The sequence below is a fragment of the Streptomyces sp. NPDC000075 genome (genome assembly GCF_040301925.1).
In the GTDB taxonomy this organism is placed as follows: domain Bacteria; phylum Actinomycetota; class Actinomycetes; order Streptomycetales; family Streptomycetaceae; genus Streptomyces; species Streptomyces polychromogenes.
The window spans coordinates 1-56,472 of sequence record NZ_JBEPFL010000033.1; the positions used below are offsets into that span (position 1 = coordinate 1).

General features: G+C 73.5%; 48 protein-coding genes, 1 tRNA gene and 1 pseudogene (1 of these 50 only partly in view). 27 read left to right on the top strand and 23 right to left on the bottom strand.

Going from position 1 to position 56,472, the window contains the following annotated elements; translation table 11 throughout:
* Nucleotides 1–136 precede the first annotated feature (136 nt).
* The 4 genes from ABT403_RS30180 to ABT403_RS30195 all read right to left on the bottom strand — a co-directional run bounded on the left by ABT403_RS30180 (nt 137) and on the right by ABT403_RS30195 (nt 9,420).
* Complete coding sequence (locus tag ABT403_RS30180) at nt 137–7,309, bottom strand: LamG-like jellyroll fold domain-containing protein (RefSeq protein ID WP_344166990.1); 7,173 nt, start codon at nt 7,307–7,309, stop codon at nt 137–139.
* A gap of 302 nt (nt 7,310–7,611) precedes the next feature.
* Nucleotides 7,612–8,058 (bottom strand): GNAT family N-acetyltransferase, encoded by a 447-nt coding sequence (locus ABT403_RS30185; protein ID WP_344166988.1) that lies wholly within the window; start codon nt 8,056–8,058, stop codon nt 7,612–7,614.
* Nucleotides 8,059–8,084: 26 nt separating this feature from the next.
* Entirely contained in the window at nt 8,085–9,017 is a 933-nt protein-coding gene (locus tag ABT403_RS30190; RefSeq protein ID WP_344166986.1) for a M56 family metallopeptidase, read from the bottom strand.
* Nucleotides 9,018–9,033: 16 nt separating this feature from the next.
* The gene (locus tag ABT403_RS30195) at nt 9,034–9,420 is read right to left on the bottom strand and encodes a BlaI/MecI/CopY family transcriptional regulator (RefSeq protein WP_344166984.1); all 387 of its coding nucleotides are present in this window, start codon (nt 9,418–9,420) and stop codon (nt 9,034–9,036) included.
* Nucleotides 9,421–9,550: 130 nt separating this feature from the next.
* Between ABT403_RS30195 and ABT403_RS30200 the strand changes: the two genes are divergently transcribed.
* Complete coding sequence (locus ABT403_RS30200) at nt 9,551–10,387, top strand: undecaprenyl-diphosphate phosphatase (protein WP_344166982.1); 837 nt, start codon at nt 9,551–9,553, stop codon at nt 10,385–10,387.
* 218 nt (nt 10,388–10,605) lie between these two features.
* Complete coding sequence (locus ABT403_RS30205) at nt 10,606–12,054, top strand: amino acid permease (protein ID WP_344166980.1); 1,449 nt, start codon at nt 10,606–10,608, stop codon at nt 12,052–12,054.
* 90 nt (nt 12,055–12,144) lie between these two features.
* On the opposite strand, the gene ABT403_RS30210 is transcribed toward ABT403_RS30205, so the two are convergent.
* From ABT403_RS30210 to ABT403_RS30225, 4 genes are all read right to left on the bottom strand, one after another.
* Entirely contained in the window at nt 12,145–13,002 is an 858-nt protein-coding gene (locus ABT403_RS30210; protein WP_344166978.1) for a GNAT family N-acetyltransferase, read from the bottom strand.
* A 101-nt stretch (nt 13,003–13,103) separates the two neighbouring features.
* Complete coding sequence (locus ABT403_RS30215; RefSeq protein WP_344166976.1) at nt 13,104–13,340, bottom strand: chaplin; 237 nt, start codon at nt 13,338–13,340, stop codon at nt 13,104–13,106.
* 393 nt (nt 13,341–13,733) lie between these two features.
* On the bottom strand, nt 13,734–14,195 hold the full coding sequence (locus ABT403_RS30220; RefSeq protein WP_425580311.1) for a C40 family peptidase: 462 nt from the start codon (nt 14,193–14,195) through the stop codon (nt 13,734–13,736).
* 403 nt (nt 14,196–14,598) lie between these two features.
* The gene (locus tag ABT403_RS30225) at nt 14,599–15,615 is read right to left on the bottom strand and encodes a glycoside hydrolase family 26 protein (protein WP_344166974.1); all 1,017 of its coding nucleotides are present in this window, start codon (nt 15,613–15,615) and stop codon (nt 14,599–14,601) included.
* Between the two features lie 264 nt (nt 15,616–15,879).
* Here ABT403_RS30225 and ABT403_RS30230 point away from each other — a divergent pair, with 264 nt between their 5' ends.
* From ABT403_RS30230 to ABT403_RS30245, 4 genes are all read left to right on the top strand, one after another.
* Entirely contained in the window at nt 15,880–16,089 is a 210-nt protein-coding gene (locus ABT403_RS30230) for a hypothetical protein (protein ID WP_344166972.1), read from the top strand.
* Nucleotides 16,090–16,111: 22 nt separating this feature from the next.
* A complete protein-coding gene (locus tag ABT403_RS30235; RefSeq protein ID WP_344166970.1) occupies nt 16,112–16,495 on the top strand; it encodes an HIT domain-containing protein in 384 nt (127 codons plus the stop codon).
* Between the two features lie 486 nt (nt 16,496–16,981).
* Nucleotides 16,982–17,989, top strand: coding sequence for a LacI family DNA-binding transcriptional regulator (locus ABT403_RS30240; RefSeq protein ID WP_344166968.1), 1,008 nt, complete (start codon nt 16,982–16,984; stop codon nt 17,987–17,989).
* A 474-nt stretch (nt 17,990–18,463) separates the two neighbouring features.
* Complete coding sequence (locus ABT403_RS30245) at nt 18,464–19,723, top strand: FAD-dependent monooxygenase (RefSeq protein ID WP_344166966.1); 1,260 nt, start codon at nt 18,464–18,466, stop codon at nt 19,721–19,723.
* A 564-nt stretch (nt 19,724–20,287) separates the two neighbouring features.
* Here ABT403_RS30245 and ABT403_RS30250 read toward each other — a convergent pair.
* On the bottom strand, nt 20,288–21,244 hold the full coding sequence (locus tag ABT403_RS30250; RefSeq protein WP_344166964.1) for an alpha/beta hydrolase fold domain-containing protein: 957 nt from the start codon (nt 21,242–21,244) through the stop codon (nt 20,288–20,290).
* A 267-nt stretch (nt 21,245–21,511) separates the two neighbouring features.
* On the opposite strand from ABT403_RS30250, the gene ABT403_RS30255 reads away from it, so the two are divergent.
* The 5 genes from ABT403_RS30255 (at nt 21,512) to ABT403_RS30275 (ending at nt 27,486) form a co-directional block, all read left to right on the top strand.
* On the top strand, nt 21,512–22,090 hold the full coding sequence (locus tag ABT403_RS30255; protein WP_344166962.1) for an ATP-binding protein: 579 nt from the start codon (nt 21,512–21,514) through the stop codon (nt 22,088–22,090).
* Between the two features lie 357 nt (nt 22,091–22,447).
* Complete coding sequence (locus ABT403_RS30260) at nt 22,448–23,617, top strand: 4-hydroxybenzoate 3-monooxygenase (RefSeq protein WP_344166960.1); 1,170 nt, start codon at nt 22,448–22,450, stop codon at nt 23,615–23,617.
* Nucleotides 23,618–23,728: 111 nt separating this feature from the next.
* Nucleotides 23,729–25,531, top strand: a complete 1,803-nt coding sequence (locus ABT403_RS30265) for a methyltransferase (protein ID WP_344166958.1) — start codon at nt 23,729–23,731, stop codon at nt 25,529–25,531.
* Nucleotides 25,532–25,634: 103 nt separating this feature from the next.
* A complete protein-coding gene (locus ABT403_RS30270; RefSeq protein ID WP_344166956.1) occupies nt 25,635–26,570 on the top strand; it encodes an NAD-dependent epimerase/dehydratase family protein in 936 nt (311 codons plus the stop codon).
* Between the two features lie 10 nt (nt 26,571–26,580).
* Nucleotides 26,581–27,486: an aldo/keto reductase gene (locus ABT403_RS30275; RefSeq protein WP_344166954.1), complete on the top strand. Its 906-nt coding sequence runs from the start codon at nt 26,581–26,583 to the stop codon at nt 27,484–27,486.
* Nucleotides 27,487–27,545: 59 nt separating this feature from the next.
* On the opposite strand, the gene ABT403_RS30280 is transcribed toward ABT403_RS30275, so the two are convergent.
* Nucleotides 27,546–27,620 (bottom strand) — tRNA-Trp (locus ABT403_RS30280).
* Between the two features lie 161 nt (nt 27,621–27,781).
* Between ABT403_RS30280 and ABT403_RS30285 the strand changes: the two genes are divergently transcribed.
* On the top strand, nt 27,782–28,372 hold the full coding sequence (locus ABT403_RS30285) for a TIGR03086 family metal-binding protein (protein WP_344166952.1): 591 nt from the start codon (nt 27,782–27,784) through the stop codon (nt 28,370–28,372).
* A 31-nt stretch (nt 28,373–28,403) separates the two neighbouring features.
* Here ABT403_RS30285 and lepB read toward each other — a convergent pair whose 3' ends face one another.
* The gene (lepB, locus tag ABT403_RS30290) at nt 28,404–29,072 is read right to left on the bottom strand and encodes a signal peptidase I (RefSeq protein WP_344166950.1); all 669 of its coding nucleotides are present in this window, start codon (nt 29,070–29,072) and stop codon (nt 28,404–28,406) included.
* A gap of 240 nt (nt 29,073–29,312) precedes the next feature.
* Between lepB and ABT403_RS30295 the strand changes: the two genes are divergently transcribed.
* Nucleotides 29,313–29,765, top strand: a complete 453-nt coding sequence (locus tag ABT403_RS30295; RefSeq protein ID WP_344166948.1) for a hypothetical protein — start codon at nt 29,313–29,315, stop codon at nt 29,763–29,765.
* A 111-nt stretch (nt 29,766–29,876) separates the two neighbouring features.
* On the opposite strand, the gene ABT403_RS30300 is transcribed toward ABT403_RS30295, so the two are convergent.
* On the bottom strand, nt 29,877–30,089 hold the full coding sequence (locus ABT403_RS30300) for a hypothetical protein (RefSeq protein ID WP_344166946.1): 213 nt from the start codon (nt 30,087–30,089) through the stop codon (nt 29,877–29,879).
* A gap of 269 nt (nt 30,090–30,358) precedes the next feature.
* On the opposite strand from ABT403_RS30300, the gene ABT403_RS30305 reads away from it, so the two are divergent.
* From ABT403_RS30305 to ABT403_RS30315, 3 genes are all read left to right on the top strand, one after another.
* The gene (locus ABT403_RS30305) at nt 30,359–34,393 is read left to right on the top strand and encodes a Pls/PosA family non-ribosomal peptide synthetase (protein WP_344166944.1); all 4,035 of its coding nucleotides are present in this window, start codon (nt 30,359–30,361) and stop codon (nt 34,391–34,393) included.
* 95 nt (nt 34,394–34,488) lie between these two features.
* Nucleotides 34,489–35,826, top strand: coding sequence for a M1 family metallopeptidase (locus ABT403_RS30310; protein ID WP_344166942.1), 1,338 nt, complete (start codon nt 34,489–34,491; stop codon nt 35,824–35,826).
* An 84-nt stretch (nt 35,827–35,910) separates the two neighbouring features.
* The gene (locus ABT403_RS30315; RefSeq protein WP_344166940.1) at nt 35,911–36,804 is read left to right on the top strand and encodes an Imm49 family immunity protein; all 894 of its coding nucleotides are present in this window, start codon (nt 35,911–35,913) and stop codon (nt 36,802–36,804) included.
* Nucleotides 36,805–36,871: 67 nt separating this feature from the next.
* On the opposite strand, the gene ABT403_RS30320 is transcribed toward ABT403_RS30315, so the two are convergent.
* The 3 genes from ABT403_RS30320 to ABT403_RS30330 all read right to left on the bottom strand — a co-directional run bounded on the left by ABT403_RS30320 (nt 36,872) and on the right by ABT403_RS30330 (nt 39,555).
* Complete coding sequence (locus tag ABT403_RS30320; protein ID WP_344166938.1) at nt 36,872–37,471, bottom strand: TetR/AcrR family transcriptional regulator; 600 nt, start codon at nt 37,469–37,471, stop codon at nt 36,872–36,874.
* The gene (locus tag ABT403_RS30325) at nt 37,468–38,943 is read right to left on the bottom strand and encodes an MFS transporter (protein WP_344166936.1); all 1,476 of its coding nucleotides are present in this window, start codon (nt 38,941–38,943) and stop codon (nt 37,468–37,470) included. Before ABT403_RS30325 ends, ABT403_RS30320 begins: the two co-directional genes overlap by 4 nt.
* Before the next feature lie 96 nt (nt 38,944–39,039).
* Nucleotides 39,040–39,555, bottom strand: a complete 516-nt coding sequence (locus ABT403_RS30330) for a cupin domain-containing protein (protein ID WP_344166934.1) — start codon at nt 39,553–39,555, stop codon at nt 39,040–39,042.
* A 267-nt stretch (nt 39,556–39,822) separates the two neighbouring features.
* Here ABT403_RS30330 and ABT403_RS30335 point away from each other — a divergent pair, with 267 nt between their 5' ends.
* Nucleotides 39,823–41,409, top strand: a complete 1,587-nt coding sequence (locus tag ABT403_RS30335; protein WP_344166932.1) for a Rossmann-fold NAD(P)-binding domain-containing protein — start codon at nt 39,823–39,825, stop codon at nt 41,407–41,409.
* 115 nt (nt 41,410–41,524) lie between these two features.
* Here the strand turns inward: ABT403_RS30335 and ABT403_RS30340 are convergent, their stop codons facing one another.
* The gene (locus ABT403_RS30340; protein WP_344166930.1) at nt 41,525–41,758 is read right to left on the bottom strand and encodes a hypothetical protein; all 234 of its coding nucleotides are present in this window, start codon (nt 41,756–41,758) and stop codon (nt 41,525–41,527) included.
* Nucleotides 41,759–42,132: 374 nt separating this feature from the next.
* Here ABT403_RS30340 and ABT403_RS30345 point away from each other — a divergent pair, with 374 nt between their 5' ends.
* The 5 genes from ABT403_RS30345 (at nt 42,133) to ABT403_RS30365 (ending at nt 47,151) form a co-directional block, all read left to right on the top strand.
* Nucleotides 42,133–43,320, top strand: a complete 1,188-nt coding sequence (locus ABT403_RS30345) for an FAD-dependent oxidoreductase (protein WP_425580327.1) — start codon at nt 42,133–42,135, stop codon at nt 43,318–43,320.
* Nucleotides 43,321–43,459: 139 nt separating this feature from the next.
* Nucleotides 43,460–45,790, top strand: a complete 2,331-nt coding sequence (locus ABT403_RS30350) for a sensor histidine kinase (protein WP_344166926.1) — start codon at nt 43,460–43,462, stop codon at nt 45,788–45,790.
* On the top strand, nt 45,787–46,191 hold the full coding sequence (locus tag ABT403_RS30355) for a roadblock/LC7 domain-containing protein (protein WP_344166924.1): 405 nt from the start codon (nt 45,787–45,789) through the stop codon (nt 46,189–46,191). The genes ABT403_RS30350 and ABT403_RS30355 overlap by 4 nt, the downstream gene beginning before the upstream one ends.
* A complete protein-coding gene (locus tag ABT403_RS30360; protein WP_344166922.1) occupies nt 46,149–46,562 on the top strand; it encodes a DUF742 domain-containing protein in 414 nt (137 codons plus the stop codon). The genes ABT403_RS30355 and ABT403_RS30360 overlap by 43 nt, the downstream gene beginning before the upstream one ends.
* Complete coding sequence (locus tag ABT403_RS30365; RefSeq protein ID WP_344166920.1) at nt 46,549–47,151, top strand: GTP-binding protein; 603 nt, start codon at nt 46,549–46,551, stop codon at nt 47,149–47,151. Before ABT403_RS30360 ends, ABT403_RS30365 begins: the two co-directional genes overlap by 14 nt.
* 21 nt (nt 47,152–47,172) lie before the next feature.
* Here ABT403_RS30365 and ABT403_RS30370 read toward each other — a convergent pair whose 3' ends face one another.
* Nucleotides 47,173–47,493, bottom strand: a complete 321-nt coding sequence (locus ABT403_RS30370; RefSeq protein WP_344166918.1) for a hypothetical protein — start codon at nt 47,491–47,493, stop codon at nt 47,173–47,175.
* Between the two features lie 120 nt (nt 47,494–47,613).
* Nucleotides 47,614–48,339 (bottom strand): annotated as a pseudogene (locus ABT403_RS30375) (VanW family protein); the annotation flags it as partial.
* Between the two features lie 368 nt (nt 48,340–48,707).
* On the opposite strand from ABT403_RS30375, the gene ABT403_RS30380 reads away from it, so the two are divergent.
* Nucleotides 48,708–49,358 (top strand): hypothetical protein, encoded by a 651-nt coding sequence (locus tag ABT403_RS30380; protein WP_344166916.1) that lies wholly within the window; start codon nt 48,708–48,710, stop codon nt 49,356–49,358.
* Nucleotides 49,359–49,364: 6 nt separating this feature from the next.
* Here ABT403_RS30380 and ABT403_RS30385 read toward each other — a convergent pair whose 3' ends face one another.
* The 3 genes from ABT403_RS30385 to ABT403_RS30395 are packed head-to-tail and all read right to left on the bottom strand — an operon-like array spanning nt 49,365 to nt 50,953.
* Nucleotides 49,365–50,015, bottom strand: coding sequence for an HAD family hydrolase (locus ABT403_RS30385; protein ID WP_344166914.1), 651 nt, complete (start codon nt 50,013–50,015; stop codon nt 49,365–49,367).
* Nucleotides 50,016–50,068: 53 nt separating this feature from the next.
* Entirely contained in the window at nt 50,069–50,284 is a 216-nt protein-coding gene (locus tag ABT403_RS30390; protein ID WP_344166912.1) for a hypothetical protein, read from the bottom strand.
* Nucleotides 50,285–50,326: 42 nt separating this feature from the next.
* Nucleotides 50,327–50,953, bottom strand: a complete 627-nt coding sequence (locus ABT403_RS30395) for a TetR/AcrR family transcriptional regulator (RefSeq protein WP_344166910.1) — start codon at nt 50,951–50,953, stop codon at nt 50,327–50,329.
* Nucleotides 50,954–51,050: 97 nt separating this feature from the next.
* Here ABT403_RS30395 and ABT403_RS30400 point away from each other — a divergent pair, with 97 nt between their 5' ends.
* Both ABT403_RS30400 and ABT403_RS30405 read left to right on the top strand, forming a co-directional pair.
* Nucleotides 51,051–51,527 carry a nuclear transport factor 2 family protein gene (locus tag ABT403_RS30400; RefSeq protein WP_344166908.1) on the top strand — a complete coding sequence of 159 codons (477 nt, stop codon included), beginning with the start codon at nt 51,051–51,053 and terminating at the stop codon, nt 51,525–51,527.
* Entirely contained in the window at nt 51,524–52,372 is an 849-nt protein-coding gene (locus tag ABT403_RS30405) for an NmrA family NAD(P)-binding protein (RefSeq protein WP_344166906.1), read from the top strand. The genes ABT403_RS30400 and ABT403_RS30405 overlap by 4 nt, the downstream gene beginning before the upstream one ends.
* An 18-nt stretch (nt 52,373–52,390) precedes the next feature.
* Here the strand turns inward: ABT403_RS30405 and ABT403_RS30410 are convergent, their stop codons facing one another.
* On the bottom strand, nt 52,391–53,200 hold the full coding sequence (locus ABT403_RS30410) for an arylamine N-acetyltransferase family protein (RefSeq protein WP_344166904.1): 810 nt from the start codon (nt 53,198–53,200) through the stop codon (nt 52,391–52,393).
* A 204-nt stretch (nt 53,201–53,404) separates the two neighbouring features.
* Here ABT403_RS30410 and ABT403_RS30415 point away from each other — a divergent pair, with 204 nt between their 5' ends.
* Both ABT403_RS30415 and ABT403_RS30420 read left to right on the top strand, forming a co-directional pair.
* Nucleotides 53,405–53,818, top strand: coding sequence for a VOC family protein (locus tag ABT403_RS30415; protein ID WP_344166902.1), 414 nt, complete (start codon nt 53,405–53,407; stop codon nt 53,816–53,818).
* Nucleotides 53,819–53,908: 90 nt separating this feature from the next.
* Nucleotides 53,909–55,441 (top strand): hypothetical protein, encoded by a 1,533-nt coding sequence (locus ABT403_RS30420; protein WP_344166900.1) that lies wholly within the window; start codon nt 53,909–53,911, stop codon nt 55,439–55,441.
* 23 nt (nt 55,442–55,464) lie between these two features.
* On the opposite strand, the gene ABT403_RS30425 is transcribed toward ABT403_RS30420, so the two are convergent.
* Nucleotides 55,465–56,472, bottom strand: partial view of a YncE family protein gene (locus ABT403_RS30425; protein ID WP_344166898.1) — the 3' portion only. 150 nt of this gene lie beyond the right edge of the window; the window shows 1,008 of its 1,158 coding nt (coding positions 151–1,158); the start codon falls outside the window, past its right edge; it ends in the stop codon at nt 55,465–55,467.

Sequence of the window (56,472 nt, forward strand, 5' to 3'; positions counted from 1 at the left end):
ACGCCTCTTGTCGCTGAGTCCCTTCCTTAGTTGTTCCCACCCCTCCCCCCCCCGGCGGCCTCCCCCCCCCGGGCGGCGGGGGCCGCCCCGCCCGGTCCGCGCACGGATCCGGGCGGGGCGGCCCCCGGCGTTCACGTCAGTGGACGTCGCGGTAGTCCGCGAACAGGCTGACGATCGTCTCCCGGTACGGCACCAGCTCCGGCAGGGCCCGCCGGATCCCGGCCTCCACCTGCCGCCGCAGCTCGTCCCGGTCCACGACCGCCGGGTCCACGTACGGGTCGAGGCGCCGCACCAGCTCGTAGTTGCTGCCGACGTCGGCACCGCGCATGGTCTTCTCCAGCACGCCGCTGATCTCCTCCTCCACCGCCGGAAGCTTCCGGCTGACGAAGGTGACCCGGTGCAGCACCCGCCAGCACGGCGGCTTGTGGTCCGCCTGCTGAGCCTGCTTGAGGGCGAGGGCGTTGCGGTCCCCGGAGTCCAGCCACGCGGAGTCCACGACCTTGCCGTAGAAGTCCTCGAAGTTGTCCCGGTCCGCGTCCAGGTAGAAGGTCATGAACCGGTACGCGTCCACCCGTCCGGGGATCTCCACCGCGTTGCCCTCGGCGTCGAAGACCGGCTTGAAGTCCTTGTCGTACTTCTGCATGTCCCCGGGCGTGTCGACGGCCACGTCCAGACTGAAGGAGCGCGTGGACTCCTTGCTCGTCGAGCGGCTGCGGGTGATGCTGCCGCCGAGCGAGGTCTCCGCCTGGAAGCCCAGGCCCACGCCGAAGATCTCGAAGCTGGTGGACAGGCCCACCGAGGCCAGCCCGTTGAAGTGGTACGAGCCGCTCGTCGTCTCCGTCACCACGTCCGTGGTGCCCGTGCTCTCGGCGAAGAACCCGCCGTCCGCCGACCACACGTAGGTGTTGACGATGTCCCGGCGCGCCAGGCCCGCCGCGTCACGCTGCTGCTTCTCCTTGTCCTTGCGCGGCCCCGGGATCGGTCCGGTGAACCGGCTCACCAGCTCACGGGCCACCGCCGCCGTCGGGTCGGAGAAGGGGTTGCGCGGGTCGACGGCCTCGTAGAAGGCCTGCCGCCGCTGCTGGTCCTCCACGATCCGCCGCTTGAGACGGTAGGCCTCCCGCGGCTTGTAGTAGCTGTACTCGCCGTAGTCGGCGGCCTCCTCGTAGTCCGAGTCCAGCCGCAGCTTCCAGCTCTCCCCCTCCTTGGTGTAGCCGGCGCGCCCGTCGAGGGTGCCCTGCTTCACATAGCGCGGGTTGATCTTGAAGGGGACGAGGTTCCAGTCACGCGGGACGTCCGGGTTCGGCAGCATCCGGTACGAGACCACCGCCCCGCTGTGCGCCACCCGCAGCGCGAACACGTCGGCCGTCTCCGACTGCACCAGCGCGTAACCGGTGTTGGACGGGGCGAACCGGCGACCGCCGCCGTCGATGAACGCCTGCCTCTCCGCCGGATCGGTGGGCTCGGCCTCCCAGCCGCCGCTGAGCCCGATCATCGTGGCGCGCTCGGTCTCCTGACCCTGCGAAACGCTCGTCTCGTCGCCCCAGCCGAACCCGAACTCGAAGGCGATACCGCCCTCGACGGAGAAGTCCACGTCGGAGAGGGGAGTGGCGGTACCGACACCCAGCGGAGCGGTGATCCACAGGGTGTCGGGTCCACCGGCCTCGTAGGACAGCTTCGCCGTCGTCGCCCGGTCGATGCTCTTCTCACTGCCGGAGGTGAGCGTCTGCACCACCCCGTCGGCCTGCTTGAACTCGACCGTCGTCGCGTTGATGTAGTTCTGCGCTCCGGCGGCGTTGGTGGCGATCAGGTTCTCGGCCGGGATCGGCGGCGCCCCCTCGATGTACCCCATCAACTGGGGCGCGAACTGGGCCTGGCCCACCCACTCGGAGACCAGGTCGCCCAGCTTGTACCCGGTGATCAGGTTCCAGGTCCCGTCCTGGACGTACGCGTACGCCCGCTTGAGCACACCCCTGCTGGAACGGTCCGACAGCCGCTGCAGGTCCGCGTACTCGGCGACGGCCGGCGTCGCGCCGATCGTCTGCACGAACCGGTCCTGCCCGGTCACGAAGACCGGCCGGACCTCCGGGGTCTCGGAGGAGATCGGGGCCGTGGACATCAAAGGGGCCGGACGGGAATCCGTGTCGGCGGCAAGCGCCAGGTGGAGGGCGCGCGGGCCGTGGTCCCGCAGCGTCGTCGCGTCGGCCGTCGTCGACTCGTCGTCGAACGGGTAGTAGGCGATCAGGTCGGCGGCATCACCCGTCAGCCGGCCGAACATGTTGTCGAGGAGCTGCTCCTCCGTCCGGGCGGTGCGCCACAGCCGTACCTCCTCCAGCACGCCCTGATAGCGGTCGGCGGCCCCGGAGTCGTCGCGGCGCCCGCCGACGGTCACCTGCGCCGGTCCGTACGCGCCCGCCGCCGGGGCACTCGCGGCCGCGGTGGGCGTGACCTCGGTGGCCCGCCCGTCCACGTACAGCCGGAGCCGGCTGCCCCTCGGGTCCGGGTTCCTCGTCCACTTCGCGCCGTGGAGGCGGGCGACGTGGCTCCCGGAGTCGTCCTTGGCCGCGTTGCCCTCGTTCTCCTCGAACCGCCAGTGCGCCACCAGCCCCTTGGGCCGCACGGAAGCCTCGACCGAACCCGGCTCGTCGGCTCCGGGGGCCTCCACCGCGAACGGGATGTCCACCCCCAGGTCCTTCGCCGCCCGGGGCACGTTCCAGATGCGCACCTCGCTGATCTCACCCGTGAAGGACTCGACGGCCGAGCCCCGCCGGGCCCGGCCGATCTCCAGCGGGCCGGGGTGCGAGAGCTCCGGCGCGTCGTCGTAGCGGGTGGTACCGGCCGCCTCCCCGTCGATGTGGAAGGAGATCTCCGTCCACTGGCGGACCACGATCGACTCGATGACGTCCATCGCCACCGGAGTGAGCGCACCGCCGACGGTCATCTCCGTCGTGCGGCTGCTCTTCTTCTCCTCCCGGGAGTCGCCCAGCTTGCGCACCACCGCGATCCGGTGGAAGGTGCCCGCCGTGACCTTCTTGTCGGAGGTGTGCACGATCCGCGTGCCGTCCCGGCCCTCGAAGGAGAAGACCAGCTTCCCGTCGGTGCCGATGCCCAGCTGGTACGGAACCCTCCGGCCGCGCCCGTCGTCGATCCGGCCCTTCGACAGGACCCCCTGCGCCTTCGACAGACTGCCGGTGCGCAGGAACACCTCCAGGGTGAGGTCCCGGCCGATGTTCAGGTCCGAGGCGTGCGGGGCCTGCGCGTACACGCCGTTCGCGAACGTCAGCGCCCAGGACTGCTCGTAGGCCGCGGCGACGTGCGTCCACCGGTCGACGGGGACGGTGGCGGCGGAGGTGACGAAGCGGTCGCCGACGCCCGCGATCAGAGCCCGCCCGCCCGTCGCCCGCTTGCCGGCCGCCGGCCCGAAGGCCAGGGTGAACTGCGAATCGGCGGCAGCCGAACCGGTGTTGACGTGCACGATCCGCCGGGTGTCCTCGGCGCTGGTGCCGGCGGCCGGCTTCACCCACGCCTCGACCGTCAGGTTGTCGGCCAGCCGGGCGGAGGACAGGTGCTCGTCCCCGGCGGGCAGCTCGGGCGGGGTGGTGTCGGCCGCGAACGTGAGGGCACGGCCGGGCAGGTCGCTCCACCAGGAGGGCGGCTGCGCGGAACCGAGGGCCTCCGCCGTGCCGTCCGCCACGTCGCCGATGGCCGTGCCGGCCTTGTTGGCGAGAGCGGCCGTCACATAGCGGGAGCCGTAACGGGCATGGCCGCCGGGCCGCGCGTGCGAGACCAGCACCGGAGCGTACGAGACCAGGCGCACGGGTGTGTCGGCCGCGATCGCCGGCGCCGGGTCGGGCAGGTGCAGCCGGACCTCGGTGCCGTCGGTGGTCACGGCCTCGGAGACGGCGTAGGCGGCGTCGCCGACGGTCACCAGGTCGCCGGCGGCGAGCGGCGCGGCGGCCTTGGTCTTCAGCGTGAGCACGTTCTCCTTGGCGAAGGACACGGTGCCGATCTCGACGGGCCGGGAGCGGCGGCCGTTGAGCGCGGCGGCCAGCTGTTCCGCGTCGCGCGGCAGCAGCCGCCAGGTCTCGGTGTCGAGGACCCTGCCGGGCTCGGGGGTCCCCGTCGCCCCCGCCGCCTGCTCCTTCGGCTTCTCCCGGAGGGTCAGGGTCAGGGTGCACCGGCCGGCGACGGCGGGCTCGCAGGCCGTGACCGCGATCGTCACGTCGGCCAGGTCCACCCCGGCGTCCTGGGCGGTCAGCAGCACCTCGGTGTCGTCGGACGCGGTCAGCTTCCGGGAGGACCGGTCCACGTTCGTGTCGTAGAACACGCCCGTGAGGGCCTGCTGGTCGTCGCGGAAGTAGAGGCCGAGGTGGCCGGTGCCGCCCGCGGTGATGAACGGGGAACCGGCGGCGGAGGCGAACCCGAGCAGGGCCCCCGACCAGCCCAGACCGAGCCGGTCCTGGCCGAGGCCCACCATGGGGAGGGCCCTGGTGCTGCGGCCCTTCGTCCCGTCGGTGATCTGCCCGAGCCGCGCCTCCTTCTTGCCGATCTCGGTCTCCAGGCGCTGGATCTCCTCGTTCCACTTCGCCAGCGCGGCCTCCCTGCCCTCGACGGCGGAGAGGCGTGCGAGCGCGGCGGTCACCTTGGCCACGGCGGCGGTCTCGGCGTCACCGGTGGGCTTGGCGGGCACCGCGTAGAAGGTCAGGGAGCTCTGTCCCCACACCGGGACCCGGGCCTGAACGGCTTCCGCCGCCAGTGACCGGCCGGTCCAGTAGAGGCGCTGCCCCCCGATCCCGAACATCTGGCTCAGGGTTCCGCTGAGGCAGACGCCGGCCGGCGTCCCCCCGAGCTTCTCGACCGGCATCCACATGCCTGCCTTGTCGGCGAAGGCGGCGGCGAAGCCCTCCGACTCCTTCACGGTCGTGAGGTACTCGCCGGCGCGCACGTTCCGGAGGGCGCACGCGTACGAGACGGTGGACGAGGAGAGGCTCATTCCCACCGACACCGACAGGGTCCAGGTGTCGGCCGTGTCGTCGGGGTCGGCGGGCCCGCCGGCCAGGGTCGGCACGAACCGCCCGGATCCGGTGCCGGCCTTCGCCGTGAGGTGATGGAGGACCGGCCGGCCGGCCGTCGCGGCCCCGTCGGCGAACCGCACCGCCCGATGGTGTGCGTACGGCGAACGGCTCTCTTCGCCGTAGACCACGCACTGCGCGTCCCTCCTGTCCAGCACCAGTGAGGACGTCTCGCGGAACGCGGAGCGGAGGTCGTTCCAGACCCGGCTCGGGTCGGCGACGTCCGCGTCGAAATCCCCCTTCGCGCGCCTGACGTCCTTCAGGTCCTTGCGGAGCTTGACCAGCTCGGCCTTGAGCGTGTTCTCCTCGGCAGGGTCGACCCGCTCGACGGTCTCACCGACGACCGGCAGGTCGACCACGTCCGGGAGCTGAGCGAGCCGCCCGTCCCGGCCGACCGCCAGGTCCAGCGTGGCGATCCGGCCCGCCGCCCCCGCCTTGTCGCCCGTGGCGCTGCTGCGCCACGTCAGCAGGACGCGGGCCTGTCGCTTGAGCGGGCGGACCGCCCCGCTGCCCGTCGTGCCCTGCTCCTGCTGCTGGTAGAGCGCGGCGGACAGACCGCCCGAGACCGTGCGGCCCGTGACCGCGAAGGAGTCCCGGCGGATGCCGGGGGAGTCGGCGATCGGCGCGTCCGAGCTCACCCACTGCGGCGCGGCCCCCTTGAGCGTGGCGTGCGCGGCGCGCGGGCTCTGGTCGTAGGCGGTGGCGCCGCCGGCCTCGTCGAACCGGTAGTAGGCCGTGAGCTGGGGTTCGTCCCCGATCAGCCGCTGCCCCAGGGTTTCGGCGATCCGCGCTGCCAGTCTGGCCCGGGACCAGACGCGGACCTCGTCCAGGGTTGCGGACAGACGCCCCTCCGCGGGGCTCGTGGCGCCGAGGACGAGGGTGGTCCCCGCGGCCGTGAGGGGGGCGAGCGCCTCGGCCTTGACCGCGCCGCCGTTGACGAAGAGCGTGGCTCCGGTGCCGTCGTGGACGGCGGCCACGTGCGTGTACTCCCCGACGGGGACCAGGTCGTCGGCCGTCGTGACGGCGGGGGCGGTCGCGTGGGTCAGGGTGAGGGCGCCCGCGATCGTGACGGCGAGGGTGACGCCGGCCGGGCCCGTGGAGAGGATCGTGCCACCGGCCGCGTCCCGCCGGATCCACGCCTCGACGGTGTAGGCGCCCGTGCCCAGCCCCGTGGGGGCCGTGGCCTCACCGCGGTAGGCGTTCGTCGCGCCGGTGAACCGCAGCGCGGACTCCGCGAACTCCGGCTCGGGGACGACGGGGATCAGCGGCTGCTTGCTGAACGGGCAGGTGCCGGGGTTGCGTTCGAGTACGGAGTCCCGGTGCTCAGGGTCCGGGCTGGTCCACAGCCGGCCGCCCTGGGTGTCGAAGAGGCCGTCCTGCGCCTGCCCGACGTTGACGGCGTCGATCCGCCCCGAGGCCGCGTTGTGGACGAAGAACTGCCAGCGCCGCGTGTTCGCGATGATCGTCGGGAGCAGCAGGACGGAGAACCGCCCCTCCGTCAGCGCGCCGACGAAGCCCACCTCCTGCGTGGGCTCGTGGAACGGCTTGTCGTCCATGTCCGACGTGCCGAGCGAGTCCTTCGCCGTCGCCGGCTCGGTACGGTGCCGGCTGCGGCGGTAGCGGACCTCCTGGACGGGGCGCAGCTCGGATCCGGCGAGTACGAACCGGTCGCAGAGCAGGGCGTCCGGCGCGACGGCGGCGTTCTGCTTCCCGCCGGTGGCCGCCGCGCCCGTCAGCCGGCCCTCGGCGGTGCGGCGGACGGCGTCCGCGTGGCCGGCGCCGACGGCCTGCCGGAAGACGAACACGTGGCGGCCGTCGGAGACCACCTGGAACGGGGTGGCGGCGGTGAGGCGGCCGGTGGAGGAGCGCAGCGGGTCCACCTCGTCGTCCGGCACCACCTCGTCGGCACCCAGCTCCACCCGCCCGCCGAGGCGGACCCGGGGCAGCGGCTCGGCTCCGACCACGGCCGCGCCCGCGCGGGCGATCTCGGAGGGGAACGGCAGTGGGCGCGGGTCGTCCGCCCAGTGGCGGACGTCGAGGTCGGCGTGGCCGATGCCGTCGTCCTCGTGGGCCGGGGCGGCCTTGGAGTCGAGGTCGAGGACGCTGTAGTGGAGGCGGCGCTCCTCGTCGAGGGCGAAGGCGATCACGGTGCCCTGATGCCGCACCATCGTGGTGTGGACGTAGGTGCGGTCGCTGTAGGTCTTCAGCCTGCTGCCGGCGGGTCGTTCGGTGGCCACGGGTGGCGATTCCCTCCTGGAGGACCGCGCGGCCCTCTCAGCGGCGACCCTCCCCCGTGACACGCACCGTCACCGCGGTCGGATCCAGGATGGCGGGAAAGATCCACTGCATCGGGGTGCGGCTCCTTCCCGGGCCAGGGGGGATGCCCTGAGGTTGGCTGAACGAGGTGTCATCTGGACAGGTGACCTTGGGTTTGAGCCACGTTGTTCGATGGCTGATCACCTCCTTCCGGAACCCCTGCCGACAGGGCAAGGGCCGCCACCCCGAGAGGCGGCGGCCCTTGCCGCGCCGCCGGGCGGCGTCAGTGGTCGGGCCCCGCGTCGAGCTCCTTGCCGAAGTGGAAGGCCATGACGCCCATCCGCTCGCGGAAGTAGAAGCGGTGCGCCGACGTGCGCTGGGTGCCCGAGTCGAGGTCGAGCAGGCGGCAGCCGGCCTCGCGGGCGCGGTCCTCGAGGTAGGCGAGCAGCCCCCGCCCGACGCCGGTGGAGCGGTTTTGCGCCGCGGTGACGAGGTCGTCCACGTACAGCTTGCGGAGGTCGCAGGTGCCCGCGACGATCCGCCAGCCGGCGGCCCCGACGCACCTGCCGTCGGCGTCGTAGGCGGCGCTGAACCGCAGCCCCTGCGGGTGCCCCTCGGTGTAGACCTCCTCGAAGAGGGCGGGGGTGAGGTGCGGCCGCAGTTCGCGCAGGACGGGCAGCAGGTCGGAGACGAGCCGGGCGTCGCCGGGCTCCAGGTCGATGATCTTCATGGGGCCACGGTAAGGGTCCGCCCGGCTCAACGGGTGTGCGCGAGCTCCAGGAACCGGTGGAGGTCCAGGGCCGCTTCGAGCGCGCACAGGCCGGTCGCGGCCAGCAGCGCCGCCGCGGCGGCGAGGAGCAGGGGGCGGCTCTGGGGCGGGGGAGCGAGGAGGGCGGCGACACGGCGGGGGACCATGCCGGGCCGGGGGCGGCGGCCGAGGAAGGCGAGGGCGGCAGCCGGGCTGAACCCCCGTCCGCCGCCGTGCTTGGCGGCGATCGCGGCCCGGGCGACGGTCTCGGCGACGGCGCGGCGGTTCCCGGTGTGCCGGGCGGCGTGCTCGTCCGCCCAGCGCTCGACGGTGTAGGCGACCGCGCCGGCCAGTGGCCGCAGCAGCGGGTTGGCGGCGGCGGCCAGCTGGGTCAGGGAGACGAACGCGTAGTGGTGGTGGCGCAGATGGGCGCGTTCGTGGCTGAGCAGGATCTCGTGCCCGGCCGGGTCGAGGGCGTCGAGCATGCCGTGGGAGATGACGATCCGGCCGGGCAGGCCGGGCATCGCGTACGCGTCGGCCCCCGGGTCGTCGGTGACGACCACCGGCCCGGGGCCCGGCAGACAGGCGGCCTCCAGCGCGACGGACCACAGCGCGCCGGCCCGCCGCGCGGCCAGCCGGACGGCGGCGAGGACGGCGAGGGCGAGCAGGACGGCGCCCGCGAGCGCGGCCGGCCAGGCAGCCGGGTCCTGCCGGGCGATCACCTCGGGCGAGTACCCCTTGAGGGTGTCGACGAGCGGGATGCGCACCAGTCCGGCCAGCGCGAGCAGGCCCAGGACCAGGGTGCCGGAGGCGGCCAGCAGCAGGCCGGACGCGGTCAGCAGCCAGGTCGCCAGCCGGGGTTCCAGCCGGCGCGCCAGCGGTTCGGCGCTGAGCCCGGCCAGCGCGGGGAAGAGCAGGGGGAGGTAGACGGCCAGGTGCATCGCCGGTGACGCCGCCCTATCCCTCGGTGCCCAGCAGGCGGCGCAACAGGTCCTCGTCGTCGTCGGACAGCTCGTCGACGAAACGGGTCAGGACCGAGGCGCGGTCGCTGCCGCCCTCCATGACCTGCCGCATCTGCCGGGCCGTGAGCCCCGGCTCGTCGGTGACCGGCGCGTAGGCGTAGCTGCGTCCGCGCGGGGTGCGCTCCAGGACGCCGCGCGCGTGCAGCCGGGCCAGGGTGGTGGCGACCGTGGTGTGGGTGGGGGAGGCGGTGAGGCGTCCGGCCACCTCGCCCGGGGTGAGGGCCCGGCCGGCGCCGTGCAGTACGCCGATGACCTCGTTCTCCAGGGCCCCGTTCGCCCGGCGTCCGCCGCCGCGGCCCGGCGGTTCCTCGCTCGCGGCCACCGTCGGCCTCCTTCCGTCCTGCGTCCGGGGTCCAGAGTAACTTCTATTCGCGAATAGAAGTTACTCTGTGCGTCGCGTGCGTCCGCTCGGGACGCCCGATGCCCGTTCAACCAACCGAAGGTGAAGGCACGTGAGCGCGATCAGTGTGGGACAGGCCGTGGTCCTGGGCGTCGTGGAGGGGGTGACGGAGTTCCTGCCGGTCTCCTCCACCGGCCACCTCAAGATCACCGAAGGGCTGATGGGCATCCCCGTCGACGACAAGTCCGTCGTCGCCTTCACCGCCGTCATCCAGGTCGGCGCCATCGCGGCGGTCCTGACCTACTTCTACAAGGACATCGCCCGGATCGTCACCGCCTGGGGGCGGGGGCTGGCCAACCGCGAGGAGCGCTACCACCACGACTACAAGTTCGCCTGGTGGGTCATCTACGCCACGATCCCGATCGTCGTCGTCGGCCTCGCGGCCAAGCCCCTGATCGAGGGCCCCCTGGCCTCCCTGTGGGTGGTCGCCGGCTCGCTCATCGTCGGCAGCGGCCTGATGTGGGCGGCCGACCAGATGGGCCGCCACAAGCGCGGCGAGGACGACACCTCCCTCAAGGACGCCATGCTGGTCGGCTCCTCGCAGATCCTCGCCCTGCTCTTCCCCGGCTTCTCCCGCTCCGGCGCCACCATGTCCACCGGCCTCATCCTCGACCTGGAGCGCGTCGCGGCCACCCGCCTGTCCTTCTTCCTCGGCATCCCGGCACTGACCGGCGCGGGCCTGTACGAGCTCAAGGACGCCCTCGGCGCCGGCGTGGACACCCTCCCGCTGATCGTCGGCACCGTCGTCTCGTTCGGCATCGCCTACGCCTCGATCGCCTGGCTGCTGAAGTTCGTCGCCAAGCACTCCTTCAACGCCTTCGTCGCCTACCGCATCGTCGTCGGCCTGCTCCTCTTCGGCCTCCTCGGCACGGGCGTCCTGCACGCCTGACCCCTCCCCGGTCCCTCCGCCCCGGTCCCCCCCCGCCCGCCTGATCCCCGGCCGCCTGATCCCCGGCCGTCCGATCCCCGACCGCCCCCGGCCGCCCGCGCGGTGCGGGGGCGATCTCCTTCACCCTCCCGGACCGGGGCCGGAGCGCCTAGTTCCCAGCGGACGGGCCTTCCGGGATGATGTGTGCTCGTCATCCTCGACGGAAAGGAACCCGGAGCATGGGCACCGTGTGGTCGGGGCAGGGAGCATTCCGGCGCAAGCCGATCGAGCACATCGAAGAGCCCGAAGGCGCCCCCAGCGAACGCCTCACCCGCACCCTCGGCCTGTGGCAGCTCACCGCCATCGGCGTCGGCGGCATCATCGGCGCGGGCATCTTCACCCTCGCCGGAACCGTCGCCAACGGCGTCGCCGGACCGGCCGTGCTCCTCTCCTTCCTCATCGCCGGCATCGCCAGCGCCGCCGCCGCGTTCTCCTACGCGGAGTTCGCCGGCCTGATCCCCAAGGCCGGCTCCGCCTACACCTACGGGTACGCCGTCCTCGGCGAAGTGGCGGGCTGGTTCATCGGATGGGACCTGCTGCTGGAATACACGGCCATCGTGGCGGTGGTCGCCATCGGCATCTCCGGATACTTCAACTTCCTCCTGGAGGAGACCGGCGCCTCCCTGCCCACCTGGATGCTGGGCGCCCCCGGCACCGGAGAAGGACACCGCTTCGACCTCATCGCGGCCGTCCTGTGCCTGTTCACCGCCTACCTGCTCACCCTCGGCATCAAGAACGCGGCCCGCTTCGAGACGGTCGTGGTCGGCCTGAAAGTGCTGGTGGTGCTGCTGGTCATCGTCGTCGGCTTCTTCCACATCAAGACCGGCAACTACACCCCCTTCTTCCCCTTCGGGGTGGGCGGCGCCTTCACCGGCGCGGCCACCGTCTTCTTCGCCGTCTTCGGCTACGACGCGATGAGCACGGCGGCGGAGGAGTCCAAGGACGCCCAGCGGCACATGCCCCGCGCGATCATCTACTCCCTCGCCATCGCCATGGTGCTGTACGTCCTCGCCTGCCTGGTCCTGACGGGCATGCAGAAGTACACCGACATCGACCCGGAGAGCGGCTTCTCCAGCGCCTTCAAGGCGGCCGGGCTGCCCGTCGTCGCCGACGTCATCGCCGTCGGCGCGATCATCGGCATCCTCACGGTGATGTTCACGTTCATGCTCGGCGTGACCCGCGTCTGGTTCTCCATGAGCCGCGACGGTCTCCTGCCCCGCTGGTTCGCCAAGACGCACCCGACCCGCCACGTCCCCACCCGGGTCACCTGGATCGTGGGCGTGGCCTCGGCGGTCATCGCCGGCTTCGTACCGATCGGCGAGGCCGCCGAACTCACCAACATCGGCATCCTGCTCGCCTTCGCGGTCGTGTGCACCTCGGTCATCGTGCTCCGCTACCGGCGCCCCGACCTGCCCCGCACCTTCCGCACCCCGCTGATGCCCGTCCTGCCGGCCGTCGGCGTCATCGCCTCGATCTGGCTCATCACCTACCTGCGCGTCGAGACGTGGATCCGCTTCGTCGTCTGGTTCCTGATCGGCCTCGTCATCTACTTCGGCTACTCCTACCGCAACTCCCTGCTCGCCCGGCCCGCACCGGGCACCTCGGGCGGAGCGGGCCGGCCCGAATAGCGGGCCGGGGCACGGGAGTCCGCCGGCCCCGGGGCGTTTGCCGGGCCGGGGCGCGGGTGGCGGGCCGGGCCCGGGCCTTCGGCCCGCGGCTCAGAGATCCATGGAGCGGAACTCGTCCACGACGGCGAAGCCGGTGCTGTCGTACAGGCCCATCGCGACCTCGTTGCCGCCGAAGACGTTGAACATCAGCGCCTCGTCGCCGCCCTGCCGGGTGGCCCACTCGCCGACGGCCATCGCGGCCCGCCCGTAGCCCTTGCCCCGGTGCTCCTCGTGCACCTCGAGGGAGAACCCGAAGGTGACCCCCGGCAGGAAGCCGTGGTTGACCCAGCCCGTACCGACGACCAGGCCGCCGGCCTCCATCGCGTAGAAGGCGTGCCCCGGCGTCAGGAAGCCCTGGGGGAGGTGCTCGGCGAAGTCCCGGTCGGACTTCTCCTTGGCCTCCCGAGCCGTCAGGGCGCCGGCCCGGACGATGTCCGCGATGTACGCGGCCTCCTCACGGGCGTACCACCGCGGGTACTCCTCCTCACGCAGCCGGCGCACCGTCAGCCCCGGCGGCAGCTCCGGCCGCCCGGCCACCACGCGCATCCGGTTCTGCCCCCGCACCGGGTAGTCGGCGAAAACCCCCGGCCCGCCGGTCAGCCGCACCTGCACCCGCCGCGCACCCCGCTCCGCGCACCACCGCTCGGCCCATGCGCGGCCCTGCGGCCCGGCCACCGTCAGATCGTGGATCCGGCCCACGGTCACACCGTTGTCCTCACCCACCCCCACGGCTATCCAACCGGTGCCGTCCGTGGCCAGCGTCCAGTCGTCGATCCCCCGCACGGCTCGCTCCAGCAGCGCCCGGGCCACGGGCTCCGAACACCCCACCCCCCGGTAGGCGGTCAGCAAGCGCTCCTCGAACCCGCTGCGCCACGCGCCCCGTTCGGCGACGATCTCCATATCGGTCATCCGGCCAGCCTAGCCACGACCACTGACAACGGCCCCTGCCCCGCCCGTGGAACGGGCGGGGCAGGGGGACCGTCGGTGCGGCCGCGAGGGCCGCGGGCGGATCAGGTGTTGATGCAGGTGTTGCCGGCCGCCGGGTTGAGCAGGCCGACCACGTTGATCGTGTTGCCGCACACGTTGATCGGGATGTGGATCGGCACCTGGACGACGTTGCCGGACAGCACGCCCGGGGAGCCGATGGCGGCACCGCTGGCGTTGGCGTCGGCAACGGCGGAACCCGTGGCGCCGAGGATGCCGACGGCGGCCAGCACGGTCGCGGCGAACGCAGTTCGAATACGCATGTCACTCCAAGGTCGATGACGGACGTCGAACCTGGATCACACCGCCTCCGAGGGCCGTGTGCCGGGTATTCACCTGACCACCGGCGTGTCGCGCCGAAGGCGCCCGGCTCCGTAACCCCGGCGGGACGGCGGCCCGAGCCCTTACCCATTCATTCATCGATCAATCCCCTGATTCATTGATCCATCGGCCCATTCGTCGACGGGCGATGCGGAATCGGTCCCGCGTCGAAGGGTGCGCGACGGTGCCTCGACCGCCGGACGCCCTCCCGTACGGGGTTCTCCGTAAGTCGATATTTCCGTTTTCGGTCGCTGTTGCCCGCGGCTGTGGCGCCGATTGATTTTCCGGCGCGCGGGTATTGTGCGAGGGGATTTGCGGGGATCGGTCCGGGCTCGCTAATTGGCCCGGCTATAGCGGGCGGCGCCCGTCCAGATCCGTTCGAGCCTTACCCGGGTGCCGGGTCGGGGAGCGTGCCAGATCTCGTCGTGGCCCGCGTAGATGCCGACGTGGCTCATGGTTCCCCCGGTGGGGAAGAAGACCAGGTCCCCTGGTGCGCGTTGGGTGCGCGAGATGTGGTCGGTGCTCTCGTACTGGGCTTCCGCGGTGCGGGGGAGGTCCCGGCCGGCCGCGCGGAAGGCGTAGCGGGTGAGGCCCGAACAGTCGAATTCACTGGGCCCGGTGGCGCCGTAGACGTAAGGGGCGCCTTTCTTGGAGGCGGCGACGGCGACGGCCTTTATCCCGTAGAGGGATGCGGCCTGGGCGGGGGCGGCGGGGGTGAACAGTGCAGCGGTTACGGAGACTGTGAGGAACAGGGCCGGAGAGCGATGGCTCTCCCGGCGTTTTTTTGTTTTAGGCAATCGTGATACCTCCGCATTCAGATACTGCGTTACGGATCCCGACGACCGCCCATTTTGCACGAAACGTTCATGCGCGCGGTGTCGGACACGGCGTGAAATATCTCGGTTGGGCAAAGCGATAGGAGATCATATTCCTTCACTTTGTCCGACCAATCCGCCGTCGGATCCGCATCCCGCGCGGCGCAGCGCGGCACGGCGCGACAAGGGCACGACCCCTGGTAGGGCCCGGTGCGCACACAGGCCGGAAAACGCGAAAAGGCCGTCCCCGCACCGGAATCAGGCGGCGGCCGGCCTCATCTTCGTCCAGCCCGCCGCGAAGCCGAGGCCGGGCTGGGACGGCATCCCCCCGCACACGCGCCCCGCCCTCACGGAGGACGCCGGCGACCCCCGCCCGCCGGAGCCGTCACGGCCGCGGAGCGGGACGCCCCTTGCGGTTGGTGGACAGGAACTCCCGGAACACGCGGGCGGAACGCGGGTTCTCCCCGCACTGCCACACCCCGTGCGGGCAGTAGTCGGTGATGCTGTGGTACAGCGGCCTGTTCTCGGCGATCCACGCCAGCATCCGCCGCATGTACTCGGGGTTGTCACCGTTGCGGAACAGCCCCCACTCCGGGTACGAGATCCGCTTGTGGTGCGCCTTCGCGAACTCGACGTGCCGGCGCAGCCCGTAGGGCTGGTCGACCATCTCGTCGAAGGAGTCCCCCGGAGGCTGGTCGTACGAGTCCATACCGATGACGTCGACCACGTCGTCCCCGGGATAACAGCTGGTCCAACCGATCGCGTCCGGACCGCGGTTGGGGGCGAAGTCGAAGCGGAACCGCTGCCCCTCCACCGAGCGCATGGCGCTCACGACACGCCGCCAGTACCGCTTCCAGTTCTCGGGGTCCGGCTTGCACCGGTGGGTGTAGTTGAAGCCGTTCATCTCCCAGCCGAGCACGATCACGGTGTCCGGCACCCCCAGGCCCACCAGGCGCTGCGCCAGCCGCCGGAAGTGCCCGTCGTACTCCCCCCGGGCGCCGGAGCGGATCAGCTCGGCGACCCGGTCGTCGGGGACGTCGGCCTCGTTGCCCTCGAACATGGGCACGTTCAGGACGAACAGCCGGTCCCGCCGCTCCTTGCGCCACCGCGCCCAACTGCGCAGGGAATCGGGCGCACCCTCGATGTTCGCCCAGGTGTCCCCGGGCAGATAGGTGTGCCCGGCCCGCAGCTCGGTCCCCCCGAGCCAGCGCGACAGCCCCTGCATCCGGTCGACACCAGGCGAGCCATAGTGCAGATAGGCCCCCACGGCGACACCCGGACCACCCTGACCCCCGCCCGCCCCTCGCGGCACCGGCGCCGGTACCGGGGCCGTGGTGGCGAGCAGCGCCACCGCGGCCACACTCGCGCAGGCACCGGCCATCCACCGCCCTCTACGGGACATCGTCGTCTCCACACGCCTCGGGAACCGATGTGCTTGCCAGCGACGCTAGACACCCCACGCGCACCCCGCCCCGCCAGGACCCCGATCCTGAGCCATTCGCGGGAGCCGGCCCAGCACCGGCTCGCCCGCCCGGGTGACCCCGCCCCCTCCGGCCCGCCCGCCACCCGCCCCGAACCCCGGGCCGTGCGGGAGGACGACGCGTCCCTTCGGGTGAGCCGTCCCCGCGACCGGAACCGTCCGGGCCCGGGCCCACTCCCCTTCGGCATGAGTGCGAATGTGATCACCATCGAGATCCGGGGCCTTGAGCCCGCCGCCCTGAAGGCGGCGGCACAGATCGCCGCCCTGTTCCCCTCGACCGCTCCCGCCCTGCCCCACCCGGCCCGGGGCGAGAGCGAGGGCGAGGTGCTCGTCAGGATCCACGCGGACGTGGGCCGCCCCCCGACCGACGGGGACTACACGGACACCTGCGCCTGACCGCCCGATGAAAGGACGACCCGTGACGACCGACACGCGCATCAGCGACTTCTACTGCAACCAGGCCCTCAGCGGCAGGGTCCCCGTCGAACGGGTGATGGAGACGGACCGGGTACTGGCCTTCCAGCACACCAACCCCGCTCACCCCGTGCACATCGTGGTCGTTCCGAAGGCGCACGTCCCTTCCCTCACCGACCTCGGCACGGCGGACGAGGGCCTGCTGACAGAGGTCGTCAGAGTGGTCCGCGCGGTCGCGGCCCGGGTCGAACGCGAGCACGGCTCCTGCTCAGTGACCACGAACCTGGGCCTCTACCAGGAGTCCAAGCACATGCACTGGCACATCACTTTCCGGGGTGAGAAGCCGGAAGAGATCCGAGGGAAGTACGGACACCACGACGACAGCTGACACGGAACCGCCCGGGCCGGCCTGGCCAGTCGCCAGACCTTCCTCGTTCGGGACTACCCGGTCGGGCCTGGGTCTCCTTCGAGGACGGACCGGACGATCGGCTGCCGGCCACGTGCGCTGCTTGCGTAGCCGACGGGCGGCCCGGCGCGGACAGCCGAAGGGCCGGACAGTCGGCATCAATGAAATGCGGCCGGGAGACTCCTCCAAACTGGGTTACACGTGTAATCTGCGGAGGGCTGCGCGCGAGGGGTGCGGCCATCCGGCCCCGGGCCCCTGACAGCCCGGGGCCGCCCCCCTCGCACCTCGGGCGCTCCGCCATGACAAGGGCAGTCTCGCGTGCCCCCACGCGCTACTGGGCCGCCCCATCCACGGTGTGCACCGGCCTGGAGCCGTCAAGCCCCGCTGCCACTAACGCGTGTAACCTGGGAGGAAACTGTCGGTCGGACCCTGAGTCGGCCCGGGAGCGAGAGCGGGGCGAGGAACGCCATGGGGAAGAAGCCAACGGCGCCGGCCGTGGTCACGAGCGCGGACGTGGCGCGTCTGGCCGGGGTGTCGCGGGCGACCGTGTCCTTCGTCCTCAACAACACCCAGGCCCACCGGGTCAGCGAATCCACGCGCGCACGGGTGCTGGAGGCCGCCCAGCAGCTCGGCTACGTACCGCACGCCGCCGCCAGGTCGCTACGGGCCGGCCGGAGCAACCTGGTGCTCATGCCGGCGTCCGTGTCCGCGGCCGGACAGCTCGTCGCGTCCTGGGTCGACGACCTGGAGAGCGAGCTCGAGCGCCACGGCTACGTGCTGGTGCTGCACGCCGGGCGGTTCCCCGACCCGGTGAGTGCCGCCCGGGCGTGGGCTGAACTCCGGCCGGTGGCGGTCGTGGCTCTGGACGGGGACGGCCTGTCAGGCCAGGCCGTGGACGTGCTGACCCGGGCCGGGGTACGCGGAGTTCTGGCCTTCGCCTCCCGCGAGGTGCAGGGCGCCTACACCATCGACCTCGATCAGGAGCGCATCGGCGCGATGGCCGCCCTGCACCTCCTCTCCCGAGGGTGCCGCAGCCTCGGCGTGATCATGCCGAGGGAGCGCGGTCTGGCCACCTTCGCCCGTCCGCGACTCGCCGGAGCCGAAGGCGTTGCCGCCCGCAGCACGGCCACCGTCAGCGCGCTGGAGCTGTCCTTCACCCATGAATCCGCTGCCGAACTCGCGGGCAACTGGCGTGAGGTGGGTCTGGACGGGGTGTTCGCCTACAACGACGAGTACGCCGCGCTGTTGATGCACGCCCTGCGCGCCGCCGGTGTCTCCGTTCCGGGGGACGTGGCCATCGTCGGGTGTGACGACCTCGTGCTGTCCGCGCTGCAAGAGCCGCCTCTGACCTCCGTACGGCTGGATCTCCCCACGCCCGCGCAGGTGGCCGCCGCGCTCCACGACCTGGTGGAGCGCGGTGTGCCGCCGCAGGTGCGGGGCGTAGAGCCCGTGCTGGTGCACCGCCGGTCCTCCTGAGTCGTCGGGCCAGGCGGTCTGAAGGACCTCGGGACGCGCTGGCTACACGTGTTACCTCCCCCTCCTGGAGCCTGTGGCAGGGGCTCGAAGTCCGTCACCGCAGAGAGGAGTCGGTGCCTGCTGTTACGACGGCCAGGGCGTTGCTCGGCCCGTGTGCAGGTGGCCTCGCATCGATCACCTCCACCGCCCATCCCGTACCGGCGTCCGGTCCGGCTGCCACGGCTCGAGCGTGCCCCCTGGGCGTCAGCCAACGATCCGCTGACCCGCCCCGCCCGCTGCTCGCCGAAGTAGTCGGACCCTAGGCCCGAGGCGCGCCCACGCCGAGTCCGGGTGTTCCCCGGAGCGTGGACCTGATGTCGGCCGCACCGATGAGTTCAGTGCCGATCCGCAGTCCACACCCTGAATCACCCCACAGCGCGTGGGCCTGTGCCGGGAACGTTCCAGCGCGGGACGAAGAGCATGGAGGAGGCAGGGATGGGCGTCAACGACTCCGCGCAGGAGCGCACGATCCCGACGGGCGGGCAGGGCACGCGGGGGAGCGGTCCCAGGGTGTTGGTGGCGGGGGCGAGCATCGCGGGACCCGCCCTGGCCCACTGGCTGCGCCGACGGGGGGCGGAGGTGACCGTGGTGGAGCGGGCCCACGAGCTGCGTCCCGGCGGGCAGGCGGTGGACGCACGCGGGGTCGCCAAGGATGTCATCGGCCGCATGGGGCTGGACGCGGCGGTCCGCGCGGCGTGCACCGACACCGCCGGCGCGCACACCGTGGACGCGGATGGGCAGGTGCTGGAGACCTTCCGCGCGGACGACGACGGTGGCGACGGGTTCATCGCGGACATCGAGATTCTGCGCGGGGACCTGTCCCGGCTGCTCTACGACGACACCCGCGACGGCGTCGAGTACATCTTCGGCGACCGAATCGCCGAGCTGGCCCAGGACGCGGACGGCGTCGACGTGGTCTTCGCCGGCGGCGCCCGGCGGCGCTTCGACCTGGTGGTCGGGGCCGATGGGCTGCACTCGGAGCTGCGGGCGATGGTGTTCGGGCCGCACGAGCGGTTCCTCCGCCACCTCGGGCACGTGCTGGCTTTCTACAGTGTGCCCAACGAGTTCGGCCTGGACCGCTGGCTGCTCGAGTACCAGGACCAGGAGTCCGGGCGCTCGGCCCTCCTGCGACCCATTCAGGACGCCACCCGGGCGATGGCCATGTTCTACACGGCCTCGGCTGACTTCGACGTCGACCACCGGGACGTCGCCGCCCAGAAACGCCTGCTGCGTGAGCGGATGGCGGGCCTGGGCTGGCTGGCCCCGGACATCCTCGCGCACCTGGACGACGCCCCGGACTTCTACCTCGACCAGGTCGCCCAGGTGGTGATGGACCGCTGGTCGAGCGTGCGGGTGGGGCTGCTCGGGGACGCGGCGTTCAGCTCGTCGCCGATGTCCGGGCAGGGCACCGGGCTGGCACTGGTCGGCGCCTACCTGCTGGCCGGAGAGCTGGCCTCCGCCGAGTGGGATCCCGGCACCGGGTTCGCCCGCTATGAGGCGCGGATGCGCTCGTTCGTCGAGGCCAACCAGGAGATCGGCCGTTTGAACGCCCGCAGCCGCGACCTCCCCGGGCCGGACGCCGAGCCGCGCCCCGATTTCGCCGGCGAATGGTTCACCGACCTGATCGGGCGCGCGATCAACGGCATCGAGCTGCCCGACTACGCGGGGGTGCCGGACTCCGCCGGCCCGGCCTGATCCGCGATCACCTCGTCAGCCGGCCCGTAGGTGTCACGTCAGGGCGAGACCCGAACGCCTGGAAACCTTGAGCCGCTGGTGCTGTTCTGCCGCCCGTCAAGGCTCAGCTGTCCCTGGTGGCATCTCGCTCGCCTCCGGTCACGGTCGGTCGATTGAAACGGCGCCATCCCAGGCCGGACCACCGGGTCTGGGCTCCGGGACTGCCTGTGCGCGGTCGTGACGGGGGAGGCCCTGAGCGCACCTGTGATCAGCTCGGTCAAGCCTCGGTGAAGGTCGCTTCTACCGCGCGACCGGCAGCAGGTCGTCGGCGGTCACGGCGATCAGCGACGACCGGCTGTCCGACGGGTTCGGCCGGAGGACGACCCATCCCTGGCGTTCCCTGTGGCCGACGCCCTTGCTGCCGCCCCCGATGCCGATGTCGAACTCCGCGGGCCCCGGGGCGATCGCGGAGATGGCGCAGGGCGCAGGACGTGCGGTGGCGCTTGCGGGTACGCCGGGTGCGGGGCATCGATGTATCGGCGCCCCGCACCCGGCGTGCCTCGTCCGTGCCGTCGCCGGCCGGGCTCAGGCGCCCAGGTGGCGGGCGAGGAAGGCGACGCTCTCGGTGACCATCGGCGTTACGTTGGGGGCGCCGAGGAAGATGTGGTCGGCGCCCTCCACCGGCCTCAGTGTGACCTCTCCGCCCGCCTCCTGGAGGGCCTCCGCGAAGTCCTCGCTCTGGCTGTACGGGAGCAGTCGGTCCTCCGTCCCGTGGACGAGGAGGAACGGTGGCGGGGTGGCTCGGCCCACGTAGGTGACCGGGCTGGCGGCGCGGGCGAGGTCCGGCCACTGGTCCGGGGTGCCGCCCAGCAGGGAGGCGTACGGGTCGGGGAAGACGGTGCCGTCCGGTGCGGGCGGCACCGGAAGCGGGCGGGTGAGCAGTGCCCCGAGGTCCGTGGCCGGGTACCAGCTGACGACGGCCCGCACGTCGCTGTCCTGGTCCCGGACGCCGACACCGCCCTCCAGCGCGGCGGCCTCGTCGCCCGCGTCCGGGCGTACGAGTCCGGCGAGCGCGGCCAGGTGGCCGCCGGCGGACTCTCCCATGACGCCGATCCGGTCCGGGTCGATGCCGAGCTCGTCGGCGAAGCGGCGGACGTAGCGGACGGCGGCCTTCACGTCGTGGAGCTGGGCCGGGAAGGGTGCTTCCAGGCTGTGCCGGTAGTCGATGCTCACCAGCGCGAGCCCGGCCCCGAGGACCGTGCCGTGGAGCAGCTGGGCCGGCACGGTCGGCGGCGGGTAGCGGCGGTCGCCCTCGATCCAGCCGCCGCCGTGGATCCACACGACGGCCGGGATCGGGTCTTCGGCCGCAGGCACCTGGGCGTCGAGGAGGCAGGGTCGGTAGCCGAGGGTGACCGCGTATGTCAGGCCGTCGAAGTGGCGGGTGCCGTCCTCATCGACACGGGGTGCGGTCGGAACGCGGAAGGGCGGCGGGGGCCAGGTTCCGAGGTCGAGGTCGGCGGCGGGCGAAGGTGGTTGCGTCATTTCCCCCAGCTTTCTGTGGGCGCGTACGGGAGTCCGTGCGGGTGGTGCCGGGCGGGCGGGGCAGCCCTCCCAAGATCCAGTCGTTTCAGATGAATGTCCGAAATGCCTTGTGCTCATGGAGGGCCCCAGCTAGCTTCGTTACACGTGTAACACATTCGGCTTAGCTGAGTAAACGTCTCGCGCTCCTGCTGTGCAGTCGGGATGGTCGCCGAAGTTACACGTGACATCCCCTGCCTGTAGCGCCCCCTCCCCCTGGGAGTAATACTCATGCCCAGCCCCGCATCTGCCGCTTCCCCGGCCGCGCCGCCCGGCCCGCACCTCGCCGCCTCCCGGGCCGTCCCGGCGACCCCGGCCCAGCCACCCGGCTGGCGCCTCGCTGCCTGGGTGCTGGAGCTGGCGGCGTCGGAGGTGCCCCGGTTGCGGGCGGCCATGCGCCGCACGCTCCGGAGTTGGGGCGTGGCGGCGTCACGTGCGGAGGTGCTGCTCCTCGTCGCCACGGAACTCCTCTCGAACGCCGTCCGGCATGCGGGGAGTGAGGGCGGCGCATCGCGTCGTGTGCGCGTCACCGTCGCCATCACCGCCACCGTCGGTCTCCGCTCCGGCCGGCTGTGCCTGGACGTCGCCGATGGGGACCCTGCCCTGCCGTGTGTGGGCCCACAGGCCGGTGCGGGCGTCGGCGCCGACGCGGAGGGCGGGCGCGGCCTGCTGATCGTGAACTGCCTCGTCGGTGAGGCCGGTGGTCGCGTGGCGGCGTTCCGCGTCCCGTCCGGGAAGGTCGTCCGGGTTCGCATCCCGGCCGTCCCGGTCCCCTGCGGCGGGCTGGGGGAGGGCGGGGAGGAGCGGTGAGGGAGGGGGAGTGGTACCGGGCTGAGGTCGTCCGCCGCACATCCACGCGCCGACGCAGACGTCGCCCGGACCGGAGGGGCCTCCGTGCCCCGGCCGTAGGGCGGTGATCCCGCAACCCCGGTGCTCAGAGGGGGTACACGGGAGCGCGTGATGTCCCCGCACGCCCGGCGTGCGCTACCGACGGGCCGTGGGGGACCGGTCTCGGGCCCGTCGGCATGGGCCACAGGCTTCCAGAGTGATTGTCACTCTATTACCGCTAAGGGATGGCTCGCGTAGGTTCGCTGATCTTCGCGTGCTTATGCTTCACCCGCTATGACGGAAAGCCAGACAACTCGCGCTTTACGCGCATCAGTCGACGTGGTCGTCCTCGGCGCCGGCCCGGCCGGTCTGCTCCTCGGAAACCTCCTCCTCGCCGCAGGGATCGACTGCGTGATCCTCGAACGCGCCTCCCGTTCCCACATCGAGAACCGGGCCCGCGCCGGGTTCCTCGCCCCCACCACCGCTCGGATCCTGGAACGGCACGGCCTCGCCGACGGCCTGCACCGCCACGGCAGCCGGCACGGCACCTGCGAGTTCCGCACCGGCGAGGGCCGCTTCCGGCTCGACTACGGCGCCCTCGGCCAGGGCGAGCGGCACTACGTCTACCCGCAGCAGAACCTGGTCACGGACCTCCTGGGCCACTACCTCGACCGCGGCGGACGCGTCCACTTCGACACCGAGGCACTCTCCGTGCACGACGCCGACGGCACCCGGCCGTCCGTCTCGGCGCGCGAGCCCGACGGCCGCCCCTCCCGCTGGAGCGCCCGCTACGTCGCCGGCTGCGACGGCCGGCACGGTGCGGCCCGCCGCTCCCTGCCCCCAGGCGCCGTCCGTCACCACCACGACCACGGCGTGACCTGGCTCGGCCTCCTCGCCGAGGCCCCGCCCAGCCTCGACGCCGTCGGCTACGCCCTCCACGAGCGGGGCTTCGCCGGACACATGGCCCGCACCCCGGAGGTGACGCGCTACTACCTCCAGTGGCGGCGCGGCACCCCCGCCGACGCCTGGTCCGAACAGCGCATCTGGGACGAACTCGACGTACGGATGTACGCGCCGGACCACGGACCGCTGCACCGGGGCCCGTTCGCGGAACGCGGCCTCTTCGACCTGACCTGCGAGGTGATCGAGCCGCTGCGGCACGGCTCGCTCTTCCTCGCCGGCGACGCGGCGAGCCTGCTCGCCCCGGCCGCCGCGAAGGGCGCCAACCTCGCGGTCCTGGAGGCCGACATCCTGGCCGAGGCCCTCACCGGCGCCCTCACCCGGGGCGACGCCAGCGGACTCGACGCCTACTCCGACCGGTGCCTGGCCCACATCTGGCGGGCCCAGGAGTTCACCGGGTGGATGACCCGTCTGCTGCACGCGGCGCCCGACGCCGACGCGGATGCCGGATCGTTCTTCCAGGCTGGCCTGCGCCGCTCCCGGATCGCCTCGCTGCGCACCTCGCGCATTCACCAGGACTGGTTCGCCGAGAACTACGTCGGCGTCTGACCGAGCCGACTCCGCCCCCCGGCCCCGGCCCCGCTCGCCCACACCGCACCACCACCCCACCACCGCCTCGCCCTGCCCTGAACACCACCGGCTCCTGAGGACCTCCCCACGATGATGACGACGCTCTCCGACGAAACGATGCTGCTGGACGACACGGCCCGCCTGCGCGCGGCCGCCGCGTTCGTCCGTGAGCACGACAGCGCCTCCCTCCTCCCGCTCCTCCTGCCCGGCATCGGCGGCCCGGACCTGCGGGCGCTGGCCGGGCACTGCCACTTCGCCCACGCCGGGATGCTCGTCTTCCCGCCGGATGAGGAGAGCCTGCGGGCCCGCCTCGCGGACTGCGGGCTGACGGTGGACACCCCGTCCCACCCCAGCGTGGTCGTCCGGGGCCGCCTCGCCCGGCGCCACCGCCGCGACCCCGGCGAACTCGACGTGCGCATCCTGCGCCCGCAGGTGCTCGGCGCCGACGGGGAACGCCGCGCGGTCGAGGTCTTCGCCCTGACGGTGCCCCCGCACTCCGGCCTGGAGCGGATCGCCGCCCACGAGCGGGCCCACGGGCACGAGGCACACCTCGCCTTCGAGATCGACCACCCGGACCCCCTGGTCCTGCGTGGCCTGTGCGCGATCCTCGCCAGGTACGGAGCCCGCCCCGACGGTGGCGGCTACAACCCGCACGAGGACGGCACCGTCCTGTACTTCACCACCCCCGCCGCTGCGGCCTGTGCCTACCGGCGCCTTGAGCTCTACGCGCACGGCGACCACCGCGACGCCCTCGCCGCCCACCTGGACCACCCCGAGCCGAACACCCGCCCCTCAGCAGGCACCACCGCAACCGGCACCACCGCGACCGACCCCGCCACCACCGGCGCCCGTCCGCCCGCCGAAACGCTCCTCCACCTGCTCACCGGCGCCTGGAGCACCCAGGCCCTCGCCTCCTTCGCCCGGCTGAGCCTGCCCGACGCCATGGACACCCGCACCGCCCGCCGTACCGAGGACCTCGCCCGTCTGACCGGCACCCACCCCCGCGCTCTCGCCACCCTCCTGAGCTACCTCGCGATGCTCGGCGCCGTGACCCGGGAGGACCTCCCGGAGGAAGGATTCCGCCTCACCGAACTGGGCGCCCTGCTGCGCGCGGACGCGCCCGCGACCATGCGCCCCCTGGCGCTGATGTACGGCGGCCCGTTCTACCGTTCCTTCGGCGAACTCGACCACTCCGTACGCACCGGACAGGCGGCCTTCGACCACCTCTTCGGCGAGAACCACTTCGACCACTTCGCCCGCGACCCCGAACTCGCCGACCTCTTCGACCGGTCCATGGCCGCCGGCTCACGCATGTTCGGGCCGCTCCCCGACCACCCGGCCCTCACCGCCGCAGCCCAGGCACCCGCATCCGCCACGGTCGTCGACGTCGCCGGAGGCAACGGGGAACTCCTGCGCCGGATCCTCACCGCCCACCCCAACCTGCGGGGCGTCCTCCTCGAACGCCCGCACGCCGTCGCCGCGGCCCGCCGCCTGCTCGACGCCGCGGGCTGCGGGGCGCGCTGCGACTACCGCGCGGGCGACTTCGCCGACGTGCCCGCCGGAGGCGACGTCTACGTCCTCGCCCGCATCCTGCACGACTGGGACGACGACCGCTGCCGGGAGATCCTCGGCCACTGCGCCCGCGCGATGCCCGACCACGCCGACCTGCTGATCGTTGAACGGCTCCTGCCCACGGATGGTTCCCCCTCGCTGGCCACCGCCTGGGACCTGCACATGCTCTGCAACGTAGGCGGCCGCGAACGCCGCGCCGAGCATTACGCCCGCCTGCTCGCCGACGTGGGCCTCCACCTGCACGGCCACAGTCCGCTGCCCCTGGACGGCCACGTCCTGCACGTCCGCAAGACCCCCGCCCCGGCCCCGCGAAAGCCCTGACCTTCCGGCCACCTCCGGCCAGCCGTCCGTCACCAGTTTTTCTTAACACCCACCCACAAACACGCGACTTCTGCTGATGGCGACGGGCCCCGACAGTGGGGGCATGCAAAGGATCTGCGTCATCGGCGGAAGCCGTTACTTCGGAAAGCTCCTGGTCCAGCGGCTGCGGGCCGCCGGACATCAGGTCACGGTGATCAACCGCGGCTCCGGCCGCCCGCCCGCCGGGGTGGAGCACCTCGTCGTCGACCGCGACGACGAGGCGGCCCTCCGAGCCGCGCTCGGCCCCCGTACCTTCGACGTGGTCGTCGACCAGGTCTGCTACACCCCGGTCCAGGCCGCGATCGCCGCCCGCGTCTTCGCCGGCCGCACCCGCCGGTACGTCATGACCTCCACCATCGAGGTGTACGACCCGGCCACCGCCGCCGCGCTGCCGGCCGTCCCGGCGCACACCCCGGTGCCGGAGGACACGGTGGACCCGGCCGCCTGGCCGGTGACCCCGGACCTGCCCTGGCACGACGCCGCGTATCTGGAGGCCCACTACGCCGAGGGCAAGCGCCAGGCGGAGGCCGTCCTCACCCGCGCCGGCGGTTTCACCTTCGCCTCAGTCCGCAGCGCCCACGTACTCGGAGGCGGCGCGCAGGAGTTCACCGGCCGCCTGGCGCACTACACCGGGCGCGTCGAGCGGGGTGAGCCCGTCGACGTGCGCGCCGGGGAACTGCCCTCGGTGTTCATCCACTACGAGGAACTGGCGGCCCTCCTGCAATGGGCGGCCACCGAGACGGACTTCAGCGGTCCGCTCAACGCCTGCTCCGACGGCCCGCTCGACGTACGGGCCCTCACCGCGACCGTCGCCGCCGTGGCCGGACGGGAACCCCGCTACCGGGTGACCGACGCGCCCGCGCCGGCGTCCCCGTTCTCCTTCGACCGTCACTACGCCATGAGCAACTCCCGTGCGAAGGCACTGGGCTTCACCTTCTCCCACACCGCCGACTGGCTGCCGGACGCCGTCGCCGAAACCCTCGCAGCCCCCACCTCCTGAGGACCCCGCCATGCAGCACCCCCACCCCCGGCGCTCCCTCGCGGGCGTTCCCGTCGGCTCCATCGGCCTGGGCGCCATGCCGCTGTCGATCGAGCACCGCCCGGACGAGAGCCGTGCCGTCGCCACCGTCCACGCCGCCCTCGACGCCGGCGTCACCCTCATCGACACCGCGGACAGCTACCACTGGCACGCCGGCGAAGCCGGCCACAACGAACGGCTGATCGCCCGCGCCCTGGCCCGCTACGGAGGCGACACCTCGGGCGTCCTGATCGCCACGAAGGGCGGCCGCGGCCGCCCCGGCGACGGCAGCTGGACCGTCACCGGCACCCCCGACCACCTCAAGCGCGCCGCCCGGGCCTCCGCCGCCCGCCTGGGCGTCGAGGCGATCGGCCTGTACCAGCTGCACAAGCCGGACCCGTCCGTTCCCTGGGCGGAGTCCGTCGGAGCCCTGCGCGAACTCCGCGACGCGGGGACGATCCGCGCCGCCGGCATCTCCAACGTCACCACCGCCCAGATCCGGGAGGCGCACGAGATCCTCGGCGACGGGCTCGCCTCCGTGCAGAACCGGTACTCACCGGCCGTCCGCGACAGCGAACCCCAGCTGCGGCTGAGCGCCGAACTGGGCCTGGCCTTCCTGCCCTGGAGCCCCCTCGGCGGTATCTCCCGCAGCTCCCTCGACGGCCCTTCCGGCCCGACGTCCACGGGCACCGCCTTCCACACCGTGGCGGCCGAACGCGGTGTCAGCCCGCAGCAGATCGCCCTGGCCTGGCTCCTGGCCCGTTCCCCGGCCGTCATCCCCCTCCCCGGAGCGAGCCGCCCGGCCTCCATCACCGATTCGGCCCGCGCGGCCGGCCTCGTCCTCACCGAAGAGGAACTCACCCGCCTGTCCGAGCCGTTGTTCCCGCAGGAGGGATGAAGCCGGCCGGGGCTCCGACGCATGTGCGCTGCCTCCCGTTCCCGGGGCTGCCGGACGGGCGGAGCCGGCCGGATTCGAACCGGTGTCCTCGCGGTTTTGGAGACCGCGCGCGTCGACCTCTGCGCTACGGCTCCGCCCGCCCCGCATCCTACGCGGGGTGCCGAAGGTGCCGGGGGTGCTGGGGGGGGTGCCACGGGTGCCGGGGGTGCCGGACGACGGCTTGGGCATGTCCGATGAGTTCCGGCCCCGCCGCCGGTCTACCCTTCAGACCCGTTCGTCACGGAGGGAACCCCAGATGACCGGCACCACGACCTTCGATCTCGGACCGCAGGCGGCCCTGGTGGCCCGCCTCGTCTCCGGCGTGCCCGACGCCGCGCTCGCCGGGCCCACCCCCTGCCCCGCCTACACGGTGGGCGATCTGCTGGGCCACCTCGCGGGCCTGGCCGTCGCCTTCCGCGACGCCGCCCGCAAGGAGCTCGGCCCGACCACCGATACGCCCCCCGGTGAGGCCGTGCCCCCGCTGCCCGGCGACTGGCGCGAGCGGCTCCCGAGGGCCCTCGGCGAGCTCGCCGAGGCCTGGCGGGATCCGGCCGCCTGGACGGGGATGACCCGCGCGGGCGGGGTGGACCTGCCCGGCGCCGTCGCGGCCGCGGTGGCGGCGGACGAACTCGTCGTCCACGGCTGGGACCTGGCCCGGGCCACCGGCCAGGAGTACGTCCCCGACGCCGCCGCCCTGGAGGCGTCCCACTCCTTCCTGCTGGCGGTCGCCGAGGAGAACGGCGACGGGCAGGGCCTCTTCGGGCCCGTGGTGCCCGTACCGGACGACGCCTCCCCGCTGGACCGGGCGGTCGGTCTCAGCGGACGCGACCCGGGCTGGGGGCCGTAACGCCGCCCAGGCGGGACCGGATGCGCCCGGATCAGGAGTTGGCGGGCCCGGCCGGTTCCACCGTGACGGCTCCCCAGACCGGGGTCTGCGGGGCGGCCGGCCGCCGCCGGCGGACCACCAGCCAGGCCACGCCCAGGGGCACGGAGGCGAGCACGGCCAGGGCGCCGACGATGATCACCGAGCCGCCGACGAAGAGGGTCCGCGTGGTCTCCTCCCTCGTGAGGGCCACCCCGAGCACGTCGTGGACCGGTATCGTCCCGGCTGCCGACGCCTCCGCGTGGTGACGGGAGTCGAGGGAGGCGTTCCGGTTGTCGCCCAGCAGGAAGACGTGGCCCCGCGGGACGGACACCGAGAAGGCGTCGGAGGTGCCCGCCGTCGGGGCGCCGTCCTTCACGTACGGCTCGTCCAGGGGCTTGCCGCCCAGCGTGAGACGCGGGGCGCCCCGCTCGTACGCGATCGTGTCGCCGCCGACGGCCACCACCCGCTTGACCAACAGGCCCTCCAGGGGCTCGCCGTCGTCCCAGGCCTTCACCGTCACCAGGACCACGTCCCCGCGCCGGACCTCGTCCGGATCCTTCCGGAACAGCATCCGGGCACCCTGCGCGTAGCCCGGCTCCATGGCGGACCCGGTGTTCAGTACGCCCCGGTACAGCAGTCGCGGCGCCAGGACGCCCCCGGCGAGCATAAGGAATCCGGCCATGAGGAGCACGAGCGCCGTGATCCCCAATCCCCGCCCCGGCCTGCGCATTCTTTTCTCCGTTCGATTCGGTGTATGGCTGGAATCGTACGGTCGGGGAGGGGTGGAGTTGTCATGGCCCCGGTAGGAGCGGTTCATCCTCCGGTCATCGCCACGTTAAATACCATGTGAAATATCACATGGCATAACGCCTCGCTTGGCCACTCCGCCGGGTGGCGGCCCCCGACCCTGGAGCGAACTCCGATGAACCGCTTAGCACTTCTGGCCACCTGCGCCGCAGGCCTTGCCCTCCTGACGGCCACCCCCGCCCTCGCCGCCGCGCCCGCGGCCCCCGCCGAGACCGTCACCTCCTGCGGAGGCTCCGGACTCCAGGCCGGTCTGGCCACCCGGGTGTGCGCCGAGGTCACCGGCACCACCGTCGAGTTCTACGGCACGGTCGCCCTCGCGGGGCCGCCCTCCCCGGGCAGCCCGGCCCCCGCTCCCCGTCAGCTGTTCACGACACTGTCCGTGGAGGTCGTCGGCGGCGGCTCGCCCGTCGCGCACGACCGGCCGGTCGTCTTCACCGCCTCGCCGGTCGAGGTGCGTGCCCTCGCCGCCTCCGCCGCCTGCGGTTCGACCCTGCGCGCCGCCTTCGGCGTGGCCTCGTTCCCCTGGCCGGCCAGGCCCGTCGTCCACGAGGTCACCCTCACCTGCTGAACCCGCCGACGGCCGCCCGGTCCTGACGCAGGGCCGGGCGGCCCTGCGCCAGGCCTCAGGCCTCAGGCCTCAGGCCTCAGGCCTCAGGCCTCAGGCCTCAGGCCTCGGACATCAGGACTCGCGGTCCATGACCCGGCGGGCCGCCTCCGACTCGGCGGCGGGCGGGGACAGTTCGTCGAGGGTGTCGAGCTCGTCGTCCACCTCCAGCTCTTCCTCCCAGGCCGCCGCGAGCCGCTCCTGCTCCTCGCGCGGCCTGTCCTCGACGGCCTCCCGCTGCCGGGGGTCCAGAGCCGCCAGGAACCGTCCGACCGAGTCCGTCGGCATGCCGTTCTCCTTGTCGCCGTGCGCGCGGGCCGGCCGCCGTCCTGCTGCCGCGCCCGGCCCAGCATCGCGAAACCGGGCGGCCGCCGCCCGCCGACACGTCCGGCCACCACCCGAAGAGCGGCCTGATCCGGCCACGCCCGGCGCTTCAACCGGAATCGCCCCACCACCGCACTACGCTGATGGGTTGTTCGGCGCCGGAACGGAACAACCCGGGCAGACCCGGGCCCACCGGCGCTCCGGACGAATCCGGGAACGAGACGCGAGGGCCGATGGCAATCACACCAGGGCGCGGTGAACTCGATCTGCTCGACGACGACGACGATGACAACGAGAACGGCGACAGCGACAACAGCGACACCGATATCGAGGCCGACGCCCACGGGGAACGACACGACGCAGGCCCGCACGGAAAACCGGCCGGCGAGCCGCGCGGACACGCGCACGCCCCCGACGGGCCCGCCGCCAAATCCGCCCGGTTCTCCGCCGGGCCCCCCGCCCCGCCCCGCACCCTCGTCGACGTCTTCGTCGCCTCCGTACGCGCCCACCCCGACGAACCCGCCCTGGACGACGGCACCACCCGCCTGACCTACCGGGCCCTGGCCGCCGAGGTCGAACGCAGGCGCCGCGTCCTCGCCGCCTGCGGGATCGGGCCCGGCGACCGCGTCGGCGTACGGGTGCCGTCGGGGACCAACGACCTGTACGCGTCCATCCTCGCCGTACTGGCCGCCGGAGCCGCCTACGTACCCGTCGACGCCGAGGACCCCGACGAACGCGCCGCCCTCGTCTTCGCCGAGGCCGGGGTCCGGGCCGTCCTGGGCGCCGGCCCGGGCATCGAACTCACCGGCCCCCGCGCCCACGGCCGGGTCCGCTCCGCGCCTCCGGCGCCCGGGGACGACGCCTGGATCATCTTCACCTCCGGCTCCACCGGCCGCCCCAAGGGCGTCGCCGTCAGCCACCGCAGCGCGGCCGCCTTCGTCGACGCCGAGGCCGCGCTGTTCCTCGCCGACGAGCCCCTCGGCCCCGGCGACCGGGTCATGGCCGGCCTGTCCGTCGCCTTCGACGCCTCCTGCGAGGAGATGTGGCTGGCCTGGCGCCACGGCGCCTGCCTCGTCCCCGTCCCGCGTTCGCAGGTGCGCGGCGGCGCCGACCTCGGCCCCTGGCTGGTGGACCAGGAGATCACCGTCGTCTCCACCGTCCCCACCCTGGCCGCGCTCTGGGAGCCCGAGAGCCTCGACGAGGTCCGGCTGCTGATCTTCGGCGGCGAGGCCTGCCCACCCGAACTGAGCCGGCGTCTGGTCACCGAGGGCCGCGAGGTCTGGAACACCTACGGCCCCACCGAGGCCACCGTCGTCGCCTGCGCCTCCCTGCTGACCGGCGAGGAACCGGTCCGGATCGGCCTGCCGCTGGCCGGCTGGGAGCTCGCCGTCGTCGACGAGGCGGACGAGCCCGTGCCGATGGGCGGCAGCGGCCAGCTCGTCATCGGCGGCGTCGGACTGGCCCGCTACCTCGACCCGGACAAGGACGCCGAGAAGTACGCCCCGCTCGGCTCCCTCGGCTGGCCGCGCGCCTACCGCAGCGGCGACCTGGTCCGCGCGGAACCGGAAGGCCTGGTCTTCCTCGGCCGCGGTGACGAACAGGTCAAACTCGGCGGACGGCGCATCGAACTCGGCGAGGTCGACGCCGCCCTCCAGGCCCTGCCCGCGGTCGCCGGCGCGGCCGCCGCCGTACGCACCGCACGCGGCGGCAACCAGCTCCTCGTCGGCTACCTCGTCACCCAGGAGGGCTGGGACCACACGGCCGCCCTCGCCCGGCTGCGCGCCGAACTGCCCGCCGCCCTCGTCCCCCTGCTCGCCCCCGTCGACACGCTCCCGACCCGCACCTCCGGCAAGGTGGACCGCGACGCCCTGCCCTGGCCCCTGCCCGGAGCGGAGACCACGGCGCCCGCGGCGGACCTGCACGGCACCGAGGCCTGGCTCGCCGAACAGTGGACCGAGGCCCTGGGAGTACCCGTCACCGGCGCCGACGACGACTTCTTCGCCATCGGCGGCGGCAGCCTCGCCGCCGCCCGCCTCGCCACCCTGCTGCGCGTCCGCTATCCCGGCGCCGCCGTCCTCGACGTCTACCAGCAGCCCGTCCTGCGCAAGCTGGCCCGGCGGCTGGAGAAAACGGCGGGGGAGGACGAGGCGCCCCGGACCGTCACCCCGGTCCCGGTCCGCTCCCGTGTCCTCCAGACGCTGCTGCTGCTCCCACTGTTCACCGTCGCCGGACTGCGCCGGACGGTGGTGCTGCTCGCCCTGGGCAACGTACTGCACCGGCTCGGCCCCTACCCGTGGGCGCCCACCGCCCCCTGGTGGCTCGTCGCCGCCGGGGCGGCGCTGCTGCTGAGCCCGCCCGGCCGGCTCGCGATCGCGGCCGGCGGCGCCCGCCTGCTGCTGCGCGGGGTGAGTCCCGGCCGCCACCCGCGCGGCGGCCGCGTCCACCTGAGGCTGTGGACCGCCGAACGGCTCGCCGAGTGCGCTGGCGCCACCTCTCTCACCGGGACCTGGCTGGAACGCTACGCGCGGGCCCTCGGCAACCGGGTCGGACTCGAGGTCGACCTGCACTCCCTGCCCCCGGTCACCGGCATGCTCCGGCTCGGCCGCGGCTGCGCCGTGGAGGCCGAGGTGGACCTCTGCGGGCACTGGCTGGACGGGGACCAGCTCGTGATCGGCCCGGTCCGGGTCGGCGCGGGCGCGGTCGTCGGCACGCGCAGCCTCCTCTTCCCCGGGGCGCGCGTCGGCAAGCGGGCCGAGGTGGCCCCCGGCTCCGCCGTCGTCGGCCACGTCCCGACCGGCCAGCGCTGGGCCGGGGCCCCCGCCGTCAAACTCGGCCGGGCCAAACACGACTGGCCCCGGCAGCGCCCGCCGCGCCCGCCGGCGTGGCGCGCGATGTACGGGGCCACCGGCGTGGCCCTCACCGCCCTGCCCCTGCTCGCGGCGCTGCCCGCGCTCCTGGTGGCGGGCCGCTTCGTCCCCGCCGGCGCCGGGGCCGGCCCGGCCCTGCGCGGGGCGCTGCTCGCGGTGGTGCCCGGGGCGCTCGCCTACGGGCTCACGTACGCGCTGCTGGTGCTGGCCGGCGTACGGGTGCTCAGCCTCGGCCTGCGTACCGGCAGCCATCCCACGCACAGCCGCACCGGCTGGCAGGCCTGGGCCGTCACCCAGCTGATGGACCTCGCCCGGGACACGCTCTTCCCGCTGTACGCCGCCCTGGCCACGCCCGTCTGGCTGCGGCTGCTCGGCATGCGCGTCGGCCGCCGTGCCGAGGTGTCCACCGTCCTCGGGCTGCCCAGCCTCACCACCGTCGGCGACGGGGCGTTCCTCGCCGACGACACCCTGACGGCGCCCTGTGAACTCGGCGGGGGCTGGGTGCGGATCGGGCCGTCGCGGATCGGGCGGCGTGCCTTCCTCGGCAACTCCGGTATGACCGCCCCCGGCCGCAGGGTCCCCGACGACGGATTGGTCGGGGTCCTGTCCGCCACCCCGAAGAAGGCCAAGAAGGGCGGCTCCTACCTGGGCCTGCCGCCGGTCAGGCTGCCGCGCTCGGCGGCGACCGCCGACCGCGGCCGGACCTACGACCCGCCCGCCCGCCTGCTGTGGGCGCGCGCCCTGGTGGAACTCTGCCGGCTCGTCCCGGTGTTCTGCTCGGCGGCCCTCGCCGTCCTGACGGTCGCGGCGCTCTGCGCGCTGGCGGCGCCCGGCCGGCTGGGGCCCGCGGGGGCCGCCCTGCTGTCCGGGGTGGTGCTCCTGGCCGCCGGGGCGGTCGCCTGCACGGTCACCGTGGCCGCCAAATGGGTGCTGGTGGGCCGGCACCGGGCCGGCGAGCACCCGCTGTGGAGCGCCTTCGTGTGGCGCAACGAGCTCGCCGACACCTTCGTCGAGGTCCTTGCCGTGCCCTGGCTGGCCGGATCGGTGCCCGGGACGCCGCTGCTGACGCTGTGGCTGCGCGGCCTCGGCGCCCGCATCGGGCGGGGCACCTGGTGCGAGAGCCACTGGCTGCCCGAGACGGACCTGGTGGTGCTCGGCGACGGGGTCAGCGTCAACCGGGGCTGCGTGTTGCAGACGCATCTCTTCCACGACCGGATCCTGCGGACGGATACTGTGGTGCTGCGCGAGGGCGCCACCCTGGGCCCGGGCGGGATCGTCCTGCCCGGGAGCACGATCGGCGCCCGCGGCACGGTGGGCCCCGCCTCCCTCGTGATGGCCGGGGAGTCGGTCCCCGACGGCACCCGCTGGCTGGGCAACCCGATCGAGGCGTGGCGCTCCTGAACCCGCGTCCCCCGGCCGGCCGCCGGCCCGGGACGCCGCGACCCCGGCCCCACCGGGTATCCCGTACGAGCACGGCGCAGGGAGCGGAAACGGCAGTGAGCGGCCAGCAGACAGCGGCACCGGACCCGTACTTCCCGGAGAACGGCGACCCGCGCTACCGCGCGCACCGCTACGAACTCGCCCTGGAGTACCGGCCCGGACCCAACCGGCTCACCGGCCGGGCCCGGATCAGCGCCATCGCCGGCCCGGCCGCGCTCGCCGAGTTCCAGCTCAACCTGGCCGGGTTCCGGCTGGGACGGGTCCTGCTCGACGGCCGCGCCCCGCACTACACCCACCGGGCGGGCCGGCTGCGGATCCGGCCCGCCCGGCCGCTGCCCGCCGGCGCCGCGTTCACCGTGGAGGTGCACTGGTCCGGCAACCCCAAGCCGGTCCGCAGCCCGTGGGGCGGCATCGGCTGGGAGGAGCTGACCGACGGCGCGCTGGTGGCCAGCCAGCCGGTCGGCGCGCCCTCCTGGTACCCGTGCAACGACCGGCCCGCCGACAAGGCCTCCTACCACATCTCCCTCAACACGCCGTCCGCGTACACCGTCGCGGCCGGCGGCCGGCTGCTCACACGCACCACCGGGGCCAGCACCACCACCTGGGTGTACGAGCAGGCCGCGCCCACCTCCAGCTACCTGGTGGGCCTGTCCGTCGGCCAGTACCGGGCCGTACCGCTGGACGGCGCCGGGCCGGGCGCCGTCCCCCAGAGTGCCCACGTGCCCGCGCACCTGCTGCCGCGCTTCACCCACGACTTCGCCCGCCAGCCCGCCATGATGCGGCTGTTCGAGGAGCTGTTCGGGCCCTACCCCTTCGGCGAGTACACGGTGGTCGTCGCCGACGAGGAACTGGACGTCCCGGTGGAGGCCCAGGGCATGGCCGCCTTCGGCGCCAACCACGTGGACGGTGCCCGGGGTTCGGAGCGGCTGATCGCCCACGAACTCGCCCACCAGTGGTTCGGGAACAGCGTGACCATCGCCGACTGGCGGCACATCTGGCTCAACGAGGGCTTCGCCAAGTACGCCGAATGGCTCTGGTCGGAGCGCTCCGGCGGCCGCACCGCCCATGAACTGGCCGCCGCCGCACACCGTTTCCTCGCTTCCCGGCCGCAGGACCTGCGCCTGTCCGACCCGGGCCGCAGGCTGATGTTCGACGACCGGCTCTACGAGCGCGGGGGCCTGACCGTCCACGCGCTCCGCTGCGCCCTGGGCGAGGCGGCCTTCTTCCGCATGCTGCGCGACTGGGCCGTGGAGCACCGCCACGGGGTGGTGACCACGGCCGCCTTCACCGCCCACGCCGCCCGCTACGCTCCAGAACCCACGGACGGGCTCTGCGCGGCGTGGTTGGACGAACCGGCCCTCCCCCCGCTGCCGCCCCCGCCGCACGGCCCCTGACACCGCTTCCGCGGACCCGTCCCGAGCCGTTGTCGGACCCGGGCTCTAGGGTGGGGGACCAGTCGGTGATCAAGGAGCGGTGCGGTGCGGATAGAGCGTCATCAGGTGGAGGAAGCGGCTGTTTCGGCGGCCCTGGAGGATTTCGAGGACCGGTTCGGGGCGCAGGTCCGCACGATGTCGCGGGGCGGGCCGATGGCCACGTACGAGTGGCAGACGCTCTCCGAGGACCTCCTCGACCACCTGGGCGCGCTGTCCGTCGAGGCGCCCGCCCTCGACACCCCGCAGGCGGAGGCCTACCTGAAGGACGCGGCCGCGGCGGCCGCGGGCGCGGTCGCCTACGCCGCGTACCACACGTACGACTCCTTCAGCGTCTTCCTCGACCACGTGAACTTCGGGATGAGTTACCGGCCCGGCGGTGAGCGCGACGACATGGACGGGGTCACCGCCTGGGAGTGGAACGACGCGTTCTGCCTGGCGATCCTCACGGACCGGGTCTCGTCGAACGGGGAGGCCTTCCACTTCGCCCGCCAGGAGTGGGAGGGGAACGCCCCGGGCGACCCCGCGACGGAGCTCGTCAAGGGGTTCATGGCCCAGGTCATCGGGGACACCGGGGACGAGGACCAGGACTATCCGCCGAGCGACGGGGCGAAGCTCGCCGCCATCGACGCCGGGCTGGAGCGGATGGGCGTACGGGCGGCTGGGGAAGGCGGGGAGGGGCTCCTGGAGCGGCCGCACGCCGTGGGGCTGCGGGTGCTGCGCGCCGTGGCCGCCGGGGACCGCGAGGCCTTCCACACCGGGCTGGCCGCACTCCTGTTGCACCACAGTGCCCAGCCCGGCCCCGTCACCCGGCCGCGCACCCTCCTGCCGCTGCTGCCGCTGGCCCTGGCCGCGCTCGCGTACCGGACGCACGGCTGGCTGCCGGCGGTGGACACGGACTACCTGCCGCGCACCCTGGTCACCGGCTTCGACATGGCCTGAGCCGCCGTACGCACGTCGGCCGGCTCGCCGGGGCCGGCCGGCTCGCCGGGGTCGTCCGGCGCGGCCGTCAGGCCCCGTCGACGAGGCGCTGGAGGCCGGGCGCGTACAGGTCGGCCAGCCGCTCCGCGCCGGCCTGCGCGCCCGCGCCGTCCGGGCGGTGCAGGCTCAGGGTGGCGCCGAGCCCCAGCAGCTGGCCGGCGATCAGCTCGGCGCGCAGCGCGGCGTCCGGCCCCTGCAGGGCGGCGGCCAGCCGGTCGGTGACCTGCTCGCGGAAGCGGGACCGCAGCAGGGTGCGCTCGTCCTCGATGCCGAGGGAGAACACCACCCGCAGCAGCGGGTCCCCGCCGAAGCGGTCCCGCAGGTCCACCATGGTCAGGACCAGGTGCCGCCCGAGCTCCGGGGGCGGGGCCGCGAACAGGGCGTCGGCGGCCGCCCCGAAGTCGGCGACCGTGTTGAACAGCGCCTCCTTGCTGCCGAACCGCTTCACGATCAGCGACGGGCTCACCCCTGCCGCGGCGGCGATGCCGCGCATGGTGACCTCGGCGTACGGCTTGAGCGTGAACGCCCGGCGCGCGGCGCGCACGATGGCGTCCCGGCCGCTCGCGGCGCCCTTCTCCCCCGTGTCGTGGGCGGTCCGCTCGGGGGCGGATCCGTCGGTGGTGCTCATGCGCTCTCCCGGGCGGCGGTCACGGACGCTGACATCGCGACCGTACCGTCCCGCATCCCCCGGTCGCGCGGCCGGTCCGACGGCAGGAACAGCGTGGCGGCGAGCGCGGCGAGCGCGGCCCCGCCGGCGATCAGGAAGATCAGCAGGTAGGCGTGGAGGGTCGGGGCGGTGTGGCCTGCGGCCGTGAACGTCAGATGGGCCAGCACGGCGGCGACCACGGCGCTGCAACAGGCCTGCCCGACGGACCGCATCAGGGTGTTGAGGCCGTTGGCGGCGGCCGTCTCGCCTACCGGGACCGCCCGCATGACCAGGGCCGGCAGCGCCGAGTACGCGATCGCCGTGCCGCAGGAGACGATGGTGGCGCCGGCCACGATCAGCCAGAGGCTGTGGCTGGTGTAGAAGCGGACCACGTAGCCGGCGGCCATGACGAGGGAGGCGAGCGCGAGCGCGGTCCGGGGCCCGTACGCGGCGGAGATCCGCGCCGAGACCGGGGAGAGGGCGACCATCGCGAGGCCGCCGGGCAGCAGGCACAGGCCGCTGACGACGAGGGAGGCGCCGAGCCCGTACCCGGTGCTGGTGGGCTCCTGCACCATCTGGCCGGTGACCAGGGAGTTCGCGTAGAAGGCGAAGCCGGTCAGCAGGGCCGCGACGTTGGTCAGCAGCATGGCGGGCCGCGCCGAGACCCGCAGGTCCACCATGGGGGAGCGGGTGCGCAGCTCGTAGCGGCCCCAGAGCAGGCCCACGGCGGCGGAGGCGCCGAGCAGGCCGAGGGTGCGCGCGGAGGTCCAGCCCCAGTCCGCGCCCCGGGTGATGGCGAGGAGCAGTCCGACGAGGAAGCCGGCCAGGCCGAGGGTGCCCGGCAGGTCGAAGCGGCCGGGGGAGCGCACGGGGGACTCGGGGACGATCCGCAGCACCAGGACCAGGTCGATGAGGCCGAGGGCGGCGGAGGCCCAGAACATGGTGTGCCAGTCGAAGTTCTCCATGACCACCGCGGCCACCGGCAGGCCGATCGCCGCCCCGATGCCGAGCGTGGAGCTCATCAGGGCGATCGAGGGCAGCACCCGCTCGGCGGGCAGTTCGTCGCGGATGATGCTGATGCCCAGCGGGATGACCGCGAGGGCGGCGCCCTGCAGGCCCCGGCCGGTGATGAGCACGCCGATGTCGGAGCTGACCGCGCAGAGGACGCAGCCGAGGGTGAGGACGCCGAGGGAGGCCAGCAGGACGCGCCGCTTGCCGTACATGTCCCCGACGCGACCCAGGACCGGTGTGAAGACCGCTCCGGTGAGGAGGGTGACGGTGACCAGCCAGCCGGCGGCGCCGGGGCTCGCGCCCGTCAGCGCGGGGACGTGCGGCAGCAGCGGGACCACGAGGGTCTGCATCACGGCGACGACCATGCCGCAGAGGGCGAGGACGGGGACGACGAGCCGGGGGTGCGCGGAGGGGCGGCCGGTGGCGGATATCGCGGGGGGCATGCTGCTCCAGAGGGGGGAGGGAGCGGGCACTCAAGGGGTGCACGGTTGTTCACCCCTCAGGGTAAACGACTGTGCACCCCCGTGCCCGCCCCCTCCTCACCCGGCCGGGGCGTCCGGACCCCCGGCGCGGCAGTAGCGGCGCACCAGCTCCTCGTGGTCCGGGAACAGCGCCGTCAGCTCGTCGGGACGCCCCAGGGTCATGTCGGCGAAGTCGAACCCCGGCGCGACGGCCTCGCTGATCAGCCCGTGGTCCCCGGCGGTGAGGTGCGAGGCCTTCCAGACCCCTCCCGGAACGGCCAGGGTGAGCACCTCGCCCCGCCGCGGGTCCTGTCCGAGGACGGCCGTCTCGTGCCGGCCGTCCGGATGCAGCAGGTGATAGGTGACCGGGTCGCCGTGGTGGTGGAAGTGCAGGATGTCCGACCGGTTGAGGTGCCAGTGCCCGACCGGCGACCAGTGCGTGAGCAGATAGTGGATCGACGTCAGGGTGAAGCGCTCCCCGGCCGGGGTCGCGATCGGAGGGCGGTGGTCCGCCTGGAAGGTCCGCCGGAAGTAGCCGCCTTCCACGTGCGGTTCCAGGGCGAGGGCGTCGATCCAGTCTTGTGCCGTGGGCACGTTTTCCTCCTCGGTCGGGGTCGGGCTCGCTCGAGTATGGTCCGCGCGGCCGGGACCGGCCTGGAATTCCAGGGGGATTCGAGGTCGGTTCGACCCGTAATGCGGTGGCCATTTCCGGCATGACCGTATTCTCATTCCTGTGCCCTGCTGACCGTTTCACCCGGCAGGACACCCTGCGGAGCCCGCCGAATTCATGGGAAAACGACGGGCGACCCCTTGTCGGAAACTCATGTGCATTCGAGCCGGGTAAAACGGATGGGAATTCCTGTGGACCGAGAATCGAATACCCTGACCGCCCCGCGCCCGGACCACCGCGCCGACGGCCCGGTCTCCTTCGCGGCGACGGCGGTCGAGGTGGCCGGCGACCCCGAGGACGGCCCTCGCCTCCTGCACCACGCGGCCCGCCGCCTGTGCGAGGCCGCCGGGCCGGACGCCGTGCTCACCCAGGCCGGCGGGGAGCTCACCGCCCGCCTCGAACCGGGCCTGCACGCGGCGATGTACGTCTCCACCGAGATGCGCCGCGACGGCGCCGGATCGCCCCTGCTGCGCCTGAACCTGCGCCTCTCGGGCAGCGGCACGACCCCCTCACCGGCCTCACTGGAGCACTGGGCCGAGGTCTGGCACCGCCAGGCGCTCTCCGCGCACGAACTGGTCCGCGTCGCGGGGGAACTGCCGCTGATGAGCGCCGCCGTCGCCCGCCTGCGCCCCGGCAAGCCCCTCGCCGGCCACGCGGTGCTGGTCACCGGTCACTTCCTGACCGACCTCGTCCACCTCGTCGGCTGCCTCGCCGAACTCGGCGCCCCGCTGGACGCGATGACGGTCCTGCGCAAGGACTACGCCTATCAGTGGCGCCACCGCGTCCACGGCCACCTCGCCGAACAGGGCGTACGGGTCGTCGACGCCGGCGATCCGGCGGCCGTGCACGAGCACACCGAACGCGCCCGCCGCAGGGGCCTGCGCTGCCTGGCCCTGGACGACGGCGGCTACGTCGCACCCGCCCTGCTGGACCGGGCCCGCGCCGGGGAGCGCCCGGCGGCCGGAGCGGGGCGGTGGGCGGGGGTGGTCGAGCAGACCATGTCCGGGATCTACAAGCTCCAGGGCCGTGAGGCGCAGCTGCCCTTCCCCGTGTTCTCGGTGGCCCAGTCCCGCCTGAAGGGACGTATAGAGTCGTACTGGATAGCCGAGAAGGCCGTGACCACGGCCCTGGAACTGCTGCCCGCGCTGAAGATCGAGGGCCAGCCCGCCCTCGTCGTCGGCTACGGCAACGTCGGCGCCCAGATCGCCGCCCTGCTCACCCAGCGCCGCATGCGGGTCGCCGTGCACGACGCCGACATCCTCCAGCTCATCGACGCCCACGAGAGCGGCTACGTCACCGACCGGGACCTGCCCACCCTGATCGACCGGCACGAACCGCTGCTCGTCTTCGGGGTCACCGGCCGCACCAGCCTGTCCACCCGCGAGTTCCGCGCCTTCCGGCGCCCCGCCCACCTGGCCAGCGTCAGCAGCCGCGACATCGAGTTCGACCTCCCCGCCCTCGACGCCCTGGCCGAAGGGGACCCCGTCACCCGCCCCTCGTCACGCACCCACGTCCTGCCCGGCGGGGTCGACGTCACGGTGCTGGCCGGCGGACGGCCCGTCAACTTCCACGAGACGGACAGCATCAGCAACCTGCACTCCGACCTCGTCTACGCGGGCATGCTCACCGGCGCCTGCGCCGTGGCCACCCGCCCCGCGGCCCCCGGCCTCGACCGCACCTGGGCCGACGCCGTGCTGGAGGAGTCGGGCCTCCTCCAGGACTACTACGACCGCTACGGCCCGAACGCCGCGTCCCGCCCGGCCCCCCGGCGCCGCTGACCCTGCCCGGACCACGGGACCCGCGAGCGCGGCGGCCCGGACGCCCCGCACGCACGCCGCTGTACGGACCGCCGGCCCGGCGGTCCGTACAGCCTGTGGGCGTACGGCTCCTCAGTCAGCCGCAGTCGTCGTACCCGCCGCCCCAGTCGTCATCGTCGTCGTACCAGCCGTGGCCGTGGCCGTAGCCCCAGTCGTCATCGTCCCAGCCACCACCGTGGCTGACGTACGTGACCGCGTGCGTGGGCACCGCCGCGGAGGCCGTACCCGCCGCACCCATGGCGGCGCCGCCGGCCAGCAGGACGCCGATCGCGGACGCCGCGAACAGCCGCTTCACTCTCAGAGCTTGCATGGTTTCGAACCCTTCTCGTCCCTGCGCCGCGCTGACACGGCGCCAAGCGGTTTCCGCCTCCTTTCGCCGACCGGCACGGAGATTTCGTCATGACCCGATAAACGTGCGGGGAGGGGGCGTATCCGCCGTCAACGTGGCTGTTCGAGCCACGGACCCATGGGCTGGACCGCTCGTCACCGGTCCGTCCGCGTCGACGCAGGTGAATCACCCGCTCGCGCGGTGGCGGACCACTTCTGACCATGCTAGTCACCTACCTGTGAGTCGTCACCTCGGGCGGCGGCCCGGAGCCGGACACCCGAATTCCCGGGAAGGGATGTGCCGCTGTGGAACAGGAACGCACGACGTGCTGCGTGGTGGGAGGCGGGCCGGCCGGCATGGTGCTGGGGCTGTTGCTGGCCCGCGCCGGGGTCGAGGTCACGGTGCTGGAGAAGCACGGGGACTTCCTGCGCGACTTCCGCGGTGACACCGTCCACCCCTCGACCCTGTCGCTGCTGGACGACATCGGCCTCGCCGAACGCTTCGCCCGGCTCCCGCAGCGCCGCGTTACCTCCGTCCAATTGCCCGTCGGGCCCGACCGGTCGCTCGTCACGGTGGGGAACATCGCGGCGCTGCACGGCAAGTACAACTACATCGCGATGGTGCCGCAGTGGGACCTCCTCGACCTCCTCGCCGACGAGGCGCGCAAGGAACCCTCCTTCCGGCTGCGCATGGACACCGAGGCCACCTCCTTCCTCATGGAGCACGGCCGCGTCACGGGCGTGCGCCACCGCACCGCCGACGGCCGCACCGGCGAGCTGCGGGCCACGCTCACCGTGGCCTGCGACGGGCGCGGCTCGCTGGCCAGGACCCTGCCCGAACTCGGCCTGGAGGGCTTCGCCTGCCCCATGGACGCCTGGTGGTTCCGCCTGCCGCGCCACGAGGACGACCCCAGCGGGCTCCTCGGAGGCCTCGGCGACCGCTTCTTCACCGCCCTCATCGACCGGGGCGACTACTGGCAGTGCGCGGCGCTCATCCCCAAGGGGACGGACGCCGAACGCCGCGCCGAGGGGCTGGAGCGCTTCATGACCCGCTTCACGGACGCCGTGCCGTGGCTCGCCGGCCGGGCCGGGTCCGTCACCTCCTGGGACGAGGTCAAACTGCTCGACGTACGGCTCGACCGGCTGCGCCGCTGGCACCGCCCGGGCCTGCTGTGCATCGGGGACGCCGCCCACGCCATGTCGCCCGTCTTCGGCATCGGCATCAACCTGGCCGTCCAGGACGCGGTGGCCGCGGCCCGCCATCTGGTGCGCCCGCTGCGGGAGGGCACGGTGGGACTGCACGACGTGCGCCGCGTCCAACTGCGGCGCTGGCCCACCACGGTGGCGACCCAGGGCCTCCAGCGGCTCGCCCACGCCCGGGTCATCGAACCCCTGCTGGCGGGCCGCCCCGCCTTCGGCGACCCCCGCCGAGCACAGCGCGTGACGGAACTCGTCACCAACTCCCGCTGGCTCAATCGCGTCCCCGCCTACTTCATCGGCTACGGCGCCCTGCGCGAGCGACCCCCCGCGGAGTCTCTGCGCTGACCTCCGCACAGCGGTGTGGAAGTAGGGTCTCCGTTTATTCGGACTGGCTGGATATGATCGGCATCCTCACCCCACAGGGCCGTGTCGGCAGTTCCCCCATGCCCGCGTCCAGGCCCGTCTCCGCCGCTCCCGAGGACCGATGTCTGCGATGGCACCCGAAGGCCCACCGAGCCCGCCGCCCGTCCGGCGCCGCCGCACCGTGCGCCTGCGCACGATGCTGGTGTGCCTGGCCGTCGTCCCCACCGTGGCGATGGGTACCCAGACCGCCGTCACCGCCCAGCACCTGCTGGCCCAGTCGGAGCACCTGCGCGCCGACGTGGAGGCCGGCGAGCGGATCGGCGTGCCGCTGGTCAGGCTGATGAACGAGCTCCAGGCCGAGCGGGCGCTGACCGCGGCCCGCTGGGCGGGCTCGCCCGTGGAAGAGGACGTCCTGCGTGAGCGCAGGGCCGCGACCGACCGCGCGGCGGCGGTGGTCCGCCGCATATCGGGCGGCGGTGACGGCCCGGCGCAGGACGGTGACGGTGGCGGTGACGGTGACGGCGGGGGGCGCCTGGACACCGTGAGCGGGCGGCTCGACGTGCTCACCGCGTACCGCAAGCGCGCCGACGCCCACAGCGGCAGCGCCGACCAGGTGGTCGGCTACTACACCGGCGTGATCGACGACATCATCCGCGCCTACCAGGACGAGTTCGGCCACGCCCAGGACGCCGAACTCGCCCAGGAGAGCAAGCCGGCCGTCTCCCTCTTCTCGGCCACCGAGATGGTCGCCCGCGAGGACACGGCCCTCGCACTGGCCGGCCCCTCCCGCGAGCTCGCCGCAACCGGCTTCTCCCAGTTCCTCGACGCCGTCAGCACGCACCACTACCTCTACGACACCTGGATCGTGCCGTACCTGCCGCCCGCCGAACTGGCCGCGTACGACAAGCTCGCCGGCTCGGACGCCTGGCAGACCAAACTCCGCGTCGAGAACGCGGTCATCGCCAACCACAAGGACACCGCGACCGGCGTGAAGCTGCCGGCCGACGTCGGCGAGTGGCCCGCCGCGTACCGCGTCTTCGCCCCGCGCCTGGCCGAGCTCAACACGGACCGGGCCCGCAGCCTGCTGGCGGACGCCGACGCCAAGGCCTCCGAGCTGGAGGCCGAGGTCCTCTGGCTGATCGGGGCCAGCGGCGGCGCCCTGCTGCTGGTCACCGCGGTCGTCGTCCTCACCACCCGCTCGGTCCTGCGCCGCCTGGGCCGCCTGCACAGCCGTACGGTCGCCATCGCCGAGGAGACCCTGCCCGACGTGGTGGCCCGGCTCCAGCGCGGCGAGGCCGTCGACGAGGAGGCGCTGCCGGCCGTGCGCGGACGCCAGGACGAGGTCGGGCAGATCGCCGACGCCTTCGCCCGCGTGGTCGCCGCCTCGGTCGACGGCCACCGGCAGCTCGCCGCCGAGCGGCACGGCTTCGGCCTGTTCGCCTCGGGCATCGCCTCCCGCACCGGAAACCTCGTCAGCCGCCAGCTGAGCCTGACCGAGGACCTCCAGGACGCCTTCGGCCACGACGAGGCGCTCCTGGGCCAGCTGATGCGGTCCGACCAGCTGACCGTGGGCATGCGGCGCCAGATCGAGAACCTGCTCATCCTCGCCGGCGGCGAGATCCCCGACCCGCACACCGACCCCATGCGCGTCGCCGACCTGCTGCGCGAGGCCGCCGCCGAGGTCGAGGACTTCCGCCGCATCGAACGGCAGGCCCTGGACGAGGCGAGCGTGCGGCCGCACGCGATCAGCCAGATCAGCCACCTGCTGGCCGAACTGCTGGACAACGCCACCCGGTTCTCGCCGCCCCGCTCGAAGGTGGTCGTCCGTGCCGAACTCGTGGCCGACGGGCTGTCCGTCGAGATCGAGGACCGCGGACCGCGCGTGACGCCCGCCGGGTACGAGGCCATGAACGAGCGCCTGCACTCGGCGCCGCCCTACTCCGTCCTCGCCGAGAACGCGCACCGCCTCGGGCTCTTCGTCGTCGGCCACCTCGCCGACCAGCTCCAGGCCCGCGTCACGCTGCGGCGCTCGGTGTACGGGGGCACGGCGGCCGTGGTGATCCTGCCGGGCTCCCTGCTGACGCCCGCCGCCGCGCGCACGGAACCCGGGCCCAGGCCCGTCCGCGAACCGGGGCCCGCCACGGCGCCCGCGCCCGTACGCACACCCGTACGCGAGAGCGCGCCGGAGCCCGCGCACGACGACACCGCTCCCGCACCCGGCCCGAAGCGGGCGCTGCCCACCCGCGCCACGGCCACCGCCGCCGGCGCACGGCCGGCCCTGCCCGAGCGCGTCCCGCAGACCCATCTCACCCGGCAACTGCGCGGCCCGCGCGCCCCGGAGCCGGAGACCGGCCGGGACGCGGCGACCCCCGAAGAGGTGGCCGACGCCTGGGCGGACTACGAAGAGGGGACCAAGAAAGTGGAAGAAGAGCTCGGAGCGGACCAGCCATGACGACGACAGCCAGCGACATGATCTACGGCATCCTGGACAACAACCTGAGCAGGATCGCCGGCATCCAGGGAGCCGTGCTCCTGTCCAACGACGGCATCAAGCTCAGCGCCTATCTGCTGGAGCGGGACCAGGCCGAGCGCATCGCGGCCGCCTCCTCCGGCATCGCCGCCACCATGAAGGCGATCTCCCGGGAGATCGACGGCGGCCGCGTCATCCGCCAGCTGGTGGAGATGGACGACCGCTACCTCTGCGTCGTCGGGTGCGGGGAGGGCAGCACGCTCATCGTGGTGACCAACCGCAAGGCCCGGCTCGGCGAGCTCGGCGGCGAGGCCGTACGGACCGCCCAGGCGCTCGGCGAGTGGCTCGGCACCCCCGAGCGCACCACCTCGCCGAACAGCTGATGCCGGACGAGCCGCAGCGCCGAAGGCCTCGCCGGACCCGGCTGTACGCGCTCACCGACGGCCGGACGACCGCCGCCCCGCAGACCGTCCTCACGATGGACACCACCATCGTGGCGGCGGTCCCCGCGGACGAGGACGACGCCGGGCTCGCCACCGAATGGCGGACCGTCCTCGCCCTGTGCGCGCCGCCGGGCGGGATGGCGGTCGCCGAGATCGCCGCCCGCATGCACATGCGCCTGACCCCGATGACGCTCCTGCTGGGCGAACTCGCCGACCGCGGGCTGATCGACCACCGGCCGCCCCTGGAGGGCGCCGAGACCACCAATGTCCACCTGCTCATGAAAATCAGGGACAACCTTGCCCGGATATGACACCTCCGACGCCCCCGACGCCCGGGGGGCCGCCCCGGTCAAGATCCTCATCGCCGGCGGGTTCGGAGTCGGCAAGACGACCCTGGTCGAGGCGGTCTCCGAGATCGAGCCGCTGCGCACGGAGGAACGGCTGACCAGCGCGGGCGTCGGCGTCGACGACCTCGACGGCATCGAGTCCAAGACGCTGACCACCGTCGCCATGGACTTCGGCCGGATCACCCTGGCCGACGCCGGGGTCGTCCTCTACCTGTTCGGGACCCCCGGCCAGGAGCGGTTCTGGTTCATGTGGGACGACCTGCTCAGCGGGGCCCTGGGGGCGCTCGTGCTCGTCGACACCCGGCGCCTGGACCGGGGATTCCCGGCGATCGACTTCTTCGAGAGCCGCGGGCTGCCCTTCGTGGTCGGCGCGAACTGCTTCCACGGCGAGCAGCCCTACACCGCCGAGGAGATCGCCGCCGCCCTGCACCTGCGGGACCCGGCCACCCCGGTGCTCCTGCTGGACGCCCGCTCCCGGGCCGACGCGCGCGACTGCCTGCTGTCCCTGCTCGACCTGGTCATCGCCCGTGCGGGGGCCCCGTCCGGCGTCTGACGGGCGCCTGACGCGGCCGCGTCACAGGGGCGCGGGCCGGTGCGCGGCCAGGGCCCCGCTCTCCTCCAGCAGCACCCGCAGGGCGTACTCGGCGGCCCGGTGGCGCAGGAACACCTGCGCGCGGGTCCCGGCCGCCAGGTTCCGGGCGGCGGCGGCCCCCGCGCGGGTGGCGTCGTCCCGCGTCTCGCGCCAGCCGTGCGCGGTGCGCCGTACCGTGCCGTCCCACGCGGTGTAGCGGGCCATCCAGAACCATCCGGTCCCGGCGCGGCAGCACCCCCAGAGCACCGCGTCGAGACCGGCGTCCTCCCTGCCCTGCCCGTGCGCCCTGGTCTCCCGCGTCACGTGGGTCCCCCCGGTTTCGGTCCTGGTTCGGACCGCAGGCTAGGTCAGTGCGGCGGGCGCCAGGGAGTCCGGGTTTCGGCCAACCTGGTGAGCATTCGCGTCATGCCCTCCCGGGGGCGGTCAGCCGCCGCTCGGCCGCGGCGCGGGGGAGGAGGCCGGGGCCGCCGTGGGGGAGGGGCTCGGCGAGGGTTCGGCGGCGCAGACGACCTCGTCGCGGGGGGTGTAGTGGGTGCGGAACGTCTGCCGCCTGACCTCTTGGCCCTGCCGGACGAACACGCGGTCCACCGCCACGTCGAACCCTTCGAGGGGGGTCTGCGCCTCGCAGTCCGGGCCGGACGCCTCGCGCTTGGCGGGCGGGGTGACGTGGGTACGGGGGCCCTGGGTGGCGCGTATCGCGTCGTACTTCTTCGTGCCGAGCAGGGTGATCGTCACCGAGGTGTCGGTGGACTCGGCCCGGATGGTGAGGGGATGGCCGGAGTCGTTCCTCCAGCGCAGGTCCAGGGTGCCCCAGGCGACGGTGGCCTCGCGGCCCTCGGGGTAGCGCTCGATGTAGAAGGAGTGGGCGCCGTGCTCGACGAATTCGGCGCCGGCGAAGAACACGGCGTTGTACAGGGCGGTGGCCACGCTGGAGACGCCGCCGCCGGGCGACTTCACGTACCGGCCGTCGTTGATCATGATGCCGTCGACGAAGCCGTTCTCCGGGGTGCGCTCGCCGACCGTCCGGTTGAAGCTCCAGGTCTCTCCGGGACGCACCACCGACCCGTTGATCAGCTCCACGGCCCGCCCGATGTTCGTGGTCCGGTAGGCGGCGGCGGGGAAGTGCACCGTGAAGGAGGACACCGTCTGCGGGGCCGCCACCACTTCGCCCAAGCCCTTGGCCGCGGCCGGCGGCGCCTCGGCGCCGGAGGCGTGACCCGCCGGGATCAGCAGGGTCAGGCAGAGGCCGAGTGCGGCGGCCCCCGTCAGCGCGGGCAGGCGGTGTGCGAGTCGCATGTCTCTCCTGGGGACGGGGGCTGGGTTGGGCCGCAGACAAGGATCCAGCGATTTTGGTCAAAAGGGACAAAAATGTGCGGGTTCTCACGCCCGGCCCTCCGGGAGCGGGGGTGGCCGACCGTGGGGGAACCGCACCCGCCGCAGCGTCCGCACGTCGCTGACCTGGGCCGAAAGCGGACCCCGGGGCAGGGCGGCCGGAGGCTGCCGCTAGCGTGATCGTCATGTACGCGATCAAGGGCGTGAATGCCACGCCGGGCGGCCGGTCCACCGTCCAGTTCCACGACCACGGCTACGCCGTCAAGCCGGACCAGCGCGAGGACTCCCTCGCCGACACCTTCCTCGGCGAGGGGGCCGGATGCGTCACCCTGCTGGTGATGCTCGCCTCGCTGGGCGTCTTCACCCTGCTGCGCAAGAACGGGGCTCCCGAGGCGGCCGTCAACGCCTCGATGGTGGTGTTCCTCGTCGCGCTCTGTTACGGGGCCGTGATCGCGCTGGTGCAGTGGGTCGGCGGGGTCGTCGCGGGCGTCGCGCTCTTCCTGGTCGCCGTGGTGACCTTCCCCGCCCTCCTCATCCCGGGCTACCGGCGGGCACTGCGGCGCGGTGGGCGGGGCGGTGGCCGCTCCGGCGGTGAACCGGACCCGATACCGGCGACGGCCCTCGCCGGGGTGTGGCACCAGCCCGGGCCGCGCGGCGGGAGCGTGGTGACGGTCCAGCACACCGACGGCACCGTCATCGCCTTCACCCCCGCCCCCGAACAGGCCCACGAGCTGTACGCCCGCTTCGACGCCCTGCTCCGCAGCGCCCGGGCGGCGGCTCCGTGGCCCCCGCAGCAGCAGCCCTGGCAGGGCCACCCGGGCCACCCCCGGGGCTGACGCCGGCTACAGGCGGGCGATGAGCGCGGGCAGTTCGCGCATGTCGTGGAAGACCGTGGTGTCCGGGCCCGCCAGCCGCTCGGCCGGGGTCAGGCCGCCCGCGTAGCCGAGGGAGCGCATGCCGGCCGCGCGGGCGGCGCGGACCCCGGGCCGGCTGTCCTCGACCACGACGCAGGCCGCCGGGTCCACGCCCATGCTCCGGGCCGCGTGCAGGAACAGGTCCGGGGCGGGCTTTCCGCGCGCGACCTCGCCGGCGCTGTAGATGCGGCCGGCGAACCGCTCGTAGAGCCCGGTCCGGCCGAGGGTGTGCCGCATCTTGTCGTGCGACCCGCTGGAGGCGACGCAGGTCGGCAGGGCCAGCGCGTCGAGGGCCTCCGGCAGCCCGTCCACGGGGGTGAGGCCGGCGTCCACGGCCTCGCGGTGGAGCTCCTCGAACCGCTCGGACCACACCGCGGCCGTCTCCTCGCCGAGCCGCTCGGCGACCTGTTCCCGGATGGCGGCGTGCGAGCGCCCGATGAACCGGTCCACGACCTCGTCCTCGGTGAGCGGCCAGCCCAGCTGGGCCCCGAGGGCGACCTGTACCCGCGCGGCGATGCGTTCGCTGTCGACGAGGACGCCGTCGCAGTCGAATATGACGAGTTCAATCGGCTTGATCATCCCCGCAGGATAGGGCCCCGGGTGAGCGCCGCCTGCGCGGGAGGCCGGGCGGCTCAGGTGGCGGGCAGGCGCATGCCGAGCCGGGTGCCCAGGGCGCGCGCGGTGGTGCGTACCTCCTCGCCGGTCTCGCCCTCCGCGACGGCCCCGAGGACCGCCAGGGCGAGGACGGCCTCGCGGTAGGTGAGCATCGGCAGCCGCTCGGGCCCGGCGCCGGCGTCCGCGTCGACTTCCTCGGCCACGACGTCGGTGTACAGATCGTCAAGTGTCACACGCACCCAACGCCCGGCCCGCCCGTCGGTTACTGGGGACCGTTACCGGGCGGTGTTGCCGGGCAGCGACTCCGGCGCCGGGCCCGGGGCCCTCACGACCCGCTCCGCGTAGCGCGCCAGCCGGGCCCGCAGCTCCTGGCGCGGGACACCCTCCGCTCCGGCCAGCCGCTCGACGAGGTCGGCGCGGGTGGCCGCGAGCAGGGCGTGGGCGGTGAAGCCGGGGTCGGCGAACCCCGGGATCCCCGCCAGCACCGACCGCAGCAGGGCGTGCCAGCGCTCGTAGTGCTCCGCCTGGTAGAGCGTGCCGCCGCCGCTCGCCTCCAGGGCGAGTGCGAGGCGGCGGTTGTCGAGCTTGAAGCACAGGACGGCGTCGAGCAGGGCCGGTGCGCGCTCCTGCGGCGGGGTTCCGGGGCCCAGCGGGGGCGGGCCGCTCTCGACGGCCTCCCGGACGGGTTCGAGCCGGGCCTCGTACAGGGCGCGCAGCAGGCCCGCGCGGTCGCCGAAGGCGCGGAAGACCGTGCCCTTGCCGACCCCGGCGGCCGCCGCGACGCCGGCCATGGTCAGGTCCTCGGGGCTCTCGGCGCGGGCGAAGAGGGCGTCGGCCGCCTCCAGGACGGCCCGCTGGTTGCGGGCGGCGTCCTTGCGGGTCTTGCGCTCGGGTTCGGGCACGCGGTTCCTCCGATTGAAAAACGGACCGAGGGTCCGTATCGTTCTAACCGGACCCACGGTCCGCATTCTATGAGGCGTACGAGAGGGAGGGACACCCATGTCCGAAACCGCACCCGCACCCGGTGCCGGAGCCGCACCCGGAGCCGTACCGGCCTCGCCGGCCGAGCTGTACCGCCACGGCCTGCGGCTGCTGCTCGCCGGGGACATCGCCGGCTGGGTCGGCCTGTGGGCCGAGGACGGGGTGATGGAGTTCCCGTTCGCGCCCCCGGGGTGGCCCCGGCGGCTGGAGGGCCGGAAGGCCGTCGCCGACTACATGCGCCCCTACCCCGACCACATCGACCTGCACGACTTCCCCGAGGCCGACCTGCGGATCCACGAGACCGCCGACCCCCGGACCATCGTGGTCGAGATGCGTGCCACCGGACGGCTGGTGCGCACCTCGGACCCGTACGACATGACGTACGTCGCCGTCGTCGGCTACGACGCCGACGGCCTCATCACCGCCTACCGCGACTACTGGAACCCCCTCGCCGCCCTCGGACCCGGCGCCGTACTCGTGGAGAGCGCCCGATGACCGCCGCCGCCCCGGCCACCCTCGTCATCGGCGCCACCGGTACCACCGGCAGCCGCACCGCCGCCCTCCTGGCGGCCGCCGGCCACCCGGTCAAGGCGGCGAGCCGCGGGGGAGTCCCGGTCGCCGGAGCCGAGCCGGTCCGCTTCGACTGGTACGACCCGGACACCCACGACCCCGCCCTCGACGGCGTCGACCGCCTCTATGTGATCCCGCCCGTCGGGGACCCCGACCCCGAGGCCGTCGTCCTGCCCTTCCTGCGCCGCGCCCGCGCCCGCGGCGCGCGGCGCGCGGTGCTCCTGAGCGCCTCCTCCATTCCCGAGGGCGGGCCCGCGACCGGCCGGGTGCACGCCGCCCTGCCGGGCGTCTTCGACGAATGGGCGGTCCTGCGGCCGTCGTGGTTCATGCAGAACTTCACCGGCGACCACATGCACGCCCGCGGCATCAGGGACGACGGCGTCATCGTCACGGCCGCCGGGGACGGCCGGGTCGGCTTCGTCGACGCCGACGACATCGCGGCCGTCGCCGTCCGGGCCCTCACCGATCCGCACGCCCCCGGCACCGACCTCGTCCTCACGGGGCCCGAGGCCCTGAGCCACGCGGACATCGCCGCCGTCGTCACCGAGGTGACCGGCCGGCCCGTGCGCCACCGGCCGCTGTCCTACGAGGAGATGCGCGAGCGGCTCGCCCGCCTGATGCCCGCCGAGTTCGCCGCGATGCTGGCCGGTATGGACCGGGCGATCGCCGAGGGGGCGGAGGACCGGGTGACCGACACCGTCGAACGCCTCACCGGCCGCCCCGCCCGCGGCTTCCGCGCCCTCGCCGAACGGGAACTCGCGGGCCGCTGACCGGGGGCGGGTGCGGGTTCAGGGCCGGGGGTGCAGTGGCACCGGCAGGCGGTTGAGCACGATGCCGAACTCGGCCCGGTAGAGGGCCCGTACCTCCTCGTCGTCCGCCAGCTCCCGCTCCGCGCGCTCGCCGTCCGCCGAGGTGGTGATGAGGGTGTGGTCCCGCAGGGTGATCCGGCCGCCGTCCGCGGTGAGGCGGGAGCAGACGGGGCCCCTGGTGAACCCGGACTCCGGGCTGGTGCGGTGCCACCAGGCGCCGGTCACGAAGTCGGCCAGCACGCGGGGGCGGGTCTCCAGCCGGTACACGGGCACCCCGTCGCGCAGCACCTCCAGGTCGCCGTCACCGCCGCGCTCCGCGTCGTCCGCGGCCGGCCGGACGAGGAACACCCCGCCCGGGTCCTTCTGCTCACCCGGCTCGTCCAGGTCGAGCGGGTACGCGCTGTGGTCGCCGAAACCCACGTCCGCGAGCCAGCGCCCGTCGACGCGCAGCGCCAGGTGGTCGTAGGGGATGCCCGGCGCGCCGTCCTTCCCGTGGACCCGGCCCTGGAGGAGCTCCACGCGGTGGCCGAGTGAGGTCAGCAACGCGGCGAAGGCGCCGTTGAGTTCGTAGCAGATGCCGCCCCGCCCGGCGGTCACGACCTTGTCGAAGACGGCGTCCCCGGTGAGCGTGACGTCCTCGCCGAGGTGGATCGACAGGTTCTCGAACGGCACGGCGCGCAGATGGCACAGGTGCAGCTCGCGCAGCGCGCCGGCGGTGGGCCGGGCGGGCCGCGCCGCTCCCAGGCGGCGCAGGTAGGCGTCGGTGCGGGCGGGGCCGAGAGGTTCCATGCCCCCACTCTCGCGCCTCCCGTCCCGCCGCGCCACGCCCCTTCGGCCCTGATGTCAGGTCGCGGACCGGGCACGCGGCCAGGCCCCCGCGAGGGCGGCGTACCCGGGAGCCTAGACTGCGCGGGACCGCCGGAACACCGACGAGGGGAACCAGTTGCAGGCGCTCCGCGATGTCCCGGCCGGCCCCGCCGTGGCGGGGCCGGCATGACCCGGCCCGTCCCCGGCGCCCTGCACCACGTCGAGATCTGGGTCCCCGACCTGGAACGGGCCGTCGTCTCCTTCGGGTGGCTGCTGGAGGCCCTCGGCTACGCGCCGTTCCAGAGCTGGGGCGACGGGCGCAGCTGGCGGCTCGGGGCCACATACCTGGTCTTCGAACGGTCGCCCGCCCTCACGGCCGGGGAGCACGACCGGTGCCGGCCCGGGCTGAACCACCTGGCGTTCCACGTCGAGGACCACCTCGCCGTGGACGCCCTGGTCCGCGAGGCGCCACGGCACGGCTGGAGGCTGATGTTCCCCGACCGCCATCCGTACGCGGGTGGGGAGGGGACCTACGCCGCCTACCTGGAGGACGCGGACGGCTTCGAGGTCGAACTCGTCGCCATCGAAGGGCCGGCCTGACGGCCCGACGAGGGCAGTTCGTATTCGGCCATGACAACTACGCCCGGACACACCACAATTGGGTCGAACCAAGCGGTGGGGGAGGCGCTGATGGCCCGGGCTCTGCGGATCGGCATACCGGTGGGTGTCGTGGTGCTGGTGGCGTGCGCGCCGCTGTACGCGCCGTACTACTCCACCGTCCTGGTGTGGGAGCTGCGCAAGCTCTTCGGCTGGCTGTCCCTGCCGCTGCTCGCGGGGGCGTTCGTCGCCCTGGTGTGGACGGTGTGGTGGCTGGTGCGCAGGCGGCGCGGGAAGACCGGGGCGGGGGGAGCGGCGGGGACCCTCGGCTGCCTGGGCGTCGTCGCCGGCCTCGCGCTCGCCGTCGCCTGGCTGGTCTACGGCGCGTACCTCCAGGACCGGTCCTACATGCAGGCCACGGAGATCGTCACCGAGCCGGTGCCCGCACTGGCACCCCGCGCCCCCTACCTCGTCGGCAAGGCGCAGGCCGCCCCGCACCTGGGCGACGTCACCGGTGAGATCGCCGACATCACCTACCTTCCCGACTCGGACCGGTTCGCCACCCTCGTCGAACGCAGCGGCTGGCTGTCCGGGTACGAGGTCGGCCTCGTGCAGGAGGTGCCGCTCGGCGGCACCGGCCGCTCGCAGCAGCGCTGTTCCTTCGACGTGGACGTGGCGGACGCGCGCATCAGCGGCTGGTACGGGCACAACCTGGGCCGGCTGATCTCCGAGCAGAAGCGCTGGGTCCGCTTCGAGGCGAGCGACGCCTACGTGACCTGCCAGGGCGACACGCCCATCGTCGTCGTCCCCCTCAAGCGCCAGACCGGGATCCTGGTCGTGACCGAGCGCCCGGCCGGAGTCGCGCTCTACGACGGCCGGACGGGCAAGGTCACCATCACCACCGACACGGACGGCATCCCGGGCCCGTCCTACCCGCTCAGCCTGGCCGCCCGGCAGCGGGAGTCGGCCGTCGCCGTCGGCAGCTTCTCCGACTGGTGGTTCGACCGCAGCGGCTGGGACGCCTCGGAGGACGGGGCGAACCAGGGCAACGACTCGGAATTCACCCTGCGCTACGGGGACTCCAGCGGACGCAGCGTCTACGTCACCCCCCTCACCCCGCAGGGCGAGGCCAGCTCGGTCGTCGCCGTCGCGACGGTTCCCGCCCGCCACCGGGGCGGCGGCCTGGCGCCCCTGACCGTCCACCGGCTCGACCCCACCTGGTCCTCGCCGAAGGCGATCACCGCGCTGATCAAGGCCGAGTACCGGGACGTCTGCTGCTACAACGACGACCAGGTGTTCGAGGTCGTCCCCACCGGCGGAACCACCTGGACGGCCACCATCGGCAGCGAACAGGACATCCGCTACCGGGTCGAGGGCCGGGGCCAGATCGCGGGCCGCGAGGCGACCTGCCTCAAGGCCGCTGACGGCACACTGATCCGCTGCGCGTTCGCGGCGCCCGGCTCACCGGAGGAGCAGGAACTCAAACGGCGCGAGGACCAGAAGAAGGACAAACCCCAGGCCGGCCCACCGGACCTCGGCGACCTGACCGCCTACACCCCCGAGCAACTGGCCGAGATCAACCGCCGCATCGGTGAGGAGATCAACCGCCGGCTCAAGGGAGGCTAGACGGTCCTCTCGGGCGGGAGGGCCTACAGGACGGCGATGCCCAGGGGCCGGGTGCCGGCGGGGAGACGGCGGGCGGTGCCGTCGGCGAGGTCGACGACGGTCAGCCCGTTCCAGTAGCCCTCCCGGGTGTAGCCGCCGGTGACGTACGCCGTCCGGCCGTCGCGGGAGACCGCCACGTCCTCGTGCGGGCCGTCCAGCGGGTACACCCGCTCCTCGCCGCCGGGTGACCTGACCGTGAGGGAGGGGCCCCCGCCCTCCTCCACGGCGCCGGTGCCCACGACGAGTAGCCGGCCGTCGGGGGTGAGGGCGGTGCCGTGCTGGTGGGTGCCGGCCGTCATCCGTTCCACGGAGACCGCCCCGCTGCGGGGGTCCACCACCGCCAGCCGCTCCCCCTCGAAGGGCAGCAGCAGCCGGCCGTCCCCGGGGCGCACGACCGCGTAGTGCGGTTTGAGCCAGGAGCCGAGGCCGCCCTCCGTGCCGTACGGGGCCACCTCGATCCGGCGCGGCGCGAGGGTGGCGGCATCGACCACCGTGACGTCGTACGAGTCGTGGCCGGTCACGTACACCTCGCCGCCGTCGCGGGCGACGTCCACGTCGAAGGGGCGGCGGCCCACCGGCACGGTGGCGGTGACCTTCCGGGCGGCGGTGTCGACCACCTCGAGCACGCCCCGGCCGCCGGGGACGTTGACCCCGACGTAGGCGCGCGAGCCGTCCGGCGAGAGCGCGATGCCCATGCCCCCGCCCCGGTACTCGCCGGTGCCGGCCGGCCCGGTGGCCGTGGTGTACGGGATCCGGGCCACACGGGCGCGGGTGCGGGTGTCGACCGCCGCCACGCCCTCGGCGGTGGCCACCCAGGCCAGCCCGTCCGGGCCGACGGCCAGCCCGTAGGGGGCGGCGCCGACGGTGACGGAGCCGACCGGACCGTGCCGGGGGTCGACGAAGGTGACGGTGTCGGCGCCGAAGTCGGCGAGGAGGAGGGTCCCTTCGGGAGTGGGACGGCCGGCGGGCAGCGGCGTCCCGCCCGGCGCGGG

What these genes read in the sequence shown, in the direction of transcription:
- ABT403_RS30185 (WP_344166988.1), bottom strand. Translation starts at nt 8,058, where the DNA reads ATGAAGATCATCGACCTGGAGCCCGGCGACGCCCGGCTCGTCTCCGAC.
- ABT403_RS30190 (WP_344166986.1), bottom strand. Translation starts at nt 9,017, where the DNA reads ATGCACCTGGCCGTCTACCTCCCCCTGCTCTTCCCCGCGCTGGCCGGG.
- ABT403_RS30205 (WP_344166980.1), top strand. Translation starts at nt 10,606, where the DNA reads ATGGGCACCGTGTGGTCGGGGCAGGGAGCATTCCGGCGCAAGCCGATC.
- ABT403_RS30210 (WP_344166978.1), bottom strand. Translation starts at nt 13,002, where the DNA reads ATGACCGATATGGAGATCGTCGCCGAACGGGGCGCGTGGCGCAGCGGG.
- ABT403_RS30215 (WP_344166976.1), bottom strand. Translation starts at nt 13,340, where the DNA reads ATGCGTATTCGAACTGCGTTCGCCGCGACCGTGCTGGCCGCCGTCGGC.
- ABT403_RS30225 (WP_344166974.1), bottom strand. Translation starts at nt 15,615, where the DNA reads ATGTCCCGTAGAGGGCGGTGGATGGCCGGTGCCTGCGCGAGTGTGGCC.
- ABT403_RS30230 (WP_344166972.1), top strand. Translation starts at nt 15,880, where the DNA reads ATGAGTGCGAATGTGATCACCATCGAGATCCGGGGCCTTGAGCCCGCC.
- ABT403_RS30240 (WP_344166968.1), top strand. Translation starts at nt 16,982, where the DNA reads ATGGGGAAGAAGCCAACGGCGCCGGCCGTGGTCACGAGCGCGGACGTG.
- ABT403_RS30245 (WP_344166966.1), top strand. Translation starts at nt 18,464, where the DNA reads ATGGGCGTCAACGACTCCGCGCAGGAGCGCACGATCCCGACGGGCGGG.
- ABT403_RS30250 (WP_344166964.1), bottom strand. Translation starts at nt 21,244, where the DNA reads ATGACGCAACCACCTTCGCCCGCCGCCGACCTCGACCTCGGAACCTGG.
- ABT403_RS30255 (WP_344166962.1), top strand. Translation starts at nt 21,512, where the DNA reads ATGCCCAGCCCCGCATCTGCCGCTTCCCCGGCCGCGCCGCCCGGCCCG.
- ABT403_RS30265 (WP_344166958.1), top strand. Translation starts at nt 23,729, where the DNA reads ATGATGACGACGCTCTCCGACGAAACGATGCTGCTGGACGACACGGCC.
- ABT403_RS30270 (WP_344166956.1), top strand. Translation starts at nt 25,635, where the DNA reads ATGCAAAGGATCTGCGTCATCGGCGGAAGCCGTTACTTCGGAAAGCTC.
- ABT403_RS30275 (WP_344166954.1), top strand. Translation starts at nt 26,581, where the DNA reads ATGCAGCACCCCCACCCCCGGCGCTCCCTCGCGGGCGTTCCCGTCGGC.
- ABT403_RS30285 (WP_344166952.1), top strand. Translation starts at nt 27,782, where the DNA reads ATGACCGGCACCACGACCTTCGATCTCGGACCGCAGGCGGCCCTGGTG.
- lepB (WP_344166950.1), bottom strand. Translation starts at nt 29,072, where the DNA reads ATGGCCGGATTCCTTATGCTCGCCGGGGGCGTCCTGGCGCCGCGACTG.
- ABT403_RS30295 (WP_344166948.1), top strand. Translation starts at nt 29,313, where the DNA reads ATGAACCGCTTAGCACTTCTGGCCACCTGCGCCGCAGGCCTTGCCCTC.
- ABT403_RS30300 (WP_344166946.1), bottom strand. Translation starts at nt 30,089, where the DNA reads ATGCCGACGGACTCGGTCGGACGGTTCCTGGCGGCTCTGGACCCCCGG.
- ABT403_RS30305 (WP_344166944.1), top strand. Translation starts at nt 30,359, where the DNA reads ATGGCAATCACACCAGGGCGCGGTGAACTCGATCTGCTCGACGACGAC.
- ABT403_RS30320 (WP_344166938.1), bottom strand. Translation starts at nt 37,471, where the DNA reads ATGAGCACCACCGACGGATCCGCCCCCGAGCGGACCGCCCACGACACG.
- ABT403_RS30325 (WP_344166936.1), bottom strand. Translation starts at nt 38,943, where the DNA reads ATGCCCCCCGCGATATCCGCCACCGGCCGCCCCTCCGCGCACCCCCGG.
- ABT403_RS30340 (WP_344166930.1), bottom strand. Translation starts at nt 41,758, where the DNA reads ATGCAAGCTCTGAGAGTGAAGCGGCTGTTCGCGGCGTCCGCGATCGGC.
- ABT403_RS30345 (WP_425580327.1), top strand. Translation starts at nt 42,133, where the DNA reads ATGGTGCTGGGGCTGTTGCTGGCCCGCGCCGGGGTCGAGGTCACGGTG.
- ABT403_RS30350 (WP_344166926.1), top strand. Translation starts at nt 43,460, where the DNA reads ATGTCTGCGATGGCACCCGAAGGCCCACCGAGCCCGCCGCCCGTCCGG.
- ABT403_RS30355 (WP_344166924.1), top strand. Translation starts at nt 45,787, where the DNA reads ATGACGACGACAGCCAGCGACATGATCTACGGCATCCTGGACAACAAC.
- ABT403_RS30380 (WP_344166916.1), top strand. Translation starts at nt 48,708, where the DNA reads ATGTACGCGATCAAGGGCGTGAATGCCACGCCGGGCGGCCGGTCCACC.
- ABT403_RS30385 (WP_344166914.1), bottom strand. Translation starts at nt 50,015, where the DNA reads ATGATCAAGCCGATTGAACTCGTCATATTCGACTGCGACGGCGTCCTC.
- ABT403_RS30400 (WP_344166908.1), top strand. Translation starts at nt 51,051, where the DNA reads ATGTCCGAAACCGCACCCGCACCCGGTGCCGGAGCCGCACCCGGAGCC.
- ABT403_RS30405 (WP_344166906.1), top strand. Translation starts at nt 51,524, where the DNA reads ATGACCGCCGCCGCCCCGGCCACCCTCGTCATCGGCGCCACCGGTACC.
- ABT403_RS30410 (WP_344166904.1), bottom strand. Translation starts at nt 53,200, where the DNA reads ATGGAACCTCTCGGCCCCGCCCGCACCGACGCCTACCTGCGCCGCCTG.
- ABT403_RS30415 (WP_344166902.1), top strand. Translation starts at nt 53,405, where the DNA reads ATGACCCGGCCCGTCCCCGGCGCCCTGCACCACGTCGAGATCTGGGTC.
- ABT403_RS30420 (WP_344166900.1), top strand. Translation starts at nt 53,909, where the DNA reads ATGGCCCGGGCTCTGCGGATCGGCATACCGGTGGGTGTCGTGGTGCTG.